Raw genomic sequence first — 57,671 nt, 5'->3', positions numbered from 1 at the left:
CCAATACGCCGTCAACCAGCATGTCGCGACAACATCACAGGCTGGCGGTTTTGACAATTATGACAATGTTACCGTCAATTTAACCGACGAACACGGCACCGTCATCGCAAGCCAAATCGTCGCTGTGAGTGAAAACGGGACGATTAATGTCGATATCGATATTCCTACTGATTCGCTTAACGATGAAGGTGATGTCACCTTTAGTTTCCATGATGCCAATGGAGAGACCATTTCAGAGATCTCCTCCCTTGATGTGGAAGTTCGTAATATTTTTGATGATCACATTGATGGCGGTACTGGTGATGACATTATTAAGGGACAACAAGGCGACGACACTTTGATTGGCGGCGCAGGCCATGATGTCTTAGATGGCGATATCAATAATGACACGCTGTATGGTGGCACCGGTGATGATGTTCTGATGGGTGGCCGCGGTGATGACACTCTATATGGCGGAGAGGATAACGATACCTTATTAGGCGCCGATGACGATGACACTCTCGATGGTGGCGCAGGTGATGACCTTCTCATGGGTGAGCTGGGAAATGATCACATCACCGGTGGCCTGGGTAACGATATATTAATAGGAGATGATGGCGAAGACACACTACTGGGCGGTGATGGTAACGACCAACTTTTCGGTGGTAAAGACAACGATTATCTATCCGGTGATGATGGAAACGATGAAATTCATGGCGAAGAAGGTGACGACCTAATTCTTGGCGGGTTGGGTAACGATTTCGTTTTAGGTGGCGCAGGTCAAGACACCATCTCAGGCGGTGAGGGAGAAGATCTGCTCCTTGGCGGCGATGGCGATGATCACGTTTCTGGTGATGAAGGGCACGACACCTTGGTGGGTGAGCTCGGTAACGACACCCTTGAGGGTGGCGAAGGCAATGATACTTTATTTGGTGATGCAGGGGATGACACCCTTATTGGGGGCATCGGCGATGACCAACTCTTTGGCGGCGAAGGCCAAGATACCATCACTGGAGGTGAAGGTAACGATACGATTCATGCCAATGAAGGCGCCGATATTATCGATACCGGCGATGGTCACGATACGGTATACGCCGGTTCTGGTGACGATATCATTCAAACAGGCGATGGCGCCGACACTGTTTTTGGTGAAACTGGTAACAACCAAATTCTTTCAGGCGCTGGGGACGACACCATCTACACCGATACAGGTGATGACACTATTGATACTGGTGAAGGCCACGATCTTATTTATGCCGGTGCTGGTGATAATATCATCACCACAGGTAGCGGTGACGATACCCTTTATGCAGAGTCCGGGGACGATATTATCACCACCGGTGAAGGCCACGATACGGTCTACGCTGGCGATGGCGACAACCAAATTCAAACCGGTGATGACCACGATACTGTATACGCAGGCGAAGGCAATGACTCGGTAACACTAGGAACCGGACATGACAACGCTTACACCGGTTCAGGCGACGATACAATTGACGCAGGCGCAGGCAACGACAATGTCTTTGCCGGTGGGGGCGATGATCAGCTCATCGGCAATTCAGGCAATAATAAACTGTTTGGCGAAGCAGGAGACGACACGCTCGTCGCCGGACTCAATAGTAGTGAACTGTATGGTGGCAGTGGCGCAGACACATTAACTGGCTCAGACGAAGCTGACAAATTATTTGGTGGCGCAGATAACGACCGTATCGATGCCGGTGCTGGCGACGATATTCTTGAAGGCAATGCGGGCGATGACACCCTTTTCACAGGCGACGGTCAAGACGTGGCATTTGGTGGTGAAGGTGATGACCTCATCAGTGGAGGCCTAGGTAATGACACCCTCATTGGTGATGCTGGCGATGATATTCTCAGCGGAGAAGAAGGCGATGACGTGCTCGTTGGTGGCCTTGGGAATGATCGCCTTGATGGTGGCACAGGTGTCAGCGAAATGTACGGCGAAGATGGTAACGACATCTTAATAAGCCAAGATCAAAATGATTTACTTTCAGGTGGTGCGGGAGATGACCGAATTGAATCCGGCGCGGGAGATGACACTGTCTATGCCGGCTCAGGAAGTGACTTAATCGAAACGGATGAAGGTAACGATACGGTCTATGGTGAAGCGGGAACCAATACTATCAACACTGGAACAGGCGATGACACCGTGTATGGCGGCACTGGCATCGACACGATTCATCTTGGTGTTGGTAGTGACCAAACCTACGCTGGTGATGGTGATGATACCGTGTTTGCAGGCGAAGGTGATGATCACGTTGATGCTGGCGCTGACGATGATTACGTCCACGGTGGCAGCGGTAATGATGCACTCTTTGGCGGGGCTGGTAATGATGAGTTAGTTGGTGGTGAAGGCTATGACTTCCTCGCAGGTGGCGAAGGTAATGATTACCTCATCGATGATGGTCAAGATGTTCTATTAGGCGAACAAGGGGACGACACTCTGGTCGCCGCGGCGACAGGCAGCCATCAAATTTTTGGTGGTGAAGGTAACGATACGCTCATCGGTAGTGAGGTTGCAGACACTCTCTATGGCGGTGCCAACAACGATAACATCACGGGTGGCGGCGGTGATGACACCCTTTTTGCTGGAGACGGCGCGGACAATATTGATGCAGGTCTTGGAGATGATACCGTCTATGGTGAGGCTGGGAACAACCAAATCACGCTCGGTGAGGGCGATGACACCCTTTATGGTGGCGAGGGCGCCGACACGGTAACTGGCGGTTTAGGTCGTGACACATTGAGCGGCGCTGCGGGTAACGATAATTTGGCTGGCAATGAAGGTGATGATTTCATTGATGCTGGCGAAGGTTTTGATACGGTCTCCGGTGGTCTTGGCGATGATCTTATCTTTGGTGGCGGCGGTGATGACCAATTGGCCGGTGACGAAGGAGCCGATGAAATCTATTCCGGTGAGGGTAATGACACCCTATCTGGGGGTGACGGTGACGATAAATTAGTTGCTGACAGTGGCGACAATACCCTACTTGGTGGTGTAGGTAATGACATACTCTTAGGTGGTAGCGGCGCCGATATTCTCGACGGTGGCGCCGACGACGATTACATTGAAGACACCTCTGATAATACCACTGCTCTTGGTGGTACTGGCGCCGATACCATCAAACTGAGTGGCGATAATAACATCGTCAGTGGGGGTGAAGGTGACGACCAAATCACTCTTCAAGGTGCGGGTGTTAATCAAATCGCAGGCGATGAAGGCGATGACACCATCACATTAAACAGCGGAACTAATCAAGTCGATGGTGGAACCGGCAATGACACCATCAGCATCACCTCGGGTAACAATACTGTCTCTGGTGGTGAGGGTAACGATACTATCACTATCGGTAGTGGCAGCAATCAAGTCGATGGCGGCCTTGGTAACGATATTATTAATATTGCGTCGGGGGTCAATAACGTCACTGGCGGCGAAGGCAATGATGCTATCTCAACTGGATCCGGTACTGACACACTTTCAGGTGGCGCTGGCAACGACACGCTTTCCGCAGGCGCTGGCAATGACACACTCGATGGCGGTCTAAATAACGACAAGCTCTATGGTGACTCTGGTGACGACCTCCTAAAAGGTGGCGAGGGTAATGATTCACTTTGGGGGCAAAATGATAATGATGTGCTTCACGGTGAACTCGGTAATGACTACCTTTCTGGCGGTTCTGGTAATGATACCCTTTACGGCGGTGAAGGTAATGACACGCTAAAAGGCGACTCAGGCAATGATGTTCTATGGGGCGGTGACGGTAACGACTCAATGTCCGGCGGCGGTTCAAGCGATGAACTTTATGGTGAGGACGGCGACGACAAATTATATGGCAACGGAGGCGACGATATGCTCTACGGCGCGAGTGGTGACGATGTCATCACAGGTGGTTCTGGCAGTGATTACGTATCTGGTGGTGAGGGTAACGACACCATTAGCGGCAATAACGACGCAGATACCCTAGATGGTGGCGTTGGCAACGACACACTCTCAGGGGATGCTGGTGATGATATTCTATACGGACAAACCGGCGATGATGTCCTTGACGGCGGCAGTGGTATCGACAAACTCTTTGGTGGCGCTGGCAACGACCAACTCATATTTGATGCAACTGAAGTCGAAACAGGCTCGAACAATACGGTCCACTTCAGTGGGGGTTCAGACTTTGATGTATTACTGGTTAATCAAACCGGTCAAAGCCAAATGATTGATATGAGCAAAACGGCATTCCAGGAAATTGAAGGGGTTAAAATTAATACGAGTGATACAGAAATTTCACTGGCTCTGGATAAAATTGCCGCCAACAACACCGCAGGAGACACGTCTGGGCAGTTTGTTTGTACTGGCGCAAGCAGTATTGACCTTTCTGGTTGGGGTTGGGAGCTGACCGAAAGTCATATCGAAATGAGCGATACGCTACAAAATATTTATGAAGCGAGTGATATTAATACGGGTTCGCTGTATGGCTATCGTTTTGAAAACGATGCAGGGCAAGAAGTGGTAATTTGGAGCGATTTAGACTCAAATGCCATCCAATTCCCAGAATCTGGTGAAGCGTAACTAAAGCGCAAAATCTTCGCTATAAAACCGCTGCAGTGATGTCATGTTAAGCTGCACTGCAGCGGCTAGAAGTATTTGCCTATAGCCCTACCACTTAAGGGTGCAAGGGTTTTGGTCGCTTACCGCCGACCCGCATTTTCAAGTGGTTTAACGCAGCTCTCGGTTCAGTGATTGGCTCTCAAAGGGCAAGCTGCCTTGGCTCATCAGCTTTGTTGACGATTTTCGATTGAGAGCCACTCAATCTTCAAATCCTCGCCTCACTGACAAACCAAGTCATTCTCGCTGAACCATGCATCTTGAGGTTACTTGGGTATAGATCAAAGCACGTCACCTTGTTGCGACGTCATCATCATCAAAAACCCAGAAAACGCCCCGTTGTCTTTTTGCAACGAAGGATCGGCTTGACGCTTCATTTCAAGAAATTGACGTCGATACTCGGTATAAAATGAATAGGTCGGCGCGGGCTGGTAGACCAAAGGAGTCAACTCAAAGTAGCGAACAATATTTTTTACCGTTGTGGGTTTAACCAGCACTTCCTCTAAAGGCGAAAAATAAAATGGAATCACGGTAATGAGCGGCCATTTGGCCAATTTACCGGCCTGCAGCAAGCTCACCATGGTGCCAAACCCAAATTCTTGATCGCCATGCAGCATATCGTGTAACGCTAACGCATACGCCTCTCGTTCATGCAAAGTCATCGTCTTCACCCAATCACGTAAGCGCATTTTTTCAAATGTCGATACCAGTGAAGAGCGGCTGATGGTTTTTAGCATATTTTCCACCACAACCTGTGGGGTAGCAAAAGCATCAGAAGAGAAGAAAGATTGGGTTTGTTTGACTCGATTCGCAACCTGATGCTTTTTGCCTATCTCCACCAGTTCTGGATTGGCAAAACCACCCGGGTAGCGCGCTAGAAATGCCAACTCTGCGGCTTTTAAACGTTCTATATTCATACCCACCCTCATTAACTAAGAATCTCTTACACCCACCATTAACGCCAAGAAGCAGAACATACTCCTCGAGCAGATGATTACACGTTTCTTAAGTATAGGGTTATACCCTTTCCACCTAAAGTCGCAGAGTTGTTGGCTGGCTCTCAGCCCGGTGAGTAGGCTCTGAGTCCTGCATCTTGAGGTCACTTGGGTATATACTGAGCAGCTTAGTTTTCAATACACAGCTGACGGTTTTGCCTCACCAACTGAGCATCATTTGCGATCACAAAATAGTAGTAATCATCACTGAGCTTATTTTGTTTAATGTAGGTCGTCATATGGTTCAGCATACTCTTCGCTTCACCGTAGCGGTCAAGGTAATCGCGATCGCAGGTATTGAGCACATCTAAATCAACTTTAAGTGCGGTAAATTTGGTCATGATCTGATCGACGCGCTTTTGCATTTCAAGCTGCTCCGCCGTATCAGAAAACTCATCTTCGAGCTGCAAACGTTGTGTCGCTAATGTCTGTTCATTTTCCTGCGTTAACGTCGCTAATTGCTCCGCTATCTGCTGACGAAGTTGATTTTGTTCTCGCTCCATTTCAAGTTTTTGCGCCAACGCTTGCAGTTTATGAGTTTCGATATCCGCACGAGCACGAGTAAGCTGCGAAGAGAGTTTAGCAATCTGTTTCTTCTGCTGAGCAATAAGACTGACGTGTGACGCAATGGTTTTATTCAATGCTAGTTCATCGGCACTGGAAAGCTGCGCATGTTGCTCACTCTGCTCCTCAAGCAAGGTCATTTGTTCGTGTAGTAAAGAGACCTCAACCTGAGCCAATACCAGCTCATGAGAGGTTTGGTAGATTTGATGGCCTAAAACGGCGCTGATTAACAAAGTTACGACACATAAAGCTTGTAGAAAAAGCGTATTTTGGTTCATAAAGCCTCCCTGACTCGTGGCTTATCCTTAAGCAGTTGCTTGTAGCATTTTTGGCGGCAGTGCGGACAAAAATAAGCTTTAAAGTCCACTTTTATTCCACAGTGCGGGCAGTGCGCGCAGCGGCGGTCTGCACTGAGAAACATCAGCAGCAGTCCAATTGGCCCCAAAACATAACCCAACAACACGCCAGCCACGGTATTATTTTTGCGATACCCCACATAGGCTGAAAGCATTAGAAAGAAACCATAGAAACAGAGCCAAAATAACATTGGAGAGTCCATTACACCTCCCTCATAGCTTTCGCGATCCCGTTCGTTAACGGGCTAACCAAGTAATCCCAAAGTGTTCGCTCTTCGACCAAAATAAGCACCTCTGTCAACATGCCAGGGTAAAGTGCAACGCCTTGTTTCGACTGGATATGAGTGAGATCGTGCTTATCAAAACGAATCGTCACCAAATAGCCATGTTCAGCTTTAGCTGCGTCATTGGTTTGAATTCGGTCGGCCGATACGGAAATGACTTCCCCAAGCACCGGAGGAACTTGTCTGGCACTATAAGCGGTTAATCGCACACGCGCTTGTTGCCCCGCGCGAACAATATCAATATCTTGGGGAGAGACGAGCGCTTCGACGATCAGTTCATCACTGTTTGGCACAATTTCCATCAGCACTTGCCCGGGCTTAACGACGCCTCCCACACTGGAAATATTGAGCCCTACGACTCGACCTGCAAATTCACTGCGAATTTGGATGCGTGAACGAACGTCAAGCACATTCGTGATCACTTGATCAATATCGGTTAACTCACTATTGACCGCCTTTAATTGACTTAAATACTCTTGGTTGAGCTCAAGACGTTGTGATTGATAACTTTGCTCCAACGTTTCTAACTCTCGCTTCGCCACCTCAATGGTTGAAGCTATTTCCGCCAGCTCAGCACGAACGCGCGCTTCATGCCGACGCAATTCAAGCATTCGCGTTTTAGAAACATAACCATTTTTCACGAGACCTTGCGTCATATCGATTTCTTGCTGAATTAAATCTCGCTGTGAAATAATGGCCTTGTGCTGAAAACGATTGCCCTGCACTTTTTCTTGATAAAGTGCAGATTTCTGCTGATATAACGAGTCGATCAGTTCCGCTTTTAACTGTGCTTGCTCAAACTGAACCCGCTCATTATTTAAAATCGGCTGCACAATCAGAGTATCTTCACTGTCAAGTAATGCGTTGGGCCAAGTGATCTCAGAGTCACCATTAATTAACGCACGCAAACGCGCTTGATGCGCACTCAATGCATAATGGCGGAACAAATAGCGCTTATAATCAGACTCTGATTTGGCATCAGACAGCTCGACAAGGACTTGCCCAACGTCAACTTGATCACCATCTTTCACAAAGACTTCTTTAACCCAGCCACCTTGCAGATGCTGTATCTGCTTACGTTTGGTTTCCACCACAAGATTCCCTTGGGCGACCGATGCCGAGCTTAGTGGCATTGTCATCGACCAAAACAAAAATCCGCCGACCGTCAATAACATCACCAAAGTGCCCAATATCACCAACTTTCGAGTATCAAAATTTGCGTCCATTCAAGTTTTCCTAAGCGTGTACTTTTTGACGTGAGCGCGGAGTATCGCCTTCGGCATACAAACCTAAAAACTGCTCGCTCGTCCCGGCCTTTTCCACTTTCCCTTCGTGTAACTTAATCACCCAATCCATCTGGCGAAGAAACCCCGGCCGATGAGAAATCATAACCACACTAATCTGATGCTCTTTACAATATTGCAGTACTATCGCCAATGCCGTTTCCCCCTCAGGGTCGAGATTGGAATTTGGCTCATCCAAAACCAACACCTTAGGATTTGAATAAATGGCACGCGCCAAACCAATGCGCTGTTTTTGACCACCCGAGAGCAATACGCCGCCTTCACCGATATAAGTGTCATAGCCATTAGGCAACCCAACTATCAGTTCATGAACGCAGGCCAATTTCGCCGCTGCCACCACCGCCTCATCCACTTCAGCCGTATTACTTTGAGCAAATCTGGCAATATTTTGCTTTACGGTGCCAGCAAGAAGCCCGACATGCTGTGGTAAATAACCAATATATTGACCAAATTGCGCTTGATCCCAGTGCTCGACCGTGGCACCGTCAATCTTAATATCGCCATGGGAAGGGCGATGAATGCCCATAATCAAGCTGACTAATGTCGACTTCCCTGAACCTGAATTGCCCATAATCGCCAAAGCATTACCAGCCCCTAGCTTAAAGTTAATACCTTGAAGTGTCGGCACACGCGCGCCTGGGAATTGAAGAGTGACGTTGCGAAACTGAATATCACCCCGAGGCTTGGGTAATAATGTACGCAGGTCTTTTCCGTGCTGCTCAACTTCTGCCTCTAGCCGGCGCCATGCTTTATAAGCGCTATACCATGACTTCCACCCACTAACTGCACTTTCAAAAGGACTCAATACACGCCCAATTAAAATCGAGCTGGCAATCACCGCGCCTAAACCAATTTGCTGATTCAGTGCTAAATACACACCGCATGTTAAAACGGCCAATTGCAAAATCGTTCTTGCATAACGACTGATTGCCATAAGCAAACCTAACCGTGCATTCACTCGCCACTGCAGTTGTAGCACTTGTCTATTTTTGCTCTCCCACACCTCACCAATATCATGACTCATACCCATGGCTTTCAGCGTTGGGGCATTACGTAAATAGTCATTCAATTCAATATTCACTTGCCCGGTAGATTGCTGAGCTTCGGCACTCAACTTGCCACCACCTAGCATCATCACAAGCGTCAAAACAGAGAAAATCGCAACGCCTGTGAGCGCCACCAGTCCAATATACGGATGCAAAGCAAACAGTAGTAACAAAAATAGCGGTGTAAAAGGTAAGTCCAAAATGGATGAGGTTGACGGCGACACCAAAAAATTGCGCAGTTGATTAAGGTCTTTAACCGGCTGTTTATCAATTCGATTCTTTTGAGAAGACACCGCAATACTTTGTGACAGCAAGGCTCCACTTAATCGCGTATCCAGCTTCAAAGCCGAACGCTGCAACAGTAACGTACGAATGTACTCAAGTGCCGCTTGTGCCGACACCAAAAAGAGTGCAATACCCAATAGTGCAAATAGGGTTGCTAAGCTGGCACTGCTCATCACGCGATCGAGTAATTGCAAACTGTATATCGGCACCGTGAGAACTAATAAATTGATGCCAATACTAAAAAATACAGCTGCTGCGCACTCTTTTTTCACCGCCTCAAAAGGACTTGTGATTAGGGGAGTCATTTCTTCACAAACTCATAAAGTTGCATATTGTATTAGAAGTATAGACAAGCATTTTTCAACCTATATGGCTAAGCGAGCTCAATCAAAAAAATAGTGAAACCCATAACACTTCAACTGAAACAACAATCCAACAACAAATTATTGGAAATATCATCCAGTTACCTTAATATGTGTCATGTTGCTTATTGATATATAAGGATTGAGATTTGAGGGTGAATCGGTGGCGGCAAGGTTATCGTTTGGTACGCACGCTCTACGTTGGGGGCTTCCTCGGCGTTTTATCTTGCGCATTCACCACGCTAGCAAATGACGTAACCATCCCTGCCGATCCCAAAACAAAAAATGATGTGAGTTTTTATGGCAAGCGAGCGGTTGGCCCCAGTCACGATGCCACAAATCCTAAGCCAAGTTTTATTCGCAGAGTTATTGCGCCGAAAATCGGGCCAGAGACTGTCATTCAAATCTCGCTTGCCCCAATCGCAACGCCAATTGAGCATCTAAATAACCCAAACGGAGTTCAAAAACTAACACTTTCACAATTGCAACCTTTAGCGGATCAGCCTTACCCACAAACTATTTCTCTCAACATAAGTTATCCCCCTCCTGTCAATAAAGAATTAACGCACCATAAGCCAGAGCAACCGTTAAAAGCACCGACACCACTATCGCGCAATGACAAACTATTAGCCAAAAAAGCACAGCACTATTTTGAGCGTAACCGACGCGATTCCACAGCGTTATGGGATTCAGTGCAAGGCTATCCACATACCACGCTTTGGGATATTGGCAGTGGTATTGCTGGTACACTGGCGCTAGAGGCGTTGGCGATGAAAACCACGGAACAAACGCACTTTGAACTGCAAAAATTACTCATCACGCTGCAGGCACTGCCGATTTACAACCAAACCCTGCCAAACCGAGAGTACAACACCAAAACCGGCAAGCCTTCAGGAAAACTAAGCGACACAGACAGTAACGGTAATGGTTGGTCGGCTTTAGACATTGGCCGGCTGCTTATTTGGCTCAGAATTTTGCAAGAGATCCACCCTGAGTTTGCCCCAGACATCACAGCGCTATTGACGCTCTGGCAATTGGATCGAGCGATACACAAAGGCACGTTATATGGTATGAAACAAACCCACCGCGGGCAACACTACCGCCAAGAAGGACGTAATGGCTATCTTCAATATGCGGTTGAAGGCTTTCGTTTGTTTGGATTTGATGTCCCGCTGCCCAATCTAAATCGGCATCTAGAAATTAAGAACATTCAGGGCTATCCAATTCGCACAGACAGACGTAATGTGCCCTTTTTAACCAGCGATCCTTTTATTCTCGCAAGCCTTGAATACGGACTAGACCGAAAATGGAATCAAATCGAAACCATCTATCAGCTCCATCGAGATCATTCAGCTCAGTCACACCAATTATTCAGCTTTGCTGAAGATGCGATGGATAAAAACCCCTGGTTTGCTTACAACAATCTTTACTATTACGGCAAGCCGTGGACAAGTGTCAGCCCATCAGGAAAAATCATTGAAAATCCACAAGTTTTCAGCAACAAAGCCGCGTTTGGTTTCAGCGTTCTATTTGAAGATGATTTTAGTGATGAGTTGTATAACGAAGTATTAAAGCAGAGTCTTCTTTTCCGCAGTATTCCCACCGGCATCTATGCCGATGGCGGCAGTAATGGCGCGCTTAACATCAATACCAATTCCCTAATCTTAGTCGCACTGTGGTTTAAACAACGTGGCGGTGTACCGATTTGCCTTAACTGTCAGCCAATCCCCTTGCACTAATAGTGTTAGGATCGCATCTAGCACATAAATCATGCAAATACGTCGCCGACTTCTGTTAAAGCGTTAATGGGTGAACTAATATGTGTTTAGTTTAATATAAAGGTCTTGTGTTATGGATAATAGCGTTGGAAAAGCAGGATTTTCCGTTCGTCAAAAGCTCATTGCCTTGGTACTTATGCCCATTGCCATTTTGCTTGGGCTTGCGTTGTATGAAATTCGCGCCCTTGCCGAACAAACGCAAGAGCTCAAAAAAGCAACGGCCTATTCGAGCTATTTAACGCAGATTGCCAAGGCGTACTTACAATCTGCACCGCCAGAAAATATCACCAATAGCGTAGCTACGTTCCGCTCTGAGACAAATATCTTATTTAATCAAGACGCAGAGCAATCCTTGTCGCAATTGGCAACCTTGTTTGAAGCCAAAGAGGGAATGGCCGCAGCTCAACTTGATGAGCGAATTGAAGCCCAAGAGTGGCAAGCCGATGCTTACAATCAACTGTTATTAAATTTAGAAAAAACAACATTGTCACACGTACCTTTCGAGGTCACGCAGAACTTGCATGCGCTGACTCAAATTGAATGGTTGACCTTTTGGGCCAATGAAGAAGCACGTTATGTTCAAGAGCTGATGGCATCGCCCATCACAGAGTTGATGACACGCTTTGCTTATGCCGATCAAATTCAATCGCTTGCAGAGCGGCAGCAATGGCTCATTGAACGTTTTATTAGCCTAAATGCCAATGCCAACCAAGTTAATCTCATGTTTGACATTTTTGCTGATGACGCCTTCAGTGACAGTTATCAATTTCGCAGCCAATTACTCTCATCAAGACAAACCCTATCCGATGCGGCTATTGTGGAAGGAACGAAAGCGCTCAATGCGCGGTTGGCGCTTTTAAAAGGCGTAAACCAAATTATCGAACATGACTTGGTTCAAACTATCAATGCGGCCGTCGCCAGTGCGCAGCAGCGCATTGCTATGTTCTCAACCATGGTTATTGTTCTCGTTCTGCTCTTCACGTTACTGGCGATAAAATTAGCCAATCGCATGACGCGAAACTTGACGACAATTTTAAGTTTTCTACGCAGTGCTAAAACCACTCATCACTTTGAGGCTCTAACGGAGACAGGTGACGAACTTGGCCAATTTGCGCAAGAGGTTGAACGGTTGACCCTTGAACGCCAAGAAGCAAACGAACGTTTGAGTCAAGCGAAAGTGGTCGCTGAAGAAGCAAAAGATGCCGCTATCCAAGCAAGTAAAGCGAAAAGCAGTTTTCTTGCCAACATGTCACATGAAATTCGAACGCCACTCAATGGCGTTATTGGCATTTCCGAAATTCTTGCCGATACCGACCTTACGGCAACCCAGCGAGATTATGTTGATACGATTGATACCTCGTCACAACTGCTACTCAGCCTAATTAATGACATTCTAGATTTTTCCAAAATTGAATCAGGCATGCTGCTGATCAGCCCACACTCAACCAATCTGCGTGAATCGTTCTACGATATTGCGGCAATTATCGCCCCCAAAGCGCGTGAAAAAGGGGTTGAAGTTAGAATTAGCTTTGACGGTGCCATCCCCTATCGCACTATGATTGATGACCATCGTTTGCATCAAATCGTGATGAATTTTTCGTCCAATGCCGTCAAATTTACTGAGTCTGGCGCGGTTGAGCTGGCAATGAAAATAGAAGACCAAACAGTAGAAGCTGTGACCGTGACATTCTCTGTCAAAGACACCGGGATTGGTATCGATAAGCAGCAGCAAGCCAAGATTTTTGAGCCTTTCGCGCAAGAAGACAGTTCCACAACTCGACAATTTGGTGGAACCGGGCTTGGTTTGGCAATCAGTACTCAACTGGTTGAATTGATGGGAGGAAATATTCAGCTCAATTCGATCAAAGGCCAAGGAAGCACGTTTTATTTCACTCTTACATTGCCAATTGAGCAACAAGATTACCAAGTCACTGCGGGGCGGGAGCGTAACGCTTACCTAGTATGTGATAATGATGAACTTTCAGCTCGCCTCACCAACGAATTAGCGTTTTTTAACATTAACCTTGTCGCTACCGCACCAAACTTAGCCTTGCTCAATCAAGAGCGACTAAATCAACCTGATACTGTGCTGCTGTTTGCGGAAAGCCACGCTGATCACGCAATGCATCTAAAGCAACAATTGCAAACACTGACTGACAGCGGCGCCGGAATCTGTCTTGTTAAAGATTTTTCTAGCAAAAATAATGACCTTGGTACCTGCGTTTCCGCCCTAGTTACCGCACCTTTGCTTGGCTTGCGCATGCTTAAAGCAATTGATCATTGCCTCAATGAACAAAAGCATAAAGCTGAGGCTAAACAGATCACCGCTGAACCCAATTCACAGCGTATTTTGATTGTTGAAGACAATAAAATTAATCAAAAAATCGCTGCGCTCCACGTCAAAAAATTGGGGTTTGAATACGATATTGCCAATGATGGTGCAGAAGCAATAAAAATGCAGCTGACCGCAGGAGGCTACGCACTCATTTTAATGGATTGCATGATGCCAGTTATGGATGGGTTTGAAGCGACCAAGCGCATTCGCGCTTATGAAAAAGAACACAATACCGAGCGCCGAGTGCCAATTATCGCCCTTACTGCCAGTGTGATTGATGATGATGTGCAGCGCTGCTTTGATATGGGCATGGACGATTACGTTCCTAAACCATTCAAAGGTAAAGTGCTTAATGAAAAAATCACCAGTTTGCTTGAGTCTTCTGGCCCTATGACACAAACCTTTGCCGCAGCTCAATACCCGCATGCTGACAGTTCAACGAACACGAATGCGCGTTTATGTTCAGGCAGCGAGCACCTCAACGACGAAATAAGTACGGCGGGCAATCGCCCAACAGAAGCGAAGTCGCCTTCGCCGGCACCACAAGAGTTAACCGAAACACCTCGGCGCGTTTTGCTGGTTGAAGATAATCGCGTGAATCAGAAAGTCGCCAGCTTACATTTAGCGAAAGCGGGCTATCTGTTTGATATCGCTGACAACGGTAAAATTGCGGTGGATATGTATTTAGATAACCATGACTACGATGTGATTTTAATGGATTGCATGATGCCAATAAAAGATGGGTTTGAGGCAACAAAAGAGATCCGCCTCTATGAGCAATCAAAGGGGATTGCCAAAACACCGATTATCGCACTCACCGCGAGTGTCATTGATGATGACATTCAGCGCTGCTATGACTCTGGAATGGACGCCTATGTGCCCAAACCCGTTAATCGGGATGTCTTGCTACATCAAATGCAATCCATTGCTTGTTAAGCCAGCCGTTGTTGCGCTGGTACGATATGGAAAACCAAGAGTATGAAAACAACGATACGTCAATCGATACGCTATGTCACAAACACATGTTGTATTGTTGGGTTAGCGCTATTTGCTAGCTACAGCGCCGCGAGTTGGTCCACCGAGCCTTACATCTCTGAGGATTACGTTATTTTCACTCTGGATGCCCATTTTTCTGAATTAAATAAAAGCAAAGCGCGCAAATTATTCCGTGGAAAAACAAAACGTCTTGATGGCAATAAATTTGAGCTGGCAGATTGGCCAAAAAACAGCTTAGTACGCGAGGATTTTTATCAAGCACTACTCGGAAAAAATTTGGCTCAAATGAATGCTTATTGGGCTGCATTGTCTTTCTCAGGCAAAGCGCGCCCGCCCAAAGAACTGAAAGGCGATAATATTAACGCGTTACTGACTTGGATGGCTGCAGAGCCCAATCGCATCGGCTACGCACCTTTGACTAAGGTGCCTACTGACGCAACCGTATTATTTCGATTAGAGGTAGGCAACCAATGAAACAAATAAAGCCTAATCAATGCACGAAAAACCCTGTAGGCTCTCTCGAAAAACAAAATGTCAAAGCGAGCATTAAACACCATCGGGACAGCGAGCTTCTCTTAACAAAGTTCCGTTATTTAGCACCTGTTTCGATTGCATTCTATCTTATTGCGTCACCCACTTTAGCGGCGGTTGAATTAACCGAAAATCTCTCGCTGAGTGGCTTTGGTTCAACCTCTTGGGCAAAATCAAATAATTCCACGCCTTTGCTGATCAATCGTGACATCGGTGATAAATCGTGTTTTCACTACGACACTACCTTCGGTCTTCAACTCGATTATTACCTTTCAGACATTAAAGCATCGCTGCAACTGGTGAAACGCCCACAAGATCATTGGAGCGATCCTAAATTGGAATGGGCTTACCTTAGCTTAGATATGGACCCATTTGAATTTGCAGCAGGTCGACTGCGTTTACCCCTGTTCCTAATTTCAGAGTACTACTACGTTGGCCAAGCCTACACCCCGGCGCGGCCTAACGACGCAGTTTATAACAGTATTCTAGGAATCACTGCCTATAATGGGCTAAGCCTACGCTGGGTAACTGACATTGGTGATAACCAACTGGCTATCACCCCCTTTGTTGGCTTTCATGATACGAGTAAAGTGGACTTTAACCCCACAACCAAGCTTGAATTTACCACCAAAACGCTTTTTGGTGCCAATTTGCAATATAGTGCGGATGACTATCGCTGGAACTTTGCGTACCTGCATTCCAAATTTGATCAAACCACTCTTATCGAAGCTTCTCTCCCGAGTTCTGATAATCCACAGACACTTGTGCCAATGACATTACGCATGCACGAAAAAGATATTGAAATCGATCTCTTCTCACTCGGCGCTGAATATGAATTCGACCCGTTTACAATCACGCTTGAGGGGCAAAAAAATCGGTATTTGTCTTCTTGGTATGCCGGTGTTCAATATCATTGGCAAGCCGTTATTCCTTATTTTTATTACAGTCAGCAATATGGTGAGAACGATAAAAAATCCGGTGAAAATTATTTACTTGGTATACGGTATGATATTGACTACTACATTTCGCTGAATGCTGAGTGGCAGCGTTTTTTTGCAGACGATGGTCGAGGATCATTTGTTGAGTCCCCTTCGAAAAAAGACGCGGATCTCTATACTGTGATGATTAATTTTGTTTTTTAGGAAAAGGGAATTCAATGTATACCCAGGTCAGTGTTATATCCTTTCCACTTGAAGCTACAGCGCTTTCGTTACAAAGTAAGGGGTAGGCTCTCACAAACCTCATCACATAGTTCGCCTCTGTTCACGAAGTGCTCAGAGGCTTTGCTCATTTGCCGCCTACCCGCAGCGTCACCTAGTTTAGGTATAAAATTTGAAATTACTTGGGTATCGAAGCCGAGGTCAAATGCTCACTAAGAGTTTTATCAAGAATATCACCACTGATGGGCTTGGTTATCACATCAACGCAACCTGCATTGAGTAATTTGACTCGAGTTTCTTCAAAGACATCAGCCGTGCAGCCAATAATCACCGAATCTTGTCCATTGGCTAACGTGCGAATTTGTAACACGGCCTCATAGCCATCCATAACTGGCATATGATTATCCACCAATATCAAGTCGTAACTTTGGCGCTTCACCTTATCGACGGCAACCTGCCCGTTTTCTGCCGTTTCAACTTGGAATTGACGCGCGGTTAAAAATTTTTTCAATACAATCACATTAACTCGATTATCTTCGACAATCAGGGCGCTCAATCCACTACCATCAAACTTATGATTGGTGAGAGCGGCGCTACTTACCTGCTGAGTTTGCACCGTGACAGGCAAATGCAAACGAAACTGAGAGCCAACTCCAATCTGACTTTCAACACTTATATCACCTTGCATGATTTTGGCTAATTCATACACAATTGCGAGCCCCAATCCCGAGCCACCAAATCGCCGAGTCGTTTCACTCTCAGCTTGTGAGAACGGCTCAAAAATGGTGGCAAGTTTTGTGTTATCAATACCAATGCCGCTATCCGTCACTGTAATATCAAGTGCATAACGACCTTGCTCAGAAACCAAACGTATATTCGCCTCAATGTGTCCCTGCTGAGTAAATTTCCATGCATTGTTGAGTAAGTTTTGCAGCATTTGCATTATTCGAGTTTCATCTGCGACACACAACAAATCGGAAGGTGCTTCTATACTCAGAGTGAACTCTAATCCCTTCTCATCGCACAAGGTTTTGTAAATAGAGCGTAACCGCACCGCAAGATCGGTCAACGCAAAAGCCACAGGATGTACTTCCAGTTTACCTGCTTCTACTTTAGAAAAATCTAAAATATCATTCAAAACCGAGAGCATGTGCTTGCCCGAACCGACCAAAGTCTCAACCAGCTCACGCTGCTCTCGATTTAACGCCGAATTGGCAAGAATTTCACCAACACCAAGAATCCCGTTCATTGGCGTGCGCAACTCATGGCTCATTGATGCCAAAAAACGACTTTTGGCTAAATTTGCTGACTGCGCTTCTTTTGCGATCCGAGCAAGGCGGGCTTGCAAATCTTTGCGCTCGGTTATATCACGCTCCACCGCCATAAACCCTTCGTGTTGGCCATTGCGGGCATATAGCGGCGTCAGTGCAAGTTCGAGCCAATATTTTTGCCCGCTGCTGCTGTAGTTAATCAATTCGAACAAACCGTGTTCACGAGCATCAATACATTGACTGATAGCTTGCTTCACCTTGGGATCGGTTTCAGGGCCTTGAAGCAAGGTGGGTTTTCGCCCTCTCACATCTTCAAGAGAATATCCGGTCATTTTTTCAAACGAATTGTTCACCCAAGTGATTTCAATTTGAGCGTTAGTAAATACAACCGCATCACGCATATTTTTCACCACTCGCGCCAAACGATTCGACTCCGCCTCACGCGCTTTTAACTCAGCCGCTTGTGCTCGTAACACTTTTGCCTGCTTTTCCAGCGTCTGTTCCGATTGATAGAGCGCCTGGTAAGGTGAGACTAAGACTCGCTGCCCCAACAAATAAACGACGGCAACCGTCACTAAAGTGGCAAAAAATACGCCTAAAAATAGCCGCCACATCAAGGCATTCTCAGTTTGTTGGTGGAAATTCGGTGAACTGGCGTATTTAAGTGAAATATCGTATTGAGCCAGTGGTTTTTCTTGCCAGTCCCAGCCCACAGGCAAGTTAGGCTCCCAGCCAAATCGTGCTTGTTTGATCCCAAACCAATGATGGTCACTTTGGGCAAGATTGCTCAATTGTTGATCGCTGCGCAAGCGAGCTTGATACACCAGCACACCTTCTTCATATCCGTTATAAAGTAGCGGTGTTGTGATCACCAAATATTCACTATGGGCATCTCGATAAAAAGAATATTGGGTTGAAATAAAAAAGGCTTCATTACTACGCATCGCGTTAACGTGCTCGAGCATGCGGTCATTATTTGGGATCTCCGCATACTCCAATCCACCCGCAAAATTGTATAAATTGATCTGAGTGGGAACATTGGGTGACTTTAGCTTGAGTAAAATGTCAGCAAGGTGGTCAGGATCATTTGCTCCAGCCAACATAGCGCTCACCACCGCCGGATGCTTCGCCATGCGCTTTGCCGCTTCGTCATGGGCATTAATCAGCTCAGAAAGATAACGCTCTACGGTAGTTAATTGTATCCCGAGCACTTCTTCGGTAATAATTTCAGTGGTTTTTTTCGCTTGATCATGCAAAAAAAGCGAACTTGCCAGCATAAAAATACCGGCACACAGTAAAACAAACAGACTAAATAGCTGGAAACCACTCTTTTTGCGCGTCATCTCTTTCCTTGCTTATTGGCTCTGGCGTTGAATTAATTATTCGCCCCACTCTTAGCGCTCGATAACAGTTTGACCGCATTATTGGTGTCATAAAATGCCATGCAAAGGTCATCTGGCCCAAGCGCCTCATGCGCATCACGATTTTCAACGCTAAACACACTAAATGGCTGCTGATATCTCTTTATTAGACCATCCACCGGTGCATCAAACGTCTCTAACGCCTGCTTAAGCCTTTTTCGATTTTCAACAATATCAGACGTGAAAATGACTGACTGGCTTGCCGCAACAACGATTTTCCCCAGGTCGTAACCGTGAACAAACCCCGCGGGAGCGGCAATATTTTTATCGACAAATTGCTGAGGAAAAAGTTGCTGCGCTTGATGATACACAGCGCGACTAATGGGCGTTTCTGGAGAGCTGTAAAAGTTAAAGCAGGACCGAATAAAGCGCAACTGCGCTTTCTCTCGAATCTCATAAGAGACATTCTTGGCAAAATTACCGCCAGTGATACCCCAATGGCTATATAACGGCAATCGACTGTCAATCGCCACCGAAGCGTTGACGAGCAGCGCGCCCTCTCGAGCATTCGCCACCATCAAAATACATTGCGCTTGGCTATTCACTAAATCTTTCATTATCAACCGCGCATCCACTTCATTGATCCCCCATGAAAACCACGTCACTTTAGGCCGATCTTGACCGCGCAATTCAGCAGCCAAATTCATATTCTTATAATTGGATTTTCCCCATCCGGTCTCTTCAAGCAGCAAATGCGGACTTTTACATCCCTGACTTAACGCATAATCAAATAAAATTTTTCCTACCTTAGAGTCATCAACTGAAAGGCGAAAAACAAAATTATTCGGCGATGGGTAACGAGTGATCGGATCCCCTGCGGCCCAAGGCACGAGCGTAAGAATTCCTTGCTGGTTAATAAACTCGCGATATTTGATAAGCGGCGGAGAGTGCAACCCACCGACATAAATTAGTGCATCAGGATCAGCCAAAAACGCATCCATATTACGCTTACTACGCAGCACGTTTCCTCGGTGATCCAGCGTGACAAATTGGATTGGTCGCCCATTCAGTTGGTTACTATTTTGTGCCAGCGCCACTTTAAATCCCTGCTCAATTGCCAACGCAGAGGCAAGATGCGAGGTTCTATCTGCATCAAAATAAATTGAAAAAGCATGAACGTGAGGAAGAGGCAATGCGGTTAAACAAAAGATTACCCCAAGTTTTATCGCCCCTATAACACGCAATAGATACTGATTCTGCGCACTTGCTATGCAGTTTCTCACTATGTGGCTCCTGAATTTGTTCGGTCACTATATAACTATAGCGACTGAGCAAAATTAAATGCACATAATTGCTTATTGAGATAACTTGATGGCCAAAATGTGAGGCTCAATGTCCCGCTTATACCTACGTGACCTTGAAACACGCGCCGCAAAAGACAAAAAAGCGGCCCAAAGACCGCTTAAAATAGCAAACTGACAACTGCCTCACAAAGTGAGCAAATAGTTGACCAATTGATTGTACTCATCGTACGTTGTGATGTGCTCTGTTTTTACAATGTACTTGTCATTTACCATAACAGCGGGCACACCAGATAACTGGCTTTGTTCAAACGCTTTATCAAACCGTTTTTGCATCGAGTTAACAGCAAAACTATTGTACGCAGCATCAAACTTAGCGCCATCGACACCATAATCCACAAACAATTGACGCAGCGCAGCTTCATCTTTAGGTGCTTGACGTTTAACATGGATTTGTTCAAACATCACAGGGACCATCGTCTCTTCAACACCGAGCGCCACCATGGTTGCGTATGATTTTGCCATCGGCACTGCCATGCTGTTTCCCATAAAAGAAACATGCACTTTTTGCAGCTTGGCTTCATCTGGAAGTTGAGGTTTTAACTGCGCTATCACCCCTTCAAATTGATAACAATGCGGGCAATAAAAGGAGAAAAACTCTGTCACAACCGGATTCACCGCTTTTGTTTGACCAGAAATGACGGTGTAATGTTTGCCTTCTTCAAATTGCGCAGCCTGCGCACTCAGAGTGATAATGAGCGTGATGGCGCCAAGCCAGATTTTTTTTAGCATGGAAATATGTCCTTAATAATTCAATCGATTCTTAAATGCGGTGCTGCATAGCCAAAGGCCACAACACGGCAGTATCAAATAGGAAATGTCATCGACTGACTTTTTTCGGAGGACGAAAAAGCGTTCTAAATACCCCTTGAATGCGCTTTGCAGAATGATAAATAATCGCTGCATATTGAGGTCGGTGAAAATAAGGTGCCGCTGGCGCGCTGGCAAGCGTGGCTTTCTGAGAGCAACTGGAGGAGCAATGCGCCTCTGCTGTTACGCGCTCATCGCTGGGCAAAGCACCCAGCATAAAAAGCGATGTTTGCCGAACACTGCGGCTAAAGTAATCATGAAAATCGGGCGCCTCTGAACTCGCTATTCCAACACTTTCGCATTGCGAGTGATGTCCGTTTACCAAGGAGAAATGAGTCGTTGATGCGAGATAACTCAAACATAACATCGCACCAATCGTGAACACGCCCATTGGCGAGAGTCGAATCCCTTTAACGAATGCAAAAACCGCCGCGCCACACCAAAATTGGGGTAGTCTTGAAGTGCGGCAGTGTCGGTTTGCATTACTCACTAAGCTCAAAATCCTTATAAGGTCAAAATGGCCCCAGCATCACACTGTGTGAATCACTGAACACGCTTATTTATCATGCTCAATGGTAGCGACAAAAAGAGACGTTGGTCGAGGCTTCGATAATTTATCTAACAATTTTATTACATTGTTGATGAACCATAACAGTTTTTAGCCCAGCGCGCCAATCCCGCTGTCACTGAGCCAAAATAACTACCACTGACAATCGGCGTCGTTGGTGCAACATGGGTCATTGCCTCACGCAGGACATGAGAGCGTGCCGAGCCTCCGGTCATAAAAATCGCGTCAGGTTGTATTCCAGCTTGCGTAATGGCTTCTTTCGCTAACGCGACCATTTTGCTCACTGGCTTTTCAAGTGCCGCCTCCATATGACTGCGAGCCACCGGAATATCAAGTTGCTCAATCAATAAATTCAAATGCGCGCAATATAAGTCGCTCTGCTCAAGCGCAATTTTTGCTTTTTCCGCCTCTCGCACAATGCCATAACCCAAAGCACCTTGATGAACCGCGATCAATCGCTGCAAATAATGGGGCGTCGTGGACTGTTTCAGCATGCGCTGCAAATGTTGCAAATTTTCTCGAGAATAGAACGTCCGCTGGGCTTGGACATCAGAGATCATAATCGGGTTCCAAAATTGGGTTTGTGGAATGTCCGCACCTTTACCACCATTTGATCCCAACCCAAACTCACGCATAAAATTGTGAAACGCAATGTGGGTATCAAGATCGTTCCCTCCCACAAGCTGCCCTGTGTGAGCCAACAACGTCTCATCGCGCGCGGTTTTTCCGACCCACTGCGGCCCCATTTGGATCATCGAGCAGTCTGTTGTACCGCCACCAATATCCACCACAAGCACATTCTGCGCCGTGGTTAATGTCGCCTCATATTCTAAACCTGCGGCAACCGGCTCAAACTGAAATTCTATCGACTTAAAACCTGCTCGAGTTGCCGCTCGGCGCAGAATGCCTTCCGCTTGCTGATTGGAACGCTCACCACCACGCCCTAGAAAATTGACCGGACGACCGATAACGGTTTCGCTAATATCACGTTGAAGATGCTGCTCTGCTCGACTTTTGATATTGGCCATCATGGCGCACACCAAATCTTCAAAAAACGACAACTGAACATCCCGCAACCCCATCGCACCAAGAAAGGATTTTGGTGATTTGATGTAATAGACGTTTTTCGGATCTTCAAGGTAATGATCCAACGCTTGCATACCAAACAACACATCGTCAGATCGTACCTCAAGGCCCTCTTCACGATTTAGCTCAATCGCACGGCGCAAGACGAGCTCTCCGGTGGCATCGCTAGGCCGAATATTCAAACAGCGAAACAGATATTCCGACACGGTTTCGGCCGTTGGCGCGCACAAAGTGGATGAAATGTATCGCTGATCGCCCACTAAAGGGATCGGCACCACCTGCTGATCAACAACATGGGCCACCGAACAATTTGCCGTACCATAATCAAAACCTATCGCCATCACTTACCTCATCGTACAGCTCACTGGTGAAGCGTAACCTGATTTCATCGCTTCACCACAAAAGAGAGAGTTTATACCCAAATGACCTCAAGATGCAGGGTTCAGAGCCAACTCACTGGGCTGAGAGCAAGGCAAACAACGCGGCGAAATAGCGAGTCTATTTTCAAGTTGTTTAACGCGGCCATCAGTTCAGTGCTTGGCTCCCGACGGGCGAGCTGCCTTGGCTCATCAGCTTTGTTGACGATTTTCGCTTGAGAACCACTCAATCATCAAATCCTCGCCTCACTGACAAGCCAAGTCATTCTCGCTGAACCGCACATCTTTAGGTTATTTGGGTATACCAGCTGTCTACTAGATCAGGGCAAGAAAAATATTAACCAAAGCGCCCACCGAGATAACCTCGCGTTAAAGGGTGGATCGGCTGAGCGAACATTTGCTCGGTTGGATTCACTTCAACTAACTGACCAAGATGAAAATAGGCAGTGCGGTCGGCAATACGCTGCGCCTGCTGCATCGAATGGGTGACAATGCCAATCGTAAAATGATTTTTTAGCGCGAGGATCAGCTCTTCAATAACTGCCGTTGCAATCGGATCTAACGCAGAGCAAGGCTCGTCCATTAAGATCACCTCGGGTGAGATAGAAATAGTACGTGCGATACAAAGCCGCTGCTGTTGGCCACCTGACAGTCCCGTCGCAGGGGTATGCAGCCGGCTCGCCACTTCATTCCATAACCCCGCTTTGCGCAAAGAGGACTCGACGACCGCATCCAGTTCGTCTTTAGACTCAACCAAACCATGAAGTTTTGGTCCATAGGCGATATTGTCATAAATCGATTTGGGAAACGGATTGGGTTTTTGAAACACCATACCGACTCGTGCGCGGAGTGTTTCTTTTTCCATTGAATAAATATCTTGCCCATTAAGTTCGAGGTGCCCTTGCACCTTGCACCCTAGTAACGTGTCGTTCATTCGGTTTAAACAGCGAATGAAGGTCGACTTGCCACATCCCGATGGGCCGACCATCGCGAGCACTTCACGCTTACCTAAGTCCAGCTCAATACGGTTGAGAGCTTGCTGATCCGAATAGTAAACACTCACCTCTGTCGCTCTCATTGCAGGGTCGGCGCTTTGGGTATGCCCAATTGTCGTATGGTTAACGAGTAACTCGTGCTCTAACGCAGCGGCAGATGCGCCTCCCTCGCCAATTAACGTTGGCTCAATCACGCGAATATCTTCCGTTGAAGCACTCGTTTTTGTCTCTTGTCCAAGCGGCGCTTTCGCGCCATGACAGTGCGCCAAATGAGACTCAGACACACCAAGGCTCGACGCATCCGCGCCGACGGACGTTGCACGATGCCCAGCGGCGCTGGGTTGAACTGGCTGGCGGTTTTGTTTCATTACCACTTCCTTTCAAGCTTACGCCGCAAAAACAGCGCAAAGGCATTCATCAAAAATAAAAATAACAGCAGCACCATGATGGCAGCCGACGTCAGTTGAGAAAAACCGCGTTCGGGGTTTTCTGACCATAAAAATATTTGCACTGGCAATGCCGTTGCGGCATCGAGCAAACCGTGCGGCACTTCAACGATAAAGGCAACCATGCCAATCATTAACAGTGGCGCAGTCTCACCCAATGCCTGTGCCATACCGATTATCGATCCTGTTAACATCCCCGGGAGCGCTAAGGGCACCACATGATGAAACACCGTCTGAGTGCGCGAAGCTCCCATCGCTAACGCCGCATCACGAATCGATGGTGGCACCGCCTTTAACGCAGCGCGGCTTGAAATAATAATCGTGGGTAACGTCATCAAGGTGAGCACCAATCCCCCCACAAGTGGCGTTGAGCGTGGCATTCCCAATACATTGAGAAATATGGCTAATCCTAACAGCCCAAACACGATGGAGGGCACAGCAGCAAGGTTATTGATGTTGATTTCAATTAAGTCAGTAATTCGGTTTTTCGGCGCGTACTCTTCCAAATAGATCGCCGCGCCCACACCAATCGGAAAACTGAGCACCAGCGTAGTCAGCAAGGTCAAAAACGATCCCACAAAGGCGCTTGCGATACCCGCAGCAGCAGGGTTGCGACTATCACCCGAGGTGAAAAACGCCCAATTAAACGCCATGCGCACACGCTGCTGCTCTTGCCAAATGCCATACCATTGGATCTGTTTTTGCGTGAGTGGTATCGCGTTTACCTGTTGCGATGTAGCGGCCTTTTTAGCCACAGTATCACCGTGCGAACTGGGCGAGTGTTCATTTGTAGCCTGCGATTGGAAGGCGTGATGTTGACGATATTGATTGACCCGATCGCCTGCGGGTAGCCACAGAGTTAATCGCGTTGCGTCCGGTCGAGTTTTGGCGCTGGCAATAGCATCAGAGAGTTGAAATTCGGCCTCTGGCGATATCATTTGATAAAGCTGCCGCCTCTCGGCTCTTGATGTAACGTCACCAAATTGATTGCGCAGCGTGGCGCGGATCATTTGTCTTGCATCACTTGGTATCGTGGTATCACTGAGCGGAAACTCAAACCGAACTTGAGTGACCCAAAACGCGCCAACTCCCGTTTTAACTATCGCCCCAACCATCACCACTAAAAACAACAATGCGCTGGCGATAGCGGCCATACCCAAATAACGAAAGCGTCGCTCTGCTCGCCGACGTTTGGTTAATGATTGCTGCAGTCGACTTTGCTTGGTGCGCGCCAAATTTAATAAAGGATCATCAGTCATAACGTTCTCGATAGCGTTTCACAATATGCAAGGCAACCACGTTTAACAGTAAGGTCACCACAAATAGAGTGAGTCCCAAAGCAAATGCCGCTAACGTTTTCGGGCTGTCAAAGGCTTGATCGCCCACCAGCAAGGTGACAATTTGCACCGTAATCGTTGTGACGGATTCGAGTGGATTTGCGGTAAGGTTGGCACTTAGCCCTGCAGCCATAACCACTATCATGGTTTCGCCAATTGCTCGTGAAATTGCCAGCAGCAAGCCACCAACAATGCCTGGCAATGCGGCAGGCAGCACCACCTGCTTGATGGTTTCCGAACGAGTTGCGCCCATGGCCAGTGATGCGTTACGCAGATCTTGCGGCACTGCGCGAATCACATCATCAGCAAGTGATGAAACAAACGGAATGATCATAACGCCCATCACCAAACCCGCCGCTAACGCACTTTCTGAGGAGGCAGAGCTGACACCAAAACTTTCTGCAGTGCGCCGAATCCATGGGGCTATGGTCAAGGCCGCAAAAAATCCGTACACCACAGTGGGCACCCCCGCCAGAATTTCCAGCAGCGGCTTGAGATACGCGCGAGCGCGCTCAGGTGCATATTCCGCCAAATATATCGCACTCAACAACCCGACAGGCGCCGCGACACACATGGCGATGAGTGTAATAAGCAGTGTTCCGACAAAGAGTGGTACCGCGCCAAACGCACCACTGGCGGCGTGTTGATCTTCTCGCAGTGCAATTTGCGGTGACCAATGAGTGCCAAACAAAAACTCGCTGAGGGGAATGTGCTGGAAAAAACGTATCGATTCGAACAGCACTGAAAGCACAATACCCAGCGTGGTCAATATGGCGATAAGTGAGCACAACAGCAGCAGCACTCGCACCACTTTTTCAACGTGATGACGCGCGCGAAAACGGGGCGATATTTGCCGTAGCGCGAAAGCAGGTAGTGTCGCCAGCATTAAGAGCACAATAAGCGCAATGCCCCAATCAAATTGGCTACGCAAGCTTTGGTAGTAAAGCGCACTTTCAACTAGGGCCTCGCGGTAAGGCAGCATTTGCCATTTTTCTGGCAAAGTTAGCACCGCGCTTTGCTCCTTGAAGGCAGGTTCAAGTAAAGGCGCTGACTGTGCTATCGCGCTTATCTGAGCAAAAAGTAACTCGGCGCTTATTCCCGTATCAGCCAAAGACCATAATGTCGCAAAATGACTCAAAGTCAGCGCTTTCAGCACTACGGGAGAGACGGCACTGGCAATAAGCCCAATCGCCGCCGTGGGTAGCAAGGTCAACCAAAAAGCATACCACCCATAATAGCTCGGTAGCGCGCCAAGTTGCTCCACGCCACCTGCACCACGCGCCACTTTTTTCGCGCGCTGCTGCGCGCCCCAAAATGCGCTACTCAGAGCCAACAGAGCGAACAATACAATCATCATTAGCGAATTTCCCGCAGCAATGAACAATCAAAGCAAAGGCTAGTCAAAGATTGGAAGTCATTGTTGTGGCATCATTGCGCACCACTTGCCACTCTGTGGGCGCCAGAGGGATCAAGCCGCGATCGGCCAAATAGCCGTCATCACCGATGGCATTTTCACTGGTAAATTCCGCGACGTACTTTTCAATACCTGGGATCACGCCAAGATGCGCTTTTTTGACATAGAAAAACAGCGAACGTGAGACGGGGTAGCGGCCATCACCAATAGCCGCAAAACTGGGCGCAACGCCGTTAATTGTTGCCCCTTGCACTTTATCGCGATTTTGATCAAGGAAGCTAAAACCAAAAATACCAAACGCGTTTGGGTTGGCGGTGAGCTTTTGCACAATGAGATTATCGTTTTCTCCCGCTTCGACAAAAGCACCGTCCTCACGAATGCCATGACATACCGCTTTGAATTGCGCTTTATCGCTCTTTTTCAACGCATTAATAGCAGGGTTTAGCTTGCAACCTGCCTCCATGACAAGCTCAACAAACGCATCGCGAGTCCCAGATGTCGGCGGTGGGCCTAAGACTTCAATGGCGCTATTGGGTAACGAAGGGTCAATCTGGTTCCAGTGGGTATAGGGATTATCAACAAAACCGCCTTTGCCATCAGGAAGCACTTTTGCCAGCGCTCGATATAAATCACGCACTGAAATCGATAACGGCTCAGCTTGAGTGGCATTTGCTAGCGCGATGCCATCATAGCCAACTTTGACCTCAACAATCTCTGTCACCCCATTCTGCGCGCAGCGCTTGATTTCGGATGACTTGATTTTACGCGACGCGTTGGCAATATCGGGAGTGTGTTCACCCACACCGGCGCAAAACAGTTTTAGACCACCACCAGAGCCCGTAGATTCTACCTTCGGCACGAGATAGTCACTGGTTTTACCAAATCGCTCTGCCACCACGGTGGCAAACGGATAGACTGTCGATGAGCCAACGATGCTAATTTGATCGCGGGCAGCCACATCCCCCACATGCGCAGTAAATACACCTAAGAGTATAGCTGCGGCACTAAACCACTCCTTTGCATTGAACCACATACTTGGTCTCCTTGAGCCATAACTTAAAATCACCATGGTTCAATGTAGACAGTGAAATTCACTGCAAAACAGAGTCATAAACTGTTCATTAAAATGTCATAAAACAGATCGAAATAGCGCTTTTTAATCAATTCATTACCACAATAATATGCAACTCATTTACTCAACTCATTGGCGCGCCAAAACTGCATCAGATGCAATAGAGCAAATCCTGTGTGACCGTAAAAATAGAGTTCAATCAGTCCAACGAGGCTTTTGTGTAACGAGAGCAGTGTAGATGAAAAGCTCAAACCGAATGCTTGGGCCAAATACCAGCTAGTGCCACTGAAAACCGCTAGCAAGAGGGCGAATAAACCAAGCCCCTCCACCGTTGCAGCCAGACCTGACGGCTTTGGCGGCGGTAACTGGCGACGGCGCAGTTGCACCAAATCACTTTTTATCTGACGCCAATGACTAAAGCGCCATGGATACAGATCCGCTGCGCCTCTGCGCCGCAGCACTACCACAAAAAATAGCACTGCAATAGGAAGTAGACTAAGCCCACTGTACATATGCAATCGGTCTATCCATCTCCAATCCATTTCTGCCGTGTCAGAGTGAATATGCATACCCGCAGAGCTTAAGAGTTGCAAGATGACCCAAAGAGCAATCAGAAAATGGAGCGTTTTTTCCACTATCGGTAACGAAATAAAAAGCGCATTCACTGCGTTACGTAATCGAGATAACATCAAATCGTCTCTTTTAGTTCGGCACGATGAACTGAGTCTAGACGACGTTTTACAGTGTAAATACCCCATTGATGAGACGATAATTGTGGTTTCTTTTCCCACTGAAAAGGACAATACCCAAACAACTTGAAGATGCAGGTAGGCGACCAGCGAACAAAGCCTCTGAGCACTTCGTGAAAATAGATAAAGTTTGTGAGTGCCAGTCAACAACGCTGCAACTTCAAGTAGGAAGGGTATATACCCAAGTAACCTCAAGATGCATGGTTCAGCGAGAATGACTTGGTTTATCAGTGAGGCGAGGATTTGAAGATTGAGTGGTTCTCAATCGAAAATCGTCAACAAAGCTGATGAACCAAGACAGCTCGCCCCTTGGGAGCCAATCACTGAACCGCTTTTTGTTGTAACGAAAGTGCGTTAAACAACTTGAAAATAGACTCGCTATTTCGCTGCGTTGTTTGCCTTGCTCTCAGCTCAGTGAGCCGGCTCTGAATCCAGCATCTTGAGGTCACTTGGGTATAGTCAGATTTAAAATTAACCACTTTGCACACGATAACGCGAGGGCGTCTGTGCAAAACGTTGACGAAACTGCTTAGTGAAATAAGCCGGGCAATTAAAACCGCATTGATGGGCAATCTCAGTAACCGCAATGCGAGTGGTCTGTAACAAATGCGCAGCGTGACGCAACCGAACATCCAGTAAATAACGATTGGGCGTGCAACTCAACGCCGCCTTAAAGAGGCGGAAACATTCACTTTCACTGATATTGGCGTGACGCGCAATGCCAGCAACACTAAGCGATTCAGAAAAATGCGATTCGATAAATTTCACCATAGCGCTCAGGCGCTTCTCACGAGTCGACGCGGCGCTAGGTTGAGATGCCCATAACTGCGGTTCATGTTGCCCTAATTGTTGCCAGCATTGCGCAAGCGCACTGCTCATCAGCAACTCATAAGCAAATGCGCGGGTTTGCCACGCGCCAAACGCCAATGCAACGGTATCAATCAGTGTTCGTTGCCAAGGTATCTGTGGGGAAAATCGATACGCGCGAAACGCAGGATTACTGATCAAAGGGACAATATAGTCGTGATATAAGCGGTTAAAACGCTCACCTGTCAGTAACTTTGGGGCAAAAACCACATTGAGAATTCGACAGTCGCAGGCCCCAACATCCGTCAAACGATGCAGCGCTCCTGAGTTGACCAAAATCATTTCACCTTGTTCAAGTACGATGGTTTGCTCAAGCGTCTCTACTTGGGTTCGTCCCTCAGCAACCAACACCAATTCCAGCTCATCGTGCCAATGCCACGGCACTTCTCCCGTCATAAACTGAGAAAATCGCTCATCATAAAACGCACATGGATAATGATCATCGCCATGTTGGACTAACTCACGCCCCTGAGCGTCCGTTTCAATATGATAATTTTGCATCACGCAGCCTGATAGAATCGTTATAAATATCGGTAGTATTGGCCTAGCATACCGCAAATATTGCCAGTATTGTTACATCATTAATGACCCTTTTTTGATCAAAACTCGCCAAAACTGAACTTTGGGTCTGCCATACCGCCGTATTTCACATTATTTTGGAGTTCATTTATGCCGCATTCGACTCTCTCTAGTTTCGCCCAACAGCACCTTGGTGAGTGCATACTCAATCCGACGCAAATTGCTCAAGGCGTCAGCCGCGTGGCGACCATGCTCAACGCCCAATTTGATGACGCCGTCATCATCAGCGTGGTCCCTGGCGGAGTGATATTTACGGCTGATCTCGTTCGTCAATTGGATTTTGATGTGGCGATGGATGTGATTTCTTGCCCCCATACCCCCGGTGAGCGCAATAATGCTTCTGTCATTGACTATCGCCAAACCGTGGCCATTTACGATCGTGACGTCATTGTCGTGGATGACGCGATTGAATCTGGCGGTACGATGAAACGATTAATTGAACACTTAGCGCAATTTGAACCTCGCTCTCTCTCTATTGCGACCCTATTTGTAAAACCTGGCCGCGTGGCGATTGATGTGCCGCAATATTATGCGCTAGAGATGGTTAATGACGATCTGCTCGTCGGCTACGGCCTGCCTTGGGAGCACAAACTGCGCAATCTGCCGGCAATTTATCAACTCAAGCAAGGCAAATAGCGTTAGATAGCCAAACAAATTGAAGATGCAGGTAGGCAACAAGCGAGCAAAGCCTCTGAACACTTCGTGAACATAGATAAACTGTGTGATGAGGTTCGTGAGTGCCCGTCAACACCGCTGTTACTTCAAGTGGGACGGGTATAAAACGTCTTAAAAGCGAGAAAGCACTTGAGTGTAGCAGGGATGAAACGCCAATACGGTTGTCAGCTATCAGGCGAGGCCGCTAGTCTCAGAGTACACGGCAAATGCCAGTTCTCTCTCAGCGCGAAACGCTCAACGATGACTATGCTGCCTCTTCAAGATCAACCATAGTGAGGAGTTCATCGCCGCGGATTGCGCCACTGATAAGGCGCTTTAATGGAACCCAAAAAACTGACTCAGTACGATCTTAACGCAATGGATAAACGCAGCCGCTTACGGCTGGTGAACTCTGTGGCGGGGTTTAAAAGCGTCAATCTGATTGGCACTTGCGATACCGAAGGCAATGATAACCTTGCCGTGGTCAGTTCTGTGATTCATCTCGGTACCGCACCGCCACTGATTGGCTTTGTCGTGCCACCAGAGCGTGGCGAACGTCACACACTGGATAACATACTGGCGACCGGCCGCTACACCATCAACGCGGTCACATGCGATTTTTTTGATAAAGCGCATCAAACATCAGCGCCCTACTTACGTTCGCAATCGGAGTTTGATTGTGTTGGATTGACCCCCGCATACCAACATGACTTTCCAGCGCCTCGCGTCAAAGAAAGTCCATTATCGCTGGGAATCAAACTGCGTGAGCGCATGACAATTTCAGCCAATTACAGTGAACTCATTGTGGGTGAAATCGACCAGATTTGGGTCAGTAACGACGCGATCATGCCTGATGGTTATATCGACTTAGAAACTCTCGGCATTGTGACCGTTTCAGGACAAGACAGCTACCACACTACTGAACGTTTGCAGCGTTTAAGTCGCGCCGCAACCGATAAGCAAGTCTACCCACTGACCATTGAAGGCGACCCTTCTTCTTGGCAGGCGCTGGGAAAGTTCCATGAGTGGACGTAAAGCGTTCACGACGCGAAGCATCAGCGCGTCGTGAACATTGTCTAAATAAGCGACTATTCAGCCATAATAATTAATGTTTGTTGCTGTTTCGCTTTGAGTTTCAGCCGCGCAATAACACCCACCACCAGAGTCACACACAAAGCAATGACACTAACACTGTAGACTGGCGTTGCGCTAATTTGAGTCAGCTGATAGAAAACCGCCGCCACAATGTAACCAAAAGCAAAGGTCCAAATAGCGATAAATCGCATGAAAGGCTGTCCAAATTCGCGTGCGAACGCGCCGAGTGCAGCGGCGCACGGGGTATAAAGCAGAACAAACAACATATAAGAAAACGCGGCACTACCACTTACAAAATGCGTTTCCAAATTACCGAAAATGGTATTGTCGACGCCTTGATCTTCAGCAACCACGGCTTTATCGGTTAAGTCACCCACCTCGATACCTAATGGATCGCTGTAGTTCATGCCCATCAAATTGTCTGGGATCGTTTGCAAAGCTTCACCAAGAGTGGCGATTAAATCGTATTCACTTGTCTCATCGCCCGCTTCGGCGCTCGAGTACAGGCTATTAAGCGTACCGATTACCGCCTCTTTAGCAAAAAGACCGGTAATGATGCCGACCGTGGCCTGCCAGTTGTTTTCTTGTACGCCAATCGGTTCAAACATTGGCGTGACAATTTGCGATGCGCGTGACAACACCGATTTCTCTGACTCTTGGTTACCAAAGCTGCCATCCACACCCAGTGAGTTGAAAAAGCTCAAAATAGCGACAACAACAACAATGGTTTTGCCTGAGCCAAGCACGAATTTTTTCAATTTATGCCACGTTTTGGTCAGCACATTGCGCAAAGTAGGACGCTCGTAGCTCGGCAGCTCCATAACCAAGCTATCACTTGTCCCTGGGTAAAGCGTATGGCGAAGCACCAAGCCGGTAATCACCGCCGCCAAAACACCAATCAAGTAGAGTAGGAACACCACATTTTGACCGTTTTCAGGGAAAAATGCCGCGGCAAACAGAGCAAACACAGGCAAACGCGCACCACAGGACATGAATGGCACCATAGCCGCGGTCAACTTACGCTCACGCTCTTGTTCAAGAGTCCGAGTCGCCATAACAGCCGGTACGCTACAGCCAAAACCAATGATCATGGGCACGAATGCTTTACCTGGCAAACCGATTTTTTGCATTAAACGGTCTAGTACAAAGGCTGCACGCGCCATGTAACCCGAGCTTTCTAATACGGCCAAAAAGAGGTACATCGCCGCAATCACCGGAATAAAAGTCGCTACCGTTTGAATACCCGCGCCAAAACCGTCCGCCACAATCGTCACAAACCATTCTGGTAGTGCATTGTCGAGCAAGTGATGCACGCCATCCACGGCGATTGCGCCGACCGCGATATCGAAAAAGTCGATAAATGAACCACCGACATTAATCGCAAACATAAACATGAGATACATAATGCCAAAGAAAATTGGCAAACCCGCCACACGATGGAGCAAAATGTTGTCAATGCGGTCACTGGCTTTACGACTTAACCCACCTTCTTGACGTCGTACATCGGTACAAACTTGGTGTAAAAAGGTATAGCGAGTGTTGGCAATATTGAGTTCAGCATCCATTTCAACACTAAGCAGATTGCGCAAGTTTTCTGCGGCATTGCGATCGTGTTCAGTCAAGCGATTGAGGGTAAGTACATCACTTTCCAAAATACGCACCGCTTCCGCTCGAGAGGCATCATTGTGTGCCAAACTAGGCAGTTGAATGAGTTCAGAGAGCGTTGCCTCAAGGCGGGCGTCGTAGTTAAGTGTTAAAGGCTCACAATGAACCCCTTGTGCCAATGATTTGTGCAGACGTTTTACAAATTCCGCCACTTGATCTTTATCGTGCGCCGATAGCGCGAATACCTGACAGCCAAGATGCTTTTCAAGCTTCGCCAAATCAAGCACTTGATGCTGCTTTTGCAAGACATCGAGCTTATTAAGCACCACCACCATCGGCTTACCCAGCTCGCGCAGTTGCAGCGTCATATAAAGACCCCGCTCAAGCGCGGTGGCATCGACGACGTTAACAATCACATCGGCGGCCAGATTATAAATGGCACTGGATGCAATCGCCTCATCCAAACTATTGGCGTCGTTGGCACTGTCCAGTGCGTACAGTCCAGGTAAGTCTGTTAACTCAAACTCCACTCCGGTGGATGAAAAATGCCCGGTTTTCTTTTCTACTGTTACGCCAGCCCAGTTGCCAACTTGCTGTTTTGCACCGGTCAGTGCGTTAAATAGCGTGGTCTTGCCGCTATTAGGATTACCAACCGTGAGAATGTGATAATGGCTCATTTTGGAGTAACCTCGATCAATTCAGCTAGATTTTTGCGGAATGCGACATCGACGCCCAACACTCGAATTTGAATCGGATCACCAAGCGGCGCGATACGAACTTTTTCAATCTCGCTTTGTGGCAAGATCCCCATCACCATCAGTTTTTTGCGTGTCGCGCTGTCCACCTCATCCATTGAGGTGATAATTGCGTGTTTGCCGTTGGCTAACGCCGCTAACTTCATGATTTAACTCCAAATGATAATCATTGCCATTTCGGTTATATTTTCACCTTCTCTGACCATTCTCTATTTGATACAAATCAATAAATCTCATTTTTGTTTTGGTTTTGATAAGAATTTGCATTTAGACGAAAAAAAGAGCCGCCAATGGCGACTCTTTACTCCAGCAACTTGGCGTTGCAGACGGGCGGTAAGCGAGCTGAGTTATTCGTGACTATAGCCAAGCTATGTAACGAGGTTTGTAAAAGCAAACCAGCACCCTCAGCTACTTATAAATAAACTACGGCACGCGAATAAGCCCACCTAGTTCAGCATTTTCTTGAGCACTCTCGACACGGCCTTCTCTCTTATGATGCGTTATTTTATGAGAAAAGGCTGAAAGATCTAATGTCCGCTCAAACAGTGCCGCCAAATGGCTTTGGTGCGTCACCATAATGATTTGTGTATTGGCAAGCTGAGTCTTGAGACGTTGTAGGATCTCATAGGCGGATGTCTCATCTAAGTGACTTGTTGCTTCATCCATCACCAGCACCGCAGGTTGCTGCACGAAAGCGCGTGCCAACGCCAGCTTTTGCTGTTCGCCGCCCGAAAGCGTAAGTGACCACTCACATTCATCATCAAGTCGCGCAATCAAGGCGCCTAGATTTACTGCATCAAGCGCGGCGTGGTATACCGCATCATCATCGTTCGACATCTGTGGGTAGCTCAAGCAGTCACGCAAGCTGCCCGTTGGCAAATACGGCGTTTGCGGTAACAGCAGCGTGTTGTTGCTGGCAAACGCCAATTGCCCTTGATAGAACGGCCAAATGCCCGCGAGCGTGCGCAGCAAAGTGGATTTACCAAGGCCACTTGGACCACGCACCATAACAGCGTCACGGTCATTCAGTATAAACGAAACATCACTCAGTAGCGTTTCACCATTTGGCGTCTTAACGGTGAGTTTATCTGCATTAATCCCCTGATCAGTATCAATACGTGAAGCCGTTTTCGCTCTCGCCTCACACTGTTCCATCGCTTCAACAAACTGAGCTAACCGCACAACGGTTGCGCTCCAGCGCGTCAGATCGTCGTAGCTCAACACAAACCAGCTGAGTGAACGGTAGACATTCATAAACGCCATGCGGACTTGCATCACGCCCCCTATGGTGATCGCCTTCGCCATCAAGGCTGGTATCGCGGCAAAATACGGCACCATCGCAGCAATTTGATGGTAAGTATTCACAACAATACCGAGCTTTTTCTCGCGGCTCATTAAACTGCGCCAGTTGCCTTCAATGTCGCGAAAACGGCGGCTCAACACTTGCTGTTCGTGGGCTTGGCCGCCCATAAGCGCGATCTGTTCGGCATGGTCTCGATTACGCAGCAAACGAGCGCGAAAATTGGCCTCGCGTTTTTGTTGCTGATAAAACAAGGAATGCAATCGACGTCCAAAGAAGTGCGTCACTCCCGCGCCGATAATCGAGTAAAGTACCGCCAGCCATAAGAGGTAACCGGGCAGTTCCACTCCGGCAAATAGAGGTAACAAAAACCCGCTTGAAAGCTGCCATAAAATCACACTGAAAGCGGCAAGCGTAGCAATCGATTTGATTAATCCAATCAACAGCTTTAGCGTATCTGTGGTCAACATTTTAATGTCTTCAGCAATACGCTGATCGGGGTTATCGGGTTCTGCCGTCAGAGTTAAATGGTAAAAATTGTGCCCACTCATCCAGCGCGTGACAAGGCGTTCCGTCATCCAACTACGCCAACGGATCTCAACCCATTGCTGTAGCCACTTGGCGTACACGCGCATCACCACAATGATGGCCACCAGCACAATAAACTCCACTAATAACTGGTAGATGAGTTCACCATTGAAATTCGCTAGTGCATCAAAAAACGCTTTATTCCAATGGTTAAGTTCGACGGTGACTTGCACCAATCCCAGCGTGGTTGCCACTGTCGCGATGAAAATGATCCAGGAAAAAAGACTGGCGCGAGAGCACCAATACGGTATTACCAATCGTAAAAATTGTTTTACTATCTGCATCATGTCACTCGGCTACTGTGGATGGCTGTGGGCTGGGAACCAATGTGGCATCTATCCAGTTCTCGGTGCTAAGCACACTTGCTATAAAATAATTCACTTGATCCAGCGTCATCGCATCTAGCCAACGCAAATAATCCTGCCGCGGCGTCATGCTATCGCCAAAACGGGCTGAATCACTCAACCAAGCCAAACGCATTCGGTCAGATATGGCGTCAGGGGTCAACACTTGACGCGCTTGAGCTTTAACCTGCTCCAGCTCTTGCTGAGTCACTCCTTGCTCGATAACTTGAGCCAGCACCGCTTGCGCCTTATCTCTTAACTCATCGGCGCGCTCAGGCTCATGACCATAGCCAATTAACCCATGCACTTGCTGACGCGCGCGATCCAACCGAATGCCAAATCTCACCGAGTAAACACCCCCTTCATCTTCGCGCAATGCATTGCGTAAGCGCACCGCAACAACGCGCGAGGCCAAGCTCGTTAAATTGTCGCTCTGTTGTTGAAACGCCATGGGCTGATTAAATAACAAGCTCGTTGCCGCTAACGGTTCTGATCCTGCTGCAAGACGCACTTGATGCGCTCCCGACGCCAATGGCGCCAGCGTTATGGGGCGATATTGAGGCTGTGAAGTCTGGCTTGGAAGGTTGCCTAAATATCGCGCGGCAACGTCAATGATGTGCTCAGGCGACGCATCCCCGACAATGACGAGCTGGTGTTGGTTGGCATTACCAAACAGAGTGTGCCATGCCGTGAGAAGATCTTGCGCTGCGATGGCATCCAGCTCAGCATGGGTCAAAGGCAACTTCAAAGGGTTATGTTGATAACGCAACGTATCAATTGCGGTATTAAATTGACCATTTGGACTGCCGAGGCGATTTTCGATGCCTCGCGCCATAAGGTTTTTAGAGGTTTGCCAAATAGCCTCATCAATTTGCGGCTGAGTTAATTGCAAATACGCATTTTGCAATAAGTTCTCCAGCGAGTCTCTGTCACTGCTGCCAACAAAACCGTGCTGATCTTCGCTGACAAAAGTGATCAATCGATTCGAAAATGGCGCATTCAGTGTCGCCAATTGCTCAGCATTCAAACCGCCATAGCCAAAACGACTCATCTGACGCAGTTGCTGCGCCGCTCGACCGAGCGAGACAGGCAAATGCGCGGTACCACCCCAACCTTGATACCGTACGCTCAATTGGTTAGGCGTATCATCACTGGCTTGGAACCATACCTGCGTGCCATTGGCGAGGGTCCAGATATGCACGTCGCTTGAATCACTGTTGCTGTTTTTTTGCGTTAAGTCTGAGTCCGTGCCGTGTCGCTGATAATCCACAATCGCCACATCAGGCAGCGATTGCGTTAGTAATGGGCGCGAAACTTGTGTCGCTTGCAATGATGGCGGTGGCGTTGTCAGCGCACTTTGCCACAAATCAGTTAACACGGTGTTTGTCGGCACTTTTTCGACACTTTTCGAATGGATTTGAGCAATCACTAACGGCTTTTGCTTGGCAATCAGTGCGGCAAAACGTTGATTGATTTCAGCTAAAGAGACGCTCGTTAATAACCGCTCTACGACCTCAGCGTGCGCGGTCGGATCAAGTAGTGGCGATTGAAAACGGAGACGATTAAACAGCGACATCAGCACTCGACGATTGGTGGTGTGCTGCAACGCATCGGCATTTTGCCATTCACTGGCGATGCGACTTTGACGCACCGCATCAAGATCCACTTGCGCAAACCCGTGCGCAGCGAAACGAGATAATTCAGCAAATGCTTGCGCCAATGCAGGCTCAAACGCATCTTCCGTCAAGAGCACCACCACTCGGTTATTCCGGTAATCCGTTGCAAGCGGCTGAGACATGGCCATCATAGTGCTGATATGTTCACCTTCGACACGAAATTGTTCGCGCAAGCGTTTGTTGAGCATGCTCATCATCACACCGTGCACCAACGCATCACGCAATTGCGCCTCATTTTGTGGCTGAGGCGAAGGGACACGAAAATTCAGCGACAATACGCTGGTGGTAATTTCATCATCGACAATGGTTTCCACTCGCGTTTGATTATCCAACGGCAACGCAAGATCATGACGTGGCGGTAAAGGCTGCGCGGGTAAGGAGGCGAAATGCGTTTCGAGCGCCGACTCAAGCGCTGAACGCTCAATATCACCCACCACCAGCAAGGTCATATTGTTCGGATGATACCAATCTTGCCAATAGTCTTTGACGCGTGCGACCGGCACCGTATTGACAATCGCCATGTCACCAATGGGAGCACGCTCAGCAAAGCGACTGCCTGCAAGTAAGATGTCACGGTTTGCGCGCCCCATTCGTGCTCGCATGCCTAGGCCACTGCGCCACTCTTCTTGTACAACAGGACGTTCTTTTTCCAACTCTTGCGCGTCAAATTGTAGCGCACTCACTTGTTGCGCTAGCATATACAACCCTTCATCTACCATAGCCGTATCAGCACTAGGCAGATGCATAATATAGGAGGTAGTGTAATGCTCGGTCATGGCGTTAACGTCACGGCCAAATGCCATACCTAACGCCTCTTGCCGCTTAATCAATTGATTGGCCGGAAATGCTTTTGTGCCGTTAAACGCCATATGCTCAACCAGATGGGCTATCCCTTGCTGATCGTCCGCTTCATCGAGCGAGCCTGCATGCACCACCAGTTGCAACGAAAGCCGATTTTGAGGACGAGGGTTTTGCACTAACACATAACGCAAACCATTGGATAACGTGCCTCGTTCAATGTCACGGCGCTCTTGCAAAGTTGCGCTCGCCACAACCGGAGGGGTTATAGCCGATTGCGCGGTGACACTCTTGGAAAGTGGCTGACACGCAGCTAAAAAAACGCCAGAGCAAATCGCGGCGGCAACGGGAAATAACGGGAATTTTGATGTCATAACAAAAACCATAAGGGTGCCTCTAATGAGGCACCCTGTTTAAGACTAAAAAGAGATCAATTGCGTAGGCTAACGTTAAGCCAAATTTGACGACCTGAGTTGTAATGCTCTTCACTTGCCGCATCAACGCCGGAAACCGAAATGATCTTTTGCGTATTCAACACGTTCGTGATGCTTGCGCCTAAAGTGACATGATCTTTAAATTGCGATGGTGTCCAATTCAATGCCATATCCCAAGTCGCAAGATCGCCTAACGTTTTGGTCAGTAACGAGTTAACTTTGACCGGTTCACCATCAATTTCGACCGTTTCCATATTCTTATAAGTGGTGACTTTTTTACCCTGCTGATAGTTAATTCGGTTGTTCCACACCAATCCGTGTTGTGGCCAACTCATCAGCAAATCAAGGCTGCTTTTGACGGGGGACTGATAACCGCTGACGTCCATTTCTGAGTAACGGGTCAGCTCACCATCCACTATGACCCACTCGTCTTGAAATCCGCCGCTAGGATCGCTGCCATCATCATAACCGCTTTTCAGATCGCCCGTTCCTCGACGATGGTTGTATGCGATAGTCCAAAATGCATGGAAATGCCCATTTGCCACTGCGTATGGTGTGATGGTGCCTACATCAAAACTGACAATGTGGTTATCACTTTCGATATTGTTATGCACGGTTGCGGTCTGTTCGTCAGCATCGGCGGAATAACTAATACCATCACGCTGCATACGGTAGAGATACAAACTGCGCAGAGCAAAGTTTTGTACATCCACTTCCCAGCCTAAACTCAGCTCATCCGAATAAGGCACGCGACCATTGGTCAAATCCAAGCTCGCAAACGATTCTTGCGAACTGCACGTCAAATTGCTCTCGTCAATATTGCTCCAATCACCATCGTTTGGAGTGCAGTTCTTATAATTCACCTGTGAGCGCATTTTTTCAGCTTTTAACGCCACCCCAAGAAGGTTGGAACTGTAATAGCGGTTCGCCCCCAACGTGATCACATTATTGGTGTCACGTGCGCCCAAAAACCAGCTCGCACTCATGCGTGGTGAAAACACGGTTTCTTCAAAGGCGTCTAAGTGATCCACTCGTGCGCCGACGTTAAATTGGAATGCTTGCCAGTCAATGCGATCTTCAGCAAAGAAGCCATATTGCTGAGCTGACGCATCATAGTTCCCGGCCTCATAACGAGTCAGTTTGCTAATGCTGGGGTTACCGGGGGTCATTTCCAAGTATTGGTAAACGGCCACATCATTAGGGCGGTTCAATTTAGCCGTCGCATCACTCCAATCCACACCGAACTTTAGACCATGACGACTGCTGCCGATTGCCACTGGCTCGGCAAAAAAGGCTGACGACAGCTGCCACGTGTCTTGAATCTGTTTCAGGTCGCCGTAACTGCCTTCGTTGTGCTTGTACAATACGCCATCAATTTTTTTCATTACTGTGGCAAAATAATCACTGTCCGCTTCACGTTCATCGTCAAGTTCATCGTAAGACACGCGATTGACCCAACGGCCAAAGTCCCACTGGCGCTCTAACTCCACACTGCCGCCAACGCCACTGTGTTTGCTAACCGTTTCGCTAAGGGTTTGCGCGGCATCATCATTCAGAGAGTCATTCAAAAAACGGTGTTGCTGATGATCGGCGTAGCGTAAGTCACTGGTGGTTTTCCAATCACCCGAGTGCCAGATGTGGGTTAGGAAAAGATTGTCCATTCGCTGGTCCACATCACGCCCAGTGTGCAGTGGAATGGCTGAATTTTGGTGGCTGACATTTAGCGCCAAACTTTGAGTTTCACTGATTGCGCCACTTAAATGCAGAGCGTGCATCTGTTTTTGATAATTAGGCTGGTAAATGCCCGAGCCATCAATGGGCGTGCCGTAATCATCTTGGAAATTTTCGCCAACCTTTTGTGACGCATTCCAATCACTGTCGTTCATGCGAAAGTTGTAATCAATTTTGAACGCTTTACTCGGCTTGCGCAGTTCAGCGGCAATGATACCGCCAGTGAAACCGCCATATTCGGCACTGATGTTGTGATCCAGCACTTCAACCGAATCGAGCAAATTAGTGTCTAAAAAATACCCCGAGGTATGTCCTGACGCGAGTTCATTGGGTAAGTCGCTTCCATCACCAAAGGTCGTCGTATTGTTAATGCCCACCCCATTTAAGGTGTATTTGGTCTGGTGAGGCCGAGCACCTGAGAGTGAAATCTCTTCCGGGGCCAGATTGCCGCCTTGCATCGCAGTTTGCGCTTCGTCAACGCCAACCCGTGGTTGGTGCTTTAGTAGATCCGATAAGGTTGGGTTATCTTTTGGCAGCTCTTCTATTTCCGAACGGTCCAGTGTCACGACTGCGCCCATCACGGTGACGACTTCTGGCTCATTCTTCGCATTTTGATGCGTGTCGTGTGATTCTTGTTCTAAACGGAGTTCAGCGAATGCTGCGGGCCCATATAGAATGGTGCAAAGCCCAATGGCAAGTGGGCTAAATTTGAAGTGATGTTTCATACTACCTACTGCTGGTGAGTGACTGCTTGGCCCCATTGATTAACGTGTCCGTCATGTCACGTCAGGTATAACGAGAGAGGCGCGTTGAAAAGTTGACTTACGCCCAGAAAGGATAATGAGAACAATTGCCAATCAAATTGTGTGATGGGAATTGTTATCGATAAATAACCATAAGATCTACAATGCCATTTATTAAGCGTGATCAAGTTCTCACTTTTGTGTGGCAAAAGTTAATTCCAACAATTTGTGTTTAACTAAATGTTTCTAAAGAAATAATTAAAGATGATGCATTGGCCACAAAGCATAAGCGCTGACTATCAATGAAATGATTAAGAGATGATATTGCGAGGAACAAAGCGGAAGTCATGCAACTCACTTGCTCAGGCAACCTGAGCAAGTGTCATGTGAAAATAAGTGTTTTTAACGCCTATTCTGCGACGGTAGAGCGCGTTGCGTGTTTAATAAAGACCGCAGCAATTGCCGCCATTGCCAGCGCAAAGCAATAATATGAATGAGCGACAATCTCTAGCGGTGAGAGTTCAAATACCGAACCAAGTAGCAAAACCTGCGCGCCATAAGGCAAAATGCCTTGTACCACACAAGAGAAGATATCCAATAAACTGGCGGAACGACGTGGCGTAACCCCATTTTCTTCTGCCAGTTGACGGGCCACACTGCCTGATACAATGATCGCTACCGTATTATTAGCGGTGCAGCTGTTCACTAACGACACTAACCCAGCAATACCCAACTCACTGGCTCGGCTATTGGCTTGAGCTGAGTGACGAGCCCCAAAACGATTGATGCCTTTACTGACAAATTGCGTCAACCAAGCAAGGCCACCTTGACGGCGCATTAGCTCGCTTAAACCACCAATCAACATCGAAAGCAAAAAGATCTCTTGCATACTGCCAAAGCCTGCATAAATATCTTTCGCAAACTGCGTCAGAGTGTAATCAGCAACCGAAGTCAAACTGACCGTTCCTGCCAAAACAATACCAATCGTCAGAACGACAAACACATTCATGCCGCACACGGCTAATAGCAAAATCGTAATGTATGGCAATACCTTAAACCATTCAATTGTGCCCGTTGCAGGCACTTCTGTCGCGGTACTGTTCAACGCAAAAATCACTAATGCAACGGCCGCCGCAGGCAATGCAATTCGAATATTCTCTCTAAATTTATCCTTCATTTCACACCCTTGAGAGCGTGTTGCCGCGATCGTGGTATCTGAAATAATGGAAAGATTATCACCAAACATGGCGCCACTGAGTACGACACCAGCGGTGAGTGGCAAGCTCATACCCGCCGCCTGTGCAATTCCCATGGCGACTGGCGCAACCGCTGCAATGGTACCCATTGAGGTGCCCATGGCCGTTGCGATAAACGCCGATATCAAAAAGATCCCCGGTAATATCAGGTCGGTTGGAATAGCAGACAGTCCCAAATTCACCGTTGCATCCACCCCGCCCGATGCTTTTGCAACCGCAGCAAACGCGCCAGCAAGCAGGTAAATCATGCACATCGCCATTATGTCGGGATGACCCACACCACGAATAAACTGTTCAATGGCGCGATTAAGCTTCTCTTTACTTAAAAGCAGGGCCAATACAATAGCAGGAAGCACTGCGATGGGCGCTGGCAATTGATAAAAAGCAAAATCAACGCCTTGCATGGAAAGATACGCGCCGACGCCGATAAATAGCGCGAGAAAAACCAAAAGCGGAACAAGTGCAAGAGCCGAGGGAGTCACATTGGCATTCGCGGTGGTGGTGGTAGACATAAGACAACGGTATTGTTAAACAAAATGTGCGGCAAGAGTAACGGGGTGCCTTCACCCTGTCAACAAATAGACGTCCAGATGCCTAGCCATTCTTGCTTAATGAGAAAATCGGTCATCATCTGCCTCGTTTTCCTCTTTTAGGCACTTTGAATAAGGTTTTTCCGATTTGTGCGCAGACCGTTCAACTTGTCGAAAACACCACCTAGATCCTTCTCTGTTTTTAAACACGCCCGTCACAAAAGAGGAAATGCTTCGGTTCAATTTCGCTCTTTTTTTCTCACAACAATCGTTAATACTATAAGTTTCGTATCACAGCGCGCCCAAACGGTGGTAAGCCGCTTGAGTTCATATTTGAGGTTTTCATGATTCAATTTCCAAAACAATTTCTTTGGGGCGGCGCCATTGCGGCAAACCAAGTTGAAGGGGCTTTTGACCAAGATGGTAAAGGGCTTTCAACCTCAGACATGTTGCCCAATGGTATTCTAAGCCCGCATCAAACGCGCGAAGAGCGCACGCCAGGGATCAAAGATCTCGCCATTGATTTTTACCATCGCTACCCAGATGACATCGCACTGTTTGACGAGATGGGATTTAACTGTCTACGCCTCTCGATTGCATGGAGTCGAATTTTTCCTAATGGCGACGAGCTGGAACCAAACGAAGCCGGGTTGGCGTACTATGACCGAATTTTTGATGAATTGGCCAAGCGTAATATGCAGCCATTCGTGACACTTTCGCACTATGAAATGCCATACGCTCTGGTCGAAAATTACGGTGGCTGGGGCAACCGCAAACTGATCGAATTTTTTGAACGCTACGCTCGCACTGTCTTTGAACGTTACAAAGACAAAGTGAAACTGTGGCTTACCTTCAATGAAATCAATATGTCACTTCATGCTCCTTTTACTGGTGTGGGTCTGCTGGAACAGGCAAGCAAGCAAGAGATTTATCAAGCGATTCACCATCAACTGGTTGCCAATGCCAAAGCGGTACGCCTATGTCAGTCATTGGTTCCTAATGGCAAAATCGGCAATATGCTGCTCGGTGCTTTAAATTACCCTTACACCTGTAACCCTGACGATGTGATTGCTGCTATGCATGAGAACAACCAATGGCTGTTCTTTGGTGACGTGCAGACTCGTGGTCGTTACCCTGGCTATATGCTGCGTTATTTCCGTGAAAACGGCATTGAAATCGCTATGGAACCCAACGATCTTGCCATCATCGCCGATGCCTCTGTCGATTTTATCTCCTTTAGCTATTACGCCAGTGGCTGTGCCAGCGCCGATCCAAAGCAAAAAGAGGTCGGAAATATCGTCGATAGCGTACCAAACCCTTACTTAGAGAAAAGTCAGTGGGGTTGGCTGATTGATCCTAAAGGGCTGCGTATTTTGCTGAACTTTTTGCACGATCGTTATCAAAAGCCACTCTTTATCGTCGAAAATGGTCTTGGCGCACGCGACGAAATCAATGATCAAGGTGAGATCGTTGACGACTATCGAATTCAATACCTAAACGATCACCTCGTACAAGCACACGAAGCGATCCTTGATGGGGTTGATCTGATGGGCTTTACGTCATGGGGGCCCATTGATCTGGTGGCAAACTCAACCGCAGAAATGAGCAAACGCTACGGCTTTATCTATGTTGATCGCCATGACGATGGCAACGGCACATTGGAGCGCAAACGTAAAAAGAGCTTCCACTGGTACCAAGAAGTGATAAAGACTCAAGGCGGGTCGTTGAAGTAAGATCCGTATTAAGAAAATAAAAGAGTATGATACTGCGTTAAATTTTTACAAGTATCATACTCAATGTATACTCGCTATATATCTCTGAATTTAGCTAGCGGAATTTAAATAGAGCGATTTATTAAATCATATTCAGATCTGGTTAATATTGCATATTCTAATACGTTGAATGGAAGTATAGAGTAACCATAAAAATTAACTGGCACTTTGCTTCTCAACTCTTTTAACAACTCTTCATTTTCAATACCAAGAAGTTGAGATTCTGAAAATTCATTTAACAAGTCATAGTAGCTGTCTTCTCCATCTTTACGTAGAAAATCGCTATATCCAGAGATAGAGCTATGAAGGTTACCAAATTCCCCATCAAAACTCTCTTCTAAATAATAGCTTACGATATTAGATGTTATCGCATTACTATTTGATATTTGGTCATTTGAACTCATTGGAAATCCAATGAGATTTTCACCGCCTGCATGCGAGGCTGTATTCGGTTTAAATTGAGTTGTTGGAAAAACCAAAAATGCGGCAATTGCGTTATTTTTTGAGATTGTCGATATTATAAATTTTGAATCAGAAAAATACTTAATAACCTCACCCATGCTGGTTTCTTTAATGTAAGATGGAGCTCCAAACGTCTCTTCTAATACACCCTCTGATGCTCTAATATAAATCTTATCTAATTTGTCATTAGAAGGTAAGTCTGTAAAATTTGATAACGCTATGTCATATATTTTGTATCCAGCTTCTAAACTGTCATTTATGCCACCTAAGGCAATAACAACAAGGGATACCACAGCGACTAGTTGTGTGATTTTGTTTCTTAAATTGTCCTTGACATTATTAAACATACAAACACCATAAAAATAAAAAATCAATTATGACAAGAAGTTATATTGTACTTCCCTGGTACAATGAAATCCTGCTGTTTACTTTTTTCAAATAACCTTTTGTTTCATCATAAGGCAAATTATTAATCAATGTCTCATAAACTTTATCTGGTGATAATTTATTTATTACTACTGCAGCCTTTGATATATTAGTTGAACGATCAGAGTTAAAAGATCTCGCGACATTGCCAGCACCAGTATTATAGGCAGCGATCATGCAGTACAGGCGGCTTTCCTGGTTTTCTATCTTACTTAGATATCGATTGTCCAGTATATTAAGATACGCAGTTCCAGTTTCGATGTTAACTTCAGGATTATATAACGCATCAATGCTCATTGGCTTGTCTATCTTATGCACCTGTCTATTAACATCATGCCCTGCACTAGTTGGCACTACTTGCATCAAACCAAATGCGGGAACATGAGATTTAGCATCAGCCCTAAATGCTGACTCGCTATGCATGATTGCCATAATAAGCGCAGCGTCAATATTCCAACGCTTACTCTCAAGCTCTACTTTTTGTTTGTATTTCTCTGCACGTTTCTTTAACGAGTTATTTGGTAATTTAACTTTATACGTAATCAAAAAACTAGGTTCTTCTACAGATTCTACAGATTCTACAGATTCTACAGATTCTACAGATTCTACAGATTCTACAGATTCTACAGATTCTACAGATTCTACAGATTCTACAGATTCTACAGATTCATTTTTTTTATCTATAGACGCTATAATCAAGTTTTTTTCTTCAGGCAATGGCAAACTACTTTTAATAGTTTTTTCTTGCATATCTGATAATTTTCTTTGAGTAATATTTTCTTTATTTTCACTTATCAGTATATGATTTTCATTTTTAACACCATCACTAAAATTGCTATCGTTTCTGATAGAAGAATAGTATTCAGAAACCTTACCAATCCTAATTTTAGCTCCATTTAATATCTCGATTTTTTTATCATGGGCTCTTTTTCTAATAAATGATTCAGGAACACCAGTATTAGACAATACTAACCTATCAGCAAACACATCTAATTCGTTAAGCTGAGCTTCTGTTTCATTAATTATTATTCTTTTTTGTTCCTCTTCATTCTCTTTCGAGAAAGATATTTCATCTATAACGAAATCTGATCCTTCTAACGATAATTCTATTTCACCAGCTTTTACTTTCCCAATTTTATTATCAGAAATATCGCGTTCATTGCTAACCCTAAATGATACTGTGGCATATTCATTTTCATAATCAACAATAACCCTGGAGTCGTTTTCACTATCATAATTAACATCAATTAGTTCGGTTGACGCATGGGCAACGCCCCACTTACTTATTATTTTTTCTCTACTTTCATCTAACTCATTAACGTAAGTTTCTCTCCATGCCTCATATTCGTCAAAATATTTATTTAGCCACTGATGAAATTCTTCTTTCTTTTCAGAGAAACTTTGTTTTTTTACTTCATCATCTAGTAAAGAAAAACTGTCTGATGAATATAAATTGAAAGAAAAAATATAAAGTGCAAGTGAAAGATAAATGTATTTCATGACGAATATCCTTTTGGGGATTGAATTAAATCAATCCCCAATTATGAAGATTACATGGTTTTCAGAGAGCTCAAAACTGAGGACAATTCTTTCTCAGCTTTTTCACTGTTAAATTTATCCCATAATTGACTGTCGGAGTTAGCGGCATCAACAACTTTATCCAAGTTATTGTTAAACGACTCTTCATCCATACCAACTAACACATATAAACCACCAGCCGGACTTACTTGACTAACAATTAATTTGCTATTGGATATCGAACGGCTTACCACGTTTTTAGTAACATTTTCAAATGTTTCTATCACCTGTTCTGACTGCAATACCTCGCTTGAGACTCTTTGACTCTCTATTGCTTGACGAAATAAGTTATTAACCTCTGTTTGAAACTGTGATGCAAGCGTTACTCTTGCATCATTAACTGCTAGTTTTCTCTGAATACTAATCCCAGCAGCGCTTTTCTTCGCATAACCGAGCGCACCAGCGGCAAGATCAACTGGCATTACATCACAAATCCAAGCTGGAGCTTCTGTTTCTGGTGAATCAGGAAAAGTGCACTGTGCAAAATTTTGCGCATCTTCTACCGATTGATTACTATTACACCCAGATATGATTAAAGTTGAAAGTACAAGCATTACAATTGTTTTCATAGCGGTAAACCTAATTTATCAAGTCCTAAATCACCAACTCCCAGCTCATTTGCATGGCATTCAAAATCAAACGCAGCACAACCTTCAGGAATTACTCGAGCAGCGTCCCCTTCTTTGATTTTTAGGGCGGTTTCTTCATCAATAGAAACCCACGCATAATTTTCTTTAATACCATGCTGAGGAATATCAACCACAGTTCCTTCACCTGCAGCAAATGTCTCTGCTTCACCATCGTCATTCATAATGATTTTTGAAAATGCGATTTCTGCTCCAGGGGTAACCTGTTTATTTGAACCCATTCCAATTTTCACCATCGTCCCGGCTTCACATATACGCAGTTCACGTACCGGCGCACTAGGGGCGAGCATCATCGCAAACTCACGATTATACTCTACCGCCTCTTTTGCTGCTTTGCTTGCCATACCGGTGTACTCAATTTCACTCATTGGACAATTGGAATTCCTAGTATTAGTATTTTTTGTTTCATCGCCAACTAGCGTTACTCGTTTAACAAGTTTCATGTCGGGAATTGTGACAACTTTTGATGTCGCTGTTACGGTAACTTTATAATTACATTTTGCGGGAACAGAAATTCGCTCTCCATCATCATTGACATAACTAAATGCTTCTGAAAATTTCTTAGAGAAATCACTGGCTGTGACTTCGGTTATTATTGCCATATCAGCGATAGGCACACCATTCACATTATACTTACCACTTTGTTCAGCTAATTTTATTTCTTGCTTAAGTTTATTTGCTACGCTTCTATCAACCAGATTTGATCCCGAGTCTGCGATCTGAGTTTCCAAGTTTTGTCTTAGCACTTCCGTAATTTGATCACTAGCCATATCGTCGAAATTGATATCAACAGGTAAGACGATAACACGACGATCTTCGCTTGACTGGACTGGAACCTCTGCAGTATCTAGGTTAACTTTAGTGTCTGGAGTGCAAATTGCTGATGGTCCTGTCAGCTGGCATCCACCTAAAAAAACACATATTGCAGAAGATAAAATTCCTTTTTTTAACATATGATTGCACCTTATTTTAATTGTGATTGAATATTGAGGGAGTTCCATATCCCTTTATTAGCCAGCTGGTCAGCAAAATGTCTTTCGGCCCCTTCTTTTGCAAAGGAAAAGTTTGTCACTGAATTTCCGGTAGAAATTAATTCACTTTGACCTATAATTTCGCCCTTACGGTTCTTTAAGCTAAATTCCGTTATTACCGTAGCAATAAAAGCATCTCCTACTTCAGCTTCTCTATAGATATTTTCTATTTGAAGCACATGCGAGTTATTTTTAGATTTCTTTCTGGTGGTTTTGATACCTTGTTTATTAATAATTTCTGAAACAAACAATGAATGTTTTGATTTTGAATTATTATCAATTCTTATCAAGATATCTCCCTTATAGAGATCCATTTCACTGTATAGTTTATTAATAAATTTAGTGTCAATACGGATATTATGTTTTAAACCAGATAATATTGATTTTCTAACAAAAACATATTCTACTTTCTCATCTATATTTCTATTTTCTAACCACCATCTTATAGGGTCTGAAGAATTTTTATTTTTATATTGAATTTTGGCATCCTCTTCAGCCATTTCAATTTCTTTAGTCATCTGATCGATCAAGCTATCTTTTGAGACACTGGCTTTAACATAAAATAGATCTCCAGCCTGTTCAGATTTGATAAATTTAACTGAATTAAACGTTATCTTTGATGTATTACTTTTTAAATCATTATTGGTATAGCTCGAAATAAATTCATCTTCATTAATATTTCTTACGGATTCTTTAGTGGAAAGACTGGACTCTACCTGTGTCCAAAGTCTGGAGTTAATACCTTCAAGTGCAGCTAACTTTGCTTGTTTTAAAGAGAAACCTTCACCGACAGCAGTTACTTGATTTTCACTAGTTTCGTCAACAAGATACCAGCTAGGTATCGATGTGCTTTTGCATGCAACAAGTAAAATTGAAATAAGGAAAACGTACAAAAATCTCATACCAATCTCATCTTTACGAGAAATAAACTTCAGTATAGGTACGTGTTATTGCTATATCAATAATGACAAATAGCGATGAGACATCTTCATGATCGAGATCTTACTCTACTTCAGTTTTACTGACATTTAGAATATTTAATCAAAACTCAGTAAAAATATAGTAAATATTGAATACCTAAAGCACAATAGAGCCATTCACTATAAAAAAAACATTAGATAGCAAAAAGAAACGCATTATATTCTTTATATGGAACAATTGCTAAATTTGGTATTTATATAAACACGATAATAGAATAATAATCACTCTATTATCGTATTTAACGATTTACAACGTCACTATTAATGAAGGCTTGTTTATAAAATTTAATGCTGTGTGATACAGATTAAGGATGGTGATGGTTTAATACGTTAATTATCATTAAAGCATATCAATAAACTTCTTATTCAATAACTATAGCTAAACTGCATTTCTACTCACGACTAAAGCACAATGTGATAACTATTTGATGCCGCATCAAGCTTTATCACCACCATCTGCTCTGGTTCATCAGCGCTTTCTGGTACCCACTGCGCGTAAATCTCCTGCCAATTTTGATTCACCTCCAGTTGCACTGCTGATGTATTTGACGGGCGCAGAGTTAACACTCTCGACGTCGGGTCTGCGATTAGGCTACCGCCTAAATCTAAAGTTTGACTAAACAGGGTTAGCGCACCAGCACCGACATTTTGATAGTCAATGGACAAGGTAATGTTCTGCCCAACATCAAACGAAAAATCTGGGGATGCGTAGAGATCGGCAGTAGAAATCGGGCTGGGCGTACTGGGTACACTTCCTGAAGACGACGAACCACCGCCGTCATTCCCGCCGCCACAAGCCGTCAGTAAAATCGATAGCGGCAGAACACTTAAGGCTAGATTTAATGGTTTCATAGTGAACTCCTTAAAGTGAGGAATGAGTGTTTGAAATAACCGACTGTGCTTCTGGTGCCATGTACCAACCCGTGTTGCTTTCGCCTTCGCTATCTACCCAATCGACAAATTGCAAATAAGCGTGGCTAATGTCTTTGTTTTCAATTGGATGATCCCACTCGTCACGTAAATTAATTGCCCACGGCATATTATTCGGCGTCACAAAATGGCTGGTTGCATTTGACGCGTCATCGAGTAGTCCAAAAAGCGTGTTATCCATTTCCGACGTTCCTGCAAAGGCTTTTAAATGTGTTTGCCAGCTCATTCCCGGTGGTGATGCGACAAAGCTTCCGTGGTATTCTCCCGCCGCCGCAAAAATGAAACCATCATAAGGTGGTGTGCCAATGAGGTTACGCGCAACGGCAGTATCAAATTCAACAGATAGAGTAAACGACAATGCGTTTTCATCTTGCTGACCAAGACACGCGGTTTGCGTGCGATAGTAAGGACACGTAGCGTCAATTTGGCCTAGGGCTTGTAAGTCATGTTGTAGATTTGGTGAGATAACAAGCACAGTGTCACTGCCACTTTGTAATACCGTGTGCTCAACTAAGCTGCCATTACGTTTTACTGCAAGGGAACTGATGTTAGCCGCGTCAACATTGGGAAGATGCAGCGCATACCCATTGGCATAGCCAGCGCCCATTGCTTGTAATGTGTAGTCGATATCAATTCGCTTCACCGCTTGCGCAGCCGTCAGTTGCTCCGTAATGCGATAGCGCCATACCACGTCATTAAAGTCATAATCGCCCATTTGCGGCCAGCGATCTTCAAATGCTAACGTCGCGTAACCATTTGCTGTGGGATAGACTGACGTGGTTAATTGATCGCTATCGACGGGAACCAGAGGTTGAAAATTATCATTAAGCACGCCTTCGACATCGACCCCATCAATGGCGGAAAAGGGTGTCACCGACACGGTAAACAACAAATCATTAAAATCATTATCACCATGAGGGCGATAAAGATCTTCAAAGCCAATCACTAAAAACTCGTTTTCAACATCAATAAATGCCACATTATGACGTCGATTTTCTGCGCTCGATTCTGGATTCAAACTGGAAAGAGAATAAAACGGCGAGTTCCAAGGACCAAGCGAACCAATGCTATTAAAGCCACCGCCCCAGCCATTCGGAATTAAGAAAAATCCCAACGCTTGACCCGGTAATAATGCCACGTCGAGATCGAGCGAGTCTCCTTGAACTAGCTCCCCCGCATTCGCTTTGGAAGCATTTGGAAATACGATGGTGTGGTTGATGATATCGTCGACATCACTTGGTGGGTTATTCGCATCATAAACAAAATAACCGAGCGCGTTGCGATACCCTGCCCCTTCATTGAGAAACGTTATGGTCGCGTTAGCATGGCTCGCCCCATTTAAGTCATTGTCAATCACAATACTTGAGAGCTTATCGGCTGCGATGTAGGCGGGATTGACTGGCGTGCCTTCGGGCACCATACCATAAACATCATTTAGGACATTTTCAGGCACGCTCACCGAATAGAGCGCATTGGGCGCGCCGAGGGGAGAGTAACCACTGGCCTCACTGCCTGACTCAAAAGTTAAATCTGCAACGGTAAGCGCTTGCACAAAACCACTCAACCCACACCCCACCAACAACGCTGCTCGTCTTATCATCATTATGCTCTCTCTGTCATTCCACCTGCACCACACGAATGCACTGAGAAATACAAAAATGAGGCCAGAAATTTAAAACCTTTTATTACAATCAGTTAAGATTTTTGATAGGCAGTATTTCTTAGCTTGAGAATAAATCTGGGAGAAAGACTTTGATTGTTCGCAGAATGCGAGAAAACCAAATGCGCAGTGTCACGGTCGTTGCAGCATAGCGACAAAATGGGAAAAAGAGCCGTGTGGTACGAAGAGGACTGCTAGGGTTAATGACACAAGTATACCCAAGTGACTTCAAGATGCAGGTAAGCGACCAGCGAACAAAGCGTTAGAGCACTTCGTGAACATAGGTAAACTATGTGATGAGGTTTGTGAGTGCCCGTCCCTTACTTTGTAACGAAAAGCACTGCAACTTCAAGTTGGACGGGTATAAACCGCGCCCTAATCATAGCAACAAGGATCGACCATGATTGCCTGTCGTTACTATCGCCACAGTGTTAACGCCGCTAGCTTTATTCTGTTGTGCGGCTGCCAAATGACCGACCTCCGTCCTGAAAAAGCCCCTGATACAGCGTCTATTCGCTTTTCAAATCAAGGCGCGAATGATGCGGCCTTGATTGTGCATCACAAACCCAGCGTGTGCCAAGATTGGCGTGGGGCAAGTCAAATCAAACAGATGGAAACAAAAGAAATGACCATTAATGCCGAGGGCTCAATAGCGTTCTCATTTGGTTACGATGTGGACATGCATCAATACAGCAAATCGCTGCCGACTCGCCAGTGCGCGATAACAACCATCTTTAGTCCAAAGCCAAATCAAGACTACGAAGCGCTCATCGTTTCTGTCTACAATGGCTGCTCGGTCTATCTATATCAGTTAGTCAATGGTCACAAACACCCAGTACCTCATCGCTCCTATCATATTGACTCTCTTGCCGCGAAAGATGAAAGAAAGATGACTCAATCACAGGCGCAAGCGCCTGAACATGGCGCGCATCAGCAAGCGCGCCAAGCTCAATGCACTCAATAGTGCGTCACATTTAATTTAGTAAACGAGCAACATAATCCATGCTAACTTGCTGCGCTGCTTCGCGCTTAATCACCACTTCATTTTCTCGCAAGCGAAGATAAAGCGTGATGACGCGATTTAACGCATCAATTAGCGACAATTTTTCTGGCTTAACCACGGTTTTGCCAAGTTCGAGAGCAAACTCAGGCAGCCTAGTTTCCAGTTTGCGAACACCCGAAGGCGTTTGCTGCGATTGACGTAACGCTAATGGCGACAATACCGTCGTGCGCAAAAAAGAGAGAAACTCAACCGCTTCAAAATATTCGCCTCGAGCAATCTTTGTCGCGCCATAATGAACCCATGTCCAAAAACGTTCCTCAATCCACTGTGGTTCGGGTTGAGGGTAATAGGGCGTTGACGATGCGTAGATCTGACTCAGTTCTCCCTCGCGCTCCCACAAAACTTGACAAGGATCGACACGTTGAGCGGCATCCTCGAGCGCAACAAACTTAAAATCGACATGAATCGGCTCGTCAGCCCATTTGGGCGCAAACAGCGCAATGACCAATCGAGGTTCACCAACATGTTCGCCACTAAAAGCGGCGACGCCCCCATCCAATTGTTCAATCAGCGCAAATCGCTCGTGCATTACCGAAGCATAATCTGACGCGGCGCAAGCGATGACCAAATCGAGATCGCTGTAGATATCCATCGTATTGGTGGTATAAGAGCCACTTGCCGCGATGCCAGCGATGCGCGGATCAGCGCTGAAACGCGTAATGATGGTTTCCAATAAGGTGCGATGCGGCGTAGGAAGCGTGCTAGGAAATTTCATATTTTACCTTAATTCAAGAGAAGAGCTGCAAAGCAGCTAGTGCGGTAAAATTAACGCAGCATTCCAGAATATAGTGAAATTATTTTTGGTGCAATGCAAAAGATAGATTGTCCGTGGAACCAGCAAGTTAGTGCTTTATGCTGTACTCAATAGCGACAAAACTTGCCTTAAGCTCATTCATGTCGATTTGCGCAAAAAACAAATGTTTGCCACGCTAATCACACAATATTTGGTATGAGTGTGCAATGGATAACACGGGCTTGCCGTCTAAATCACAATCCTTTTCGCTGTTCGATATCATCGCACTTGGGCTGACCACGTTTGCCTTCTTCCTAGGTGCCGGAAACATCATTTTTCCTCCTTTTGCGGGCTGGCAGGCCGGGGACGAGGTGGTTGTCACTGGCCTAGGTTTTCTACTTACGGCTGTGGGGTTGCCCTTGCTTGCACTCATTGCGATGGCCCTTTCTGGCGGCGGATGGCATGCGATGACCGCCGCCTTGCCCAAACGAACGGCAACCATTATTGCCGTGCTGATTTTCATCATTATCGGGCCTGCTTTTGCCGCCCCAAGGGCTGGCTTAGTTGCGTTTGAAATGGGGGTTGAACCTTTCTTAACTGAGCCGAGTGATGGGGCGCTCGCGCTGTTTTCACTGCTGTTTTTTGGTTTGAGCTTTGCCGCCGCGTTATCACGAGGCACGCTGCTCGATGCAATAGGAAAATGGCTCACTCCGCTTTTATTTCTGGCACTTTTGGTGCTTGCCATCGCCGTTATGCTGTTCCCTTTTAGCCCGATTGAAGCTGCGCAATCAATCTATCGCCACCGCGCCTTCAGTGCGGGATTTTTGCAAGGGTACAACACAATGGATACGCTTGCGGCCCTGATGTTTGGCGTTTTGCTTATTGATATTATGAAGAAAAAAGGGGTAACGGAAAAAAAACTGCTTGGGCGCTATCTCTTATTTGCCGCGTTGATTGCTGCGGCCGGTTTGACCTTTGTTTATTCAGCGCTGTTTTACATTGGCGCCACATCAACGGGATTACTGCAACCGGTCGGCAATGGCGGAGAGATCCTCATCGCCTATGTCGATCATTGGTTTGGGCCAGCGGGCCTTTGGCTGCTCGCGCTTATCATTGTACTGGCCTGTTTTACCACCGTTGTGGGATTAATCTCTGCCTGCGCCGATTACTTTTCGCAGCTAACATCGTTAAGCTATCGCCGTTGGCTAGCCTTGGTTGCCACTGCGTGTGGCTTAGTGACCAATATTGGACTTGAACTGCTCATCGCACTCTCAGTACCTGTACTGTATGTGCTCTATCCTGTCGCCATCTGCTTAATTGTGTTGAGCTTGCTACACAAATTTTTGCCCAATCCGCCAGTAGCATACCGCTTTATTTTACTTATCGCCCTACTGTTCTCACTCGTTGATGCCACTCGCGCAGTAGGAGCCCCGATGACAGCATTTGATTTTTTACCTTTATATCACATAGGACTGGCTTGGTTACTGCCCTGTGCCATCATGCTGTTTCTGTCATTTCTTATGCCACGAGCCAAGATTACATCTTAGCGGCTCTAGTTTAACGCTAAAACTTACGCCAGTTTTTATTAAAAAACAGCGCAATAAATGGGAGATGGATACCAAGCAAGAAAAGTCATCTCTATGTCATCATAGGTAATGGCACTCTTCACTATGCTTTGAGTGTCATAAGATAGCGTTCTCGCAATGACCATATTATGTACGCTTTCTCCCTATTGCCGCGCCAACATTGTGTTGGCGTTTTTTTATCGGTTTTGTAATAGCCCCCAATTAAAACGGACACTCATTAGTTAAGCGATAGGCTTAGACCTATCTTTAAGGAGTGCCTATGGAGCGTATTGAAATTTTTACTGGCGAACAGCGTCGCCGTCGTTATACTCCGCAAGAGAAAGCCAAGTTCGTTGCCATGACCATGGAAACCGAAATCCTGAAAGAGGCGCTGGAGATAGCCCAGTCAAAAAAGTTGATATCGCGCATGCC

The 57,671-nt window shown here is 46.2% G+C and carries 40 protein-coding genes (1 of these 40 running past the window's edge); 10 read left to right on the top strand and 30 right to left on the bottom strand.

The features are described from left to right. Window positions 1-4,558, top strand: partial view of a beta strand repeat-containing protein gene (locus HGP28_RS19330; RefSeq protein ID WP_168835145.1) — the 3' portion only. The gene continues 302 nt to the left of window position 1, outside the view; 4,558 of the gene's 4,860 nt are visible here — the last part of the coding sequence; the start codon falls outside the window, past its left edge; its stop codon occupies window positions 4,556-4,558. A gap of 317 nt (window positions 4,559-4,875) precedes the next feature. Here the strand turns inward: HGP28_RS19330 and HGP28_RS03875 are convergent, their stop codons facing one another. The 5 genes from HGP28_RS03875 to HGP28_RS03855 all read right to left on the bottom strand — a co-directional run bounded on the left by HGP28_RS03875 (window position 4,876) and on the right by HGP28_RS03855 (window position 9,733). Next, window positions 4,876-5,511, bottom strand: a complete 636-nt coding sequence (locus HGP28_RS03875; protein ID WP_168835144.1) for a hypothetical protein — start codon at window positions 5,509-5,511, stop codon at window positions 4,876-4,878. 206 nt (window positions 5,512-5,717) lie between these two features. Then, the gene (locus HGP28_RS03870; RefSeq protein WP_168835143.1) at window positions 5,718-6,431 is read right to left on the bottom strand and encodes a hypothetical protein; all 714 of its coding nucleotides are present in this window, start codon (window positions 6,429-6,431) and stop codon (window positions 5,718-5,720) included. Further along, a complete protein-coding gene (locus tag HGP28_RS03865; RefSeq protein ID WP_168835142.1) occupies window positions 6,428-6,712 on the bottom strand; it encodes a hypothetical protein in 285 nt (94 codons plus the stop codon). The genes HGP28_RS03870 and HGP28_RS03865 overlap by 4 nt, the downstream gene beginning before the upstream one ends. Then, window positions 6,712-8,019, bottom strand: a complete 1,308-nt coding sequence (locus HGP28_RS03860; protein WP_168835141.1) for an HlyD family type I secretion periplasmic adaptor subunit — start codon at window positions 8,017-8,019, stop codon at window positions 6,712-6,714. Before HGP28_RS03860 ends, HGP28_RS03865 begins: the two co-directional genes overlap by 1 nt. A gap of 10 nt (window positions 8,020-8,029) precedes the next feature. Beyond that, complete coding sequence (locus HGP28_RS03855) at window positions 8,030-9,733, bottom strand: type I secretion system permease/ATPase (RefSeq protein ID WP_168835140.1); 1,704 nt, start codon at window positions 9,731-9,733, stop codon at window positions 8,030-8,032. Window positions 9,734-9,945: 212 nt separating this feature from the next. Between HGP28_RS03855 and HGP28_RS03850 the strand changes: the two genes are divergently transcribed. From HGP28_RS03850 to HGP28_RS03835, 4 genes are all read left to right on the top strand, one after another. Then, window positions 9,946-11,529, top strand: a complete 1,584-nt coding sequence (locus HGP28_RS03850) for a DUF3131 domain-containing protein (RefSeq protein ID WP_168835139.1) — start codon at window positions 9,946-9,948, stop codon at window positions 11,527-11,529. 112 nt (window positions 11,530-11,641) lie between these two features. Continuing rightward, window positions 11,642-14,839: a response regulator gene (locus HGP28_RS03845; protein WP_168835138.1), complete on the top strand. Its 3,198-nt coding sequence runs from the start codon at window positions 11,642-11,644 to the stop codon at window positions 14,837-14,839. A gap of 42 nt (window positions 14,840-14,881) precedes the next feature. Further along, entirely contained in the window at window positions 14,882-15,373 is a 492-nt protein-coding gene (locus tag HGP28_RS03840) for a hypothetical protein (RefSeq protein ID WP_168835137.1), read from the top strand. Further along, window positions 15,370-16,572, top strand: a complete 1,203-nt coding sequence (locus HGP28_RS03835; protein WP_246225543.1) for a sulfate ABC transporter permease — start codon at window positions 15,370-15,372, stop codon at window positions 16,570-16,572. Before HGP28_RS03840 ends, HGP28_RS03835 begins: the two co-directional genes overlap by 4 nt. Before the next feature lie 196 nt (window positions 16,573-16,768). Here the strand turns inward: HGP28_RS03835 and HGP28_RS03830 are convergent, their stop codons facing one another. The 11 genes from HGP28_RS03830 to HGP28_RS03780 all read right to left on the bottom strand — a co-directional run bounded on the left by HGP28_RS03830 (window position 16,769) and on the right by HGP28_RS03780 (window position 30,805). Beyond that, window positions 16,769-19,204: a hybrid sensor histidine kinase/response regulator gene (locus HGP28_RS03830; protein WP_168835136.1), complete on the bottom strand. Its 2,436-nt coding sequence runs from the start codon at window positions 19,202-19,204 to the stop codon at window positions 16,769-16,771. A 32-nt stretch (window positions 19,205-19,236) separates the two neighbouring features. Beyond that, window positions 19,237-20,505: an ABC transporter substrate-binding protein gene (locus tag HGP28_RS03825; protein ID WP_343033795.1), complete on the bottom strand. Its 1,269-nt coding sequence runs from the start codon at window positions 20,503-20,505 to the stop codon at window positions 19,237-19,239. A 204-nt stretch (window positions 20,506-20,709) separates the two neighbouring features. Beyond that, window positions 20,710-21,315 carry a thiol:disulfide interchange protein DsbA/DsbL gene (locus HGP28_RS03820; protein ID WP_168835135.1) on the bottom strand — a complete coding sequence of 202 codons (606 nt, stop codon included), beginning with the start codon at window positions 21,313-21,315 and terminating at the stop codon, window positions 20,710-20,712. 88 nt (window positions 21,316-21,403) lie between these two features. Beyond that, window positions 21,404-21,883, bottom strand: coding sequence for a hypothetical protein (locus HGP28_RS03815; RefSeq protein ID WP_168835134.1), 480 nt, complete (start codon window positions 21,881-21,883; stop codon window positions 21,404-21,406). Between the two features lie 140 nt (window positions 21,884-22,023). Then, the gene (yegD, locus tag HGP28_RS03810; protein ID WP_168835133.1) at window positions 22,024-23,388 is read right to left on the bottom strand and encodes a molecular chaperone; all 1,365 of its coding nucleotides are present in this window, start codon (window positions 23,386-23,388) and stop codon (window positions 22,024-22,026) included. Between the two features lie 373 nt (window positions 23,389-23,761). Then, window positions 23,762-24,502, bottom strand: a complete 741-nt coding sequence (gene pstB, locus HGP28_RS03805) for a phosphate ABC transporter ATP-binding protein PstB (RefSeq protein ID WP_246225552.1) — start codon at window positions 24,500-24,502, stop codon at window positions 23,762-23,764. Between the two features lie 284 nt (window positions 24,503-24,786). Further along, a complete protein-coding gene (gene pstA, locus HGP28_RS03800) occupies window positions 24,787-26,124 on the bottom strand; it encodes a phosphate ABC transporter permease PstA (RefSeq protein ID WP_168835131.1) in 1,338 nt (445 codons plus the stop codon). Further along, window positions 26,117-27,559 carry a phosphate ABC transporter permease subunit PstC gene (pstC, locus tag HGP28_RS03795; protein ID WP_168835130.1) on the bottom strand — a complete coding sequence of 481 codons (1,443 nt, stop codon included), beginning with the start codon at window positions 27,557-27,559 and terminating at the stop codon, window positions 26,117-26,119. Before pstC ends, pstA begins: the two co-directional genes overlap by 8 nt. 43 nt (window positions 27,560-27,602) lie before the next feature. Then, complete coding sequence (locus HGP28_RS03790; RefSeq protein WP_168835129.1) at window positions 27,603-28,649, bottom strand: PstS family phosphate ABC transporter substrate-binding protein; 1,047 nt, start codon at window positions 28,647-28,649, stop codon at window positions 27,603-27,605. Window positions 28,650-28,804: 155 nt separating this feature from the next. Beyond that, window positions 28,805-29,377, bottom strand: a complete 573-nt coding sequence (locus tag HGP28_RS03785; protein ID WP_168835128.1) for a cytochrome b/b6 domain-containing protein — start codon at window positions 29,375-29,377, stop codon at window positions 28,805-28,807. Window positions 29,378-29,908: 531 nt separating this feature from the next. After that, a complete protein-coding gene (locus HGP28_RS03780) occupies window positions 29,909-30,805 on the bottom strand; it encodes an AraC family transcriptional regulator (RefSeq protein WP_168835127.1) in 897 nt (298 codons plus the stop codon). A gap of 168 nt (window positions 30,806-30,973) precedes the next feature. Here HGP28_RS03780 and HGP28_RS03775 point away from each other — a divergent pair, with 168 nt between their 5' ends. Together HGP28_RS03775 and HGP28_RS03770 are read left to right on the top strand one after the other, a co-directional pair. Next, complete coding sequence (locus HGP28_RS03775; protein ID WP_168835126.1) at window positions 30,974-31,519, top strand: phosphoribosyltransferase; 546 nt, start codon at window positions 30,974-30,976, stop codon at window positions 31,517-31,519. Window positions 31,520-31,876: 357 nt separating this feature from the next. Further along, window positions 31,877-32,572, top strand: coding sequence for a flavin reductase family protein (locus tag HGP28_RS03770; protein ID WP_168835125.1), 696 nt, complete (start codon window positions 31,877-31,879; stop codon window positions 32,570-32,572). 53 nt (window positions 32,573-32,625) lie between these two features. Here the strand turns inward: HGP28_RS03770 and feoB are convergent, their stop codons facing one another. The 6 genes from feoB to HGP28_RS03740 form a co-directional block, all read right to left on the bottom strand. Continuing rightward, window positions 32,626-34,914, bottom strand: coding sequence for a Fe(2+) transporter permease subunit FeoB (gene feoB / locus HGP28_RS03765; protein ID WP_168835124.1), 2,289 nt, complete (start codon window positions 34,912-34,914; stop codon window positions 32,626-32,628). Then, window positions 34,911-35,138, bottom strand: coding sequence for a FeoA family protein (locus HGP28_RS03760; protein WP_168835123.1), 228 nt, complete (start codon window positions 35,136-35,138; stop codon window positions 34,911-34,913). Before HGP28_RS03760 ends, feoB begins: the two co-directional genes overlap by 4 nt. A gap of 277 nt (window positions 35,139-35,415) precedes the next feature. Further along, on the bottom strand, window positions 35,416-37,167 hold the full coding sequence (locus HGP28_RS03755; protein WP_168835122.1) for an ABC transporter ATP-binding protein/permease: 1,752 nt from the start codon (window positions 37,165-37,167) through the stop codon (window positions 35,416-35,418). 1 nt (window position 37,168) lies between these two features. Next, a complete protein-coding gene (locus HGP28_RS03750) occupies window positions 37,169-40,072 on the bottom strand; it encodes a M16 family metallopeptidase (protein ID WP_168835121.1) in 2,904 nt (967 codons plus the stop codon). A gap of 56 nt (window positions 40,073-40,128) precedes the next feature. Beyond that, on the bottom strand, window positions 40,129-42,588 hold the full coding sequence (locus tag HGP28_RS03745) for a TonB-dependent receptor plug domain-containing protein (protein WP_168835120.1): 2,460 nt from the start codon (window positions 42,586-42,588) through the stop codon (window positions 40,129-40,131). A 427-nt stretch (window positions 42,589-43,015) separates the two neighbouring features. Next, on the bottom strand, window positions 43,016-44,374 hold the full coding sequence (locus tag HGP28_RS03740) for a Na+/H+ antiporter NhaC family protein (RefSeq protein ID WP_168835119.1): 1,359 nt from the start codon (window positions 44,372-44,374) through the stop codon (window positions 43,016-43,018). A gap of 362 nt (window positions 44,375-44,736) precedes the next feature. Here HGP28_RS03740 and HGP28_RS03735 point away from each other — a divergent pair, with 362 nt between their 5' ends. After that, window positions 44,737-46,125: a glycoside hydrolase family 1 protein gene (locus tag HGP28_RS03735; RefSeq protein WP_168835118.1), complete on the top strand. Its 1,389-nt coding sequence runs from the start codon at window positions 44,737-44,739 to the stop codon at window positions 46,123-46,125. A 104-nt stretch (window positions 46,126-46,229) separates the two neighbouring features. Here the strand turns inward: HGP28_RS03735 and HGP28_RS03730 are convergent, their stop codons facing one another. From HGP28_RS03730 to HGP28_RS03700, 7 genes are all read right to left on the bottom strand, one after another. After that, window positions 46,230-46,973, bottom strand: a complete 744-nt coding sequence (locus HGP28_RS03730; RefSeq protein WP_168835117.1) for an ETEC_3214 domain-containing protein — start codon at window positions 46,971-46,973, stop codon at window positions 46,230-46,232. A 40-nt stretch (window positions 46,974-47,013) separates the two neighbouring features. Beyond that, a complete protein-coding gene (locus HGP28_RS03725) occupies window positions 47,014-48,552 on the bottom strand; it encodes a transglycosylase SLT domain-containing protein (protein WP_168835116.1) in 1,539 nt (512 codons plus the stop codon). Window positions 48,553-48,602: 50 nt separating this feature from the next. After that, window positions 48,603-49,199: an LPP20 family lipoprotein gene (locus tag HGP28_RS03720; RefSeq protein WP_168835115.1), complete on the bottom strand. Its 597-nt coding sequence runs from the start codon at window positions 49,197-49,199 to the stop codon at window positions 48,603-48,605. Further along, window positions 49,196-50,230, bottom strand: a complete 1,035-nt coding sequence (locus HGP28_RS03715) for a hypothetical protein (RefSeq protein WP_168835114.1) — start codon at window positions 50,228-50,230, stop codon at window positions 49,196-49,198. Before HGP28_RS03715 ends, HGP28_RS03720 begins: the two co-directional genes overlap by 4 nt. Window positions 50,231-50,241: 11 nt before the next feature. Continuing rightward, a complete protein-coding gene (locus HGP28_RS03710) occupies window positions 50,242-51,210 on the bottom strand; it encodes an LPP20 family lipoprotein (RefSeq protein WP_168835113.1) in 969 nt (322 codons plus the stop codon). A 480-nt stretch (window positions 51,211-51,690) separates the two neighbouring features. Continuing rightward, window positions 51,691-52,140 (bottom strand): hypothetical protein, encoded by a 450-nt coding sequence (locus tag HGP28_RS03705; protein WP_168835112.1) that lies wholly within the window; start codon window positions 52,138-52,140, stop codon window positions 51,691-51,693. Between the two features lie 10 nt (window positions 52,141-52,150). Next, complete coding sequence (locus HGP28_RS03700; RefSeq protein ID WP_168835111.1) at window positions 52,151-53,821, bottom strand: LruC domain-containing protein; 1,671 nt, start codon at window positions 53,819-53,821, stop codon at window positions 52,151-52,153. Window positions 53,822-54,278: 457 nt separating this feature from the next. Between HGP28_RS03700 and HGP28_RS03695 the strand changes: the two genes are divergently transcribed. Beyond that, the gene (locus HGP28_RS03695; RefSeq protein WP_168835110.1) at window positions 54,279-54,842 is read left to right on the top strand and encodes a hypothetical protein; all 564 of its coding nucleotides are present in this window, start codon (window positions 54,279-54,281) and stop codon (window positions 54,840-54,842) included. Between the two features lie 10 nt (window positions 54,843-54,852). On the opposite strand, the gene HGP28_RS03690 is transcribed toward HGP28_RS03695, so the two are convergent. Further along, a complete protein-coding gene (locus HGP28_RS03690; RefSeq protein ID WP_168835109.1) occupies window positions 54,853-55,656 on the bottom strand; it encodes a nucleotidyltransferase domain-containing protein in 804 nt (267 codons plus the stop codon). 245 nt (window positions 55,657-55,901) lie between these two features. Between HGP28_RS03690 and brnQ the strand changes: the two genes are divergently transcribed. Continuing rightward, window positions 55,902-57,221, top strand: coding sequence for a branched-chain amino acid transport system II carrier protein (gene brnQ / locus HGP28_RS03685; protein WP_168835108.1), 1,320 nt, complete (start codon window positions 55,902-55,904; stop codon window positions 57,219-57,221). Window positions 57,222-57,671: the final 450 nt, after the last annotated feature.

This window comes from Vibrio agarilyticus, assembly GCF_012641465.1.
Lineage (GTDB): Bacteria > Pseudomonadota > Gammaproteobacteria > Enterobacterales > Vibrionaceae > Vibrio > Vibrio agarilyticus.
This window is presented reverse-complemented; position numbering and strand designations above follow the sequence as displayed.

What these genes read in the sequence shown, in the direction of transcription:
- HGP28_RS03875 (WP_168835144.1), bottom strand. Translation starts at nt 5,511, where the DNA reads ATGAATATAGAACGTTTAAAAGCCGCAGAGTTGGCATTTCTAGCGCGC.
- HGP28_RS03870 (WP_168835143.1), bottom strand. Translation starts at nt 6,431, where the DNA reads ATGAACCAAAATACGCTTTTTCTACAAGCTTTATGTGTCGTAACTTTG.
- HGP28_RS03865 (WP_168835142.1), bottom strand. Translation starts at nt 6,712, where the DNA reads ATGGACTCTCCAATGTTATTTTGGCTCTGTTTCTATGGTTTCTTTCTA.
- HGP28_RS03860 (WP_168835141.1), bottom strand. Translation starts at nt 8,019, where the DNA reads ATGGACGCAAATTTTGATACTCGAAAGTTGGTGATATTGGGCACTTTG.
- HGP28_RS03855 (WP_168835140.1), bottom strand. Translation starts at nt 9,733, where the DNA reads ATGACTCCCCTAATCACAAGTCCTTTTGAGGCGGTGAAAAAAGAGTGC.
- HGP28_RS03845 (WP_168835138.1), top strand. Translation starts at nt 11,642, where the DNA reads ATGGATAATAGCGTTGGAAAAGCAGGATTTTCCGTTCGTCAAAAGCTC.
- HGP28_RS03840 (WP_168835137.1), top strand. Translation starts at nt 14,882, where the DNA reads ATGAAAACAACGATACGTCAATCGATACGCTATGTCACAAACACATGT.
- HGP28_RS03835 (WP_246225543.1), top strand. Translation starts at nt 15,370, where the DNA reads ATGAAACAAATAAAGCCTAATCAATGCACGAAAAACCCTGTAGGCTCT.
- HGP28_RS03830 (WP_168835136.1), bottom strand. Translation starts at nt 19,204, where the DNA reads ATGACGCGCAAAAAGAGTGGTTTCCAGCTATTTAGTCTGTTTGTTTTA.
- HGP28_RS03820 (WP_168835135.1), bottom strand. Translation starts at nt 21,315, where the DNA reads ATGCTAAAAAAAATCTGGCTTGGCGCCATCACGCTCATTATCACTCTG.
- yegD (WP_168835133.1), bottom strand. Translation starts at nt 23,388, where the DNA reads ATGGCGATAGGTTTTGATTATGGTACGGCAAATTGTTCGGTGGCCCAT.
- pstB (WP_246225552.1), bottom strand. Translation starts at nt 24,502, where the DNA reads ATGAGAGCGACAGAGGTGAGTGTTTACTATTCGGATCAGCAAGCTCTC.
- pstA (WP_168835131.1), bottom strand. Translation starts at nt 26,124, where the DNA reads ATGACTGATGATCCTTTATTAAATTTGGCGCGCACCAAGCAAAGTCGA.
- pstC (WP_168835130.1), bottom strand. Translation starts at nt 27,559, where the DNA reads ATGATGATTGTATTGTTCGCTCTGTTGGCTCTGAGTAGCGCATTTTGG.
- HGP28_RS03790 (WP_168835129.1), bottom strand. Translation starts at nt 28,649, where the DNA reads ATGTGGTTCAATGCAAAGGAGTGGTTTAGTGCCGCAGCTATACTCTTA.
- HGP28_RS03785 (WP_168835128.1), bottom strand. Translation starts at nt 29,377, where the DNA reads ATGTTATCTCGATTACGTAACGCAGTGAATGCGCTTTTTATTTCGTTA.
- HGP28_RS03780 (WP_168835127.1), bottom strand. Translation starts at nt 30,805, where the DNA reads ATGCAAAATTATCATATTGAAACGGACGCTCAGGGGCGTGAGTTAGTC.
- HGP28_RS03775 (WP_168835126.1), top strand. Translation starts at nt 30,974, where the DNA reads ATGCCGCATTCGACTCTCTCTAGTTTCGCCCAACAGCACCTTGGTGAG.
- HGP28_RS03770 (WP_168835125.1), top strand. Translation starts at nt 31,877, where the DNA reads ATGGAACCCAAAAAACTGACTCAGTACGATCTTAACGCAATGGATAAA.
- feoB (WP_168835124.1), bottom strand. Translation starts at nt 34,914, where the DNA reads ATGAGCCATTATCACATTCTCACGGTTGGTAATCCTAATAGCGGCAAG.
- HGP28_RS03760 (WP_168835123.1), bottom strand. Translation starts at nt 35,138, where the DNA reads ATGAAGTTAGCGGCGTTAGCCAACGGCAAACACGCAATTATCACCTCA.
- HGP28_RS03755 (WP_168835122.1), bottom strand. Translation starts at nt 37,167, where the DNA reads ATGATGCAGATAGTAAAACAATTTTTACGATTGGTAATACCGTATTGG.
- HGP28_RS03750 (WP_168835121.1), bottom strand. Translation starts at nt 40,072, where the DNA reads ATGACATCAAAATTCCCGTTATTTCCCGTTGCCGCCGCGATTTGCTCT.
- HGP28_RS03745 (WP_168835120.1), bottom strand. Translation starts at nt 42,588, where the DNA reads ATGAAACATCACTTCAAATTTAGCCCACTTGCCATTGGGCTTTGCACC.
- HGP28_RS03740 (WP_168835119.1), bottom strand. Translation starts at nt 44,374, where the DNA reads ATGTCTACCACCACCACCGCGAATGCCAATGTGACTCCCTCGGCTCTT.
- HGP28_RS03735 (WP_168835118.1), top strand. Translation starts at nt 44,737, where the DNA reads ATGATTCAATTTCCAAAACAATTTCTTTGGGGCGGCGCCATTGCGGCA.
- HGP28_RS03730 (WP_168835117.1), bottom strand. Translation starts at nt 46,973, where the DNA reads ATGTTTAATAATGTCAAGGACAATTTAAGAAACAAAATCACACAACTA.
- HGP28_RS03725 (WP_168835116.1), bottom strand. Translation starts at nt 48,552, where the DNA reads ATGAAATACATTTATCTTTCACTTGCACTTTATATTTTTTCTTTCAAT.
- HGP28_RS03720 (WP_168835115.1), bottom strand. Translation starts at nt 49,199, where the DNA reads ATGAAAACAATTGTAATGCTTGTACTTTCAACTTTAATCATATCTGGG.
- HGP28_RS03715 (WP_168835114.1), bottom strand. Translation starts at nt 50,230, where the DNA reads ATGTTAAAAAAAGGAATTTTATCTTCTGCAATATGTGTTTTTTTAGGT.
- HGP28_RS03710 (WP_168835113.1), bottom strand. Translation starts at nt 51,210, where the DNA reads ATGAGATTTTTGTACGTTTTCCTTATTTCAATTTTACTTGTTGCATGC.
- HGP28_RS03705 (WP_168835112.1), bottom strand. Translation starts at nt 52,140, where the DNA reads ATGAAACCATTAAATCTAGCCTTAAGTGTTCTGCCGCTATCGATTTTA.
- HGP28_RS03700 (WP_168835111.1), bottom strand. Translation starts at nt 53,821, where the DNA reads ATGATGATAAGACGAGCAGCGTTGTTGGTGGGGTGTGGGTTGAGTGGT.
- HGP28_RS03695 (WP_168835110.1), top strand. Translation starts at nt 54,279, where the DNA reads ATGATTGCCTGTCGTTACTATCGCCACAGTGTTAACGCCGCTAGCTTT.
- HGP28_RS03690 (WP_168835109.1), bottom strand. Translation starts at nt 55,656, where the DNA reads ATGAAATTTCCTAGCACGCTTCCTACGCCGCATCGCACCTTATTGGAA.
- brnQ (WP_168835108.1), top strand. Translation starts at nt 55,902, where the DNA reads ATGGATAACACGGGCTTGCCGTCTAAATCACAATCCTTTTCGCTGTTC.